Here is a 57,671-nt window from a genome sequence, read left to right on the forward strand (position 1 = left end):
CGGGCGGTTGCCGCGCTGGAAGTTGGGGTCGGTGAAGTAGGTGACGCCGTCCGAGCGAACCGCGACGTCGTTGGGCGAGTTGAACGCCCGACCCTGGTAGTTCGCCGCGACGGTGCTGCGGGCCCGGTCACTCAGCCGATACGCGGACACGTTGCGCTGGTCGTGGGTGGCCGCCACGAGCTGCTGGCCGTCGGCGCTGAGCGCGATGCCGTTGCTGCCGGCGTTCGAGATGAACGTGTCGAACGTCGACGGCGGCGTGAACCTGCGGATCGTGGACGGCTGCACGTTGTACGGCCCGGTGCCGGCGGCCATGTCGGAGAAGAGCAGGTAGCCGCCGTCGGCGACCCAGACGGGCCCTTCGAGGAACGAGAACCCGCCCTGGATCCGCGGCGCCGTCACCGAACTGGCCGGCAGTGGTGAGCCGTAGCTGGCCCCCGTCGGGCAGGCGCCGGGCGGCGTGCCGGGCGGGCCGGCGAGCCTGACGTACGCGTCGGCCTGGGCGGTCGCCGATCCTCGGGCGGCGGCGGGAACGGGTGCCGCGCTGACCGCGAGGCAGAGCCCGGCCAGGATGGCGATGGTGGGACGCCGGTTCATCGGGTGCTCCAATCGGCGTCGACGGGTCGCGCGGACCGGCCGACGGTGTCGAGGGCGCGTGCGGGCGCGGTGCGGCCCGCCCGCCGGGGCTATTCCAGGTGGAAGGTGGCGGAGCTTCGCTCGGCGCTCGTACCGACCGCCTCCAGGTAGAGCAGACCGTCGCGGTGCCGCACGAAGCGGCCCGGGTAGTTCTGTGACTCCAGGGAGATGCCGGCGCTGTCGGCCAGGCCGGGCCGGCGTTGGAAACTCGCGTCGCTGGCGAAGATCGACGACCCGTCGTTCGCTGCGATGGACAGGGCGAATCCGTAGTGGCGCAGGTAGTAGCCCGGGTAGTTGGTCGACTCCAACGACACGCTCCCGCCGCCGGCCAGGCCGTTGACGATGCGGAACTGGGAGTCGGCCAGGTTGGTCACGTTCGGCTCGACCCGTGCCCGGTAGTCGTAGTGCCGGACGTAGCTGGTCGTCAGGTCGTGCGACCGCAGCCGGACCGGGGTGGCCCCGTCGGGCACGGGGATGCCGAAGTTGGGGGTGCCGTCGGCGTTCCAGTACAGCTTCTGCAGGCGGGTCCGCCGGTTCGGGTCGTTGAGGGGGTCGCCGCTGATGTCGCGGTAGTTCCGGTCGTGGTAGACCAGGATGTCGCTCTGCCCGTCCTCGGAGACGGTGAACGAGTTGTGGCCGGGGCCGTACTGGCCGGTGGCCGCGCTGGTGGCGAAGACCGGGTTGGGGCTCTTGCTCCAGGCGGCCGCGTCGAGCAGGTTCGCGGTGGTCGAGGCGCTGAGCATCCCGAGGCAGTAGTTGGCGTCGGTGGCGCTGGCCGAGTAGGTCAGGAAGAGACGTCCGTTGCGCTGGATCACGGCCGGTCCCTCGGCGACCCGGTAGCCGCGGGTCTCCCAGGCGTACGTCGGTACGACGAGCCGGGTCACGGTGCCCGTGATCTGCCACGGGTTGGCGCCCATCCGGGCGAGGTAGACGTTCGAGTTGGTGGAGATGCCCGGCTCCTGCTGCGCCCAGGTCAGGTAGCGCACCCCGTTGGCCACGAAGGTCGAGGCGTCCAGGCTGAAGGTGTCCCAGGGTGTCGTGATCCGGCCGCGTTCGGTCCACCCTCCGGTGAGCGGGTTCGCGTTGGCGGTCTCCAGCACGTACATCCGGATGCGCCACACGTCGTCGGTCCGGCCGGCGGCGAAGTAGACGTACCAGCGGTTGTTGATGAAGTGGATCTCCGGGGCCCAGATGTGGGCGCCCATCTCTCCGCTGGTGTGCCGGCTCCAGATCGTGGTCTCCGCCGCCGTCGCCAGACCCTGCAGGGTGGTCGCGCGGCGCAGGACGATCCGGTCGTACTGCGGCACGGTCGCGGTCAGGTAGTAGTAGCCGTCGGTGTGCCGGAAGATGTGCGGGTCGGCCCGCTGGTTGACCAGCGGGTTGGTGTAGTTCACGGCGGGCGCGGCCTGCGCGGGCCCCGCCACGGGCAGCCCGACCGACACGGCGAGCACCACCAGCAGCGCGGCCAGCATCGAGCGGCGGCGGGGGACGCCCGGACCGGCGGTCCTCCGGTCGAGTGGCAGCGGCATCTGTCCTCCGTGAGCTGTGGGTACCGCGCTGGTCGACGCGGCCCTCGGCGGCCGACCTGCGGCACGTCGAGGGCGCGAGCGCCCGTGTGCAGGAACGTGTGACGGGATTGTTGCGCCCAGGTAACGGCCTCAGTGTTGGCGCTAACATCGACGAGTGTCAAGGTCTTCCGGTAGTTCCCGGGCCACCGCGCAGCACCGACCACCACCCGCGACGGCGGGTGACGCGGTCGGTCGCAACGGAGGTTTCACCATCGCCTGGCGGGTACTCAGGCGCACCGGCACGGCCGGTGGCAAGCAGTGTCACGAGCGAGGGAGCGCCTGTCATGCCCGATGCGGAGCCCACCGTCGTCCTGGTGCACGGCGCGTTCGCCGAGTCGGCCAGCTGGAACGGCGTGATCGAGCGGCTGGGTGCCGCGTACAACGTCGTGGCCGCCGCCAACCCGCTGCGCAGCGTCGCGGGCGACGCCGCGTACGTGCGGGACGTGGCACGGGGGATCGGCGGGCCCGTCGTGCTCGTCGGCCACTCGTACGGCGGCATGGTGATCACGCAGGCCGCGGCGGGCGACACGTCGGTGCGGGCTCTCGTGTACGTCAACGCGTTCGCGCCGGACACCGGCGAGTCGGCGTTGTCGCTGTCGGGAAAGTTCCCCGGCAGCACGCTCGCCGACACGCTGGTGCAGTACCCGGTGTCGACCGGCGGCAACGAGGTGGCGATCGGCCAGGACGCGTACCACGCCCAGTTCTGCGCCGACGCGTCGGACGACCTCGCCGCGCTGATGGCCCGCACCCAGCGGCCCATCACCGAGCAGGCCCTGGGCGACGGGCTCACCGGCGAACCCGCCTGGCGGTCCCTGCCGAGCTGGTTCGTGTTCGGCGACGCCGACAAGAACATCCCGGTCGCCGTACACCGGTTCATGGCCGAGCGGGCCGCCCCGCGCGGCCAACGCGAGGTGGCGGGCGGTTCGCACGCGATGGCGGCGGCCCCGCAGGCCGCGAGCGAGATCGCCGAGACGATCATCGAGGCGGTCCGGGCCACCTGACCGCGTACGCCGACGGCTCGACGCGAGAGCCGGAACGCGCCCGCGTAGCCTTGCGGTCGTGCGGGACTGGGCGCTGCGGCCGGCGCTGACGGCGGACGTCGAGGCGGTGGCCGAGTTGCGGTCCGTGGTGCTGCGGCCGGATCTGGAACGGCTCGGGCGGTACGACGCGCAGCGGGTCCGGCAACGACTGCGGGACGGGTTCTCGCCGGCACACACCTGGCTGATCGAGGTAGACGGCGCGTTCGCCGGGTGCGTGTCCCTGCGGCCGGGCGAGGACGCCCATTGGCTGGAGCACTTCTACCTGACGCCGCCCACGCAGGGCGTCGGCATCGGCGCCGCCGTGCTGCGCTCGCTGCTCGAGCGGTGCGACCGCGACGGCGTCCGCGTCCGGTTGAACGTGCTGCGCGGCAGCGCGGCCCGGCGGCTGTACGAGCGGCACGGATTCACGCTCGAAACCGAGGATCCGATCGACGTGTTCATGGTGCGCGAGCCGAACCGGGCCGGACCGGCCGACTGATCAACCGCGACCGGTCGTCTCCCGGTACGCCGCGCCCAGAGCGGTCAGGCCGCGTCCCAACTCCGGGCCGCGTACCCCGGCGTAGCCGAGCACCAGCGCCGGCGGGCGGTCGTCCGGCCGTAGGGCGTAGAAGCGGCCACCGCGGACCAGCACCGAGCGACGCCGGGCCGCGTGGACCACGGCCTCCTCCGCGTACCTGGCCGGCAGCAGCAGGTACGCCTGGAGTCCGCCGTTCGCGCCGAGCAGGGTGACGTCGGGCAGGTGCCCGGCAACGAAGTCGCGGACCGCCTGACGGCGCTTCTGCACGTCCGCGCCGAGTCGGCGCAGGTGCCGGTCGAAGGCGCCGGTGTCGATCAACCGGGCGAAGGCGAGCTGTTCCAGGCCGGAGCAGCCGATGTCCCAGCTGGCCCGGATCCGCTCGACCGCCGCGGTCAGGTCGGCGGGGATGGCCAGCCAGCCGAGGCGCAGCGCCGGCGTGAGGACCTTGCTGGCGCTGCCGGCGTAGACCACCCGGTCGGGCGCGAGGCTCTGCACCGCCGGCAGCCGGTGCGCCGGGGCGACGAGGGCGGCGTCGAAGTCGTCCTCGATGACGTAGCCGTCGACCTTCTTCGCCCAGGCCACGAGCTGTGCCCGGCGTCGTGCGGTGAGCGTGACCCCGGTCGGGAACTGGCTGGCCGGGGTGATCAGCACGGCACGGACGCCGCTCGCGTCCAGCGCGTCCACCCGGATGCCGTCGGAGTCCACCGGGATGCCCACCGGACGCAGGCCGGCCTCGGCGACGAACTCCCACTCGCCCGGGTGCCCCGGATCCTCCACCCCGAGCGTGTCGTGGCCACGGTCGCGCAGCACGCGGCAGAGCAGCGCGAGCCCCTGCGCGAAGCCGGACGTGACCATGAGGCGCTCCGGCCGGGTCCGTACCCCACGCACCCGGCCCAGGTAGCCGGCGAGGGTGTGCCGTACGACCGGCAGCCCGGACGGCGGGGCGTAGCCCAGCTCGCGACGGCCGGCCGAGGTGACCACCGCGCTGACCGCCCGGATCCAGTCCTGGCGGGGGAACGTCGAGTCGTGCGGGCTGCCGGTGCGCAGGTCGCAGACCGCCGGGGCGGGCGGGTGGTCGTCCGGGGTGAGCGCCGAGGCGACGTCGGCGCGGGCCGCCGCCGCCACCGAGGTGCCCGAGCCGTGCTGGGAGACGAGGTACCCCTCGGCGCAGAGTTGTTCGTACGCCTCGACGACCACACTGCGGGACACGCCGAGGTCGGCGGCGAGCTGCCGGCTCGACGGCACCCGGGTGCCGGGGCGCAGCGCGCCCTCCTCGATCTGCGTACGGAATGCGTTACGGAGCTGCACTGCCAGCGTTCCACGCGATTGCCCGTCTATTGACAGGCTTAGATTAAGGGACAAGTGGTCCGCTCCGAGATCGTCGAAGTGGTATGGACAGCGTGATCCGTGCCTGTGGAAAGTGTTGGTCGGGTGCACAACCGCCCGGTGGCCGGCGAATCAGGGCGTATGTTCCGAGCGTGTCCAATGTGGACGCCCCGCCGCCGGCGCCGGGGTGGTCGTGCGAAGTCCTTTCGCCTGGGGGAAGGGTCCGACCTGCCGCGTCGTCGGCGGGACCAGCGCCAACGGTGGTGCGGAATCGGGCTGTTCAGAGGGGGTTCCGCAAGTGTCCCTATTGTCAACCGAACCCGCCGCGTGGTCGATCCGAGCACATTCGTCGACCGATACACGTACCGCATTTATGGACTCAATTCCGGTGGAAGTGACATCTGTCACACTGCCGTCGATCGATCCGTTGTCGCTCTACACGGCACTCGCCGACAGTCTTTCCCACGACGACCTGTATCTGTTCGAAAGCCTGGACGGTCCTGTTCGGGACCGATATGCCGCAGCCGTCGGTTGGGGTCTCCTCGCCGAGGTGCGACTCATCGCCGACCGCCTCGAGCTGGCCGCCGACGGTCCGCTGGGTGACGCCCTGGCCGCCGTGTTCACCGCCGTCCTGGGCGAACCGGGCCGGCGGGCCACCACGGCGCGAGTCTGGCCCGTCGCCGGACCGACCGAGGTGTGGGCCGCCGTCCGGGCGGCACAGCGCGCGTTCGCCGTGCGCACGACCGTCCCCACCGACACCTTCGCCTTCGGATTCCTCACCACCCTGGCGTACGAGGCCGCGCGGGACATGGACGAACTCGGTACCGAGCGGGTGGTCGACGACGTTCCCCGCTGCACGCTCGCGCTGTTCCGGCACACCGTCTGGTGGGATCTACGCGCCGGCACGGTCCGGCGGCTCGACGCCAGCGGGCCGCACCTGCCCCCGGACGACGCCGCCCGTCTGCCCGAGCTGCCCGTGCGACCGACCGCCCCGCACCCGCACGTGCCGGCCGCCCCGCCACCGCGTCTGGTCCGGGACACCGTCGACGAGGAGACGTTCGCCGCCCGGGTGAAGCAGTGCCTGCGGCACATCGAGGTCGGGGACAGCTACCAGATCCAGATCGGCCACCGGATCGACGTGGAGACGACGCTGACACCGTTAGAGGTCTACCGGCGACTGCGTCACCGCAACCCGTCGCCGTACATGTACCTCACCCCGTGGGCCGGACGGACCGTCATCGGGGCCAGCCCGGAGCTGTTTCTGCGCATCGAGGACGGCCGCCTCTCGATGCGTCCGATCGCCGGAACGGCCCGCCGCGCCGCCGACCCCGAAGCCGACCGACGGCGGGTGGTCGAGCTGGCGACGAGCGAGAAGGAACGGGCCGAGCACGTCATGCTCGTCGACCTGTGCCGCAACGACATCGGCCGGGTCTGCGTGCCGGGGACGCTCAGCGTCGACAGCATGTTCGACGTCGAGCCGTTCGCGTACGTGCACCACCTGGTCTCGACCGTCTCGGGCCAGCTCGCCGACGACGCCGACGTGTGGGCGGCGATCTGCGCGACCTTCCCGGCCGGCACCATGACCGGCGCCCCGAAGCTGCGGGCCATGGAGATCATCGACGGTCTGGAGGACGAGCCCCGGGGCGTCTACGCCGGCGCGGTCGGGCTGGTCGACGTCCGTGGCTACGCGGTGCTCGCCCTCTGCATCCGGACCGCCGTGCACGACGGCCGGCACTACCGGACCCAGGCCTCGGCCGGGGTCGTGGCCGACTCCACCCCGGGCGACGAGTGGCGCGAGACGCTGGCCAAGATGAACGCCACCTACTGGGCCCTGACCGGTAGGGAGCTGCTGTCGTGAAGGTCCTGCTCGTCGACGCGTACGACAGCTTCACCCACATCATCGACCAGTACCTGCGGACGCTCGGCGCACAGACCGTGGTGGTCCGCTCCCGGGCGGCGACCAACGACCAGCTCGTGGCCCTGCGGCCCGACGCGGTAGTGCTGGGCCCCGGGCCGGGCCACCCCGCCGAGTCCGGGCACGTGGAGCTGGTGCACGCCTTCGCCGGTCGGGTCCCGCTGCTCGGGGTCTGCCTCGGCCACCAGGCGATCGGCCTCGCCTACGGCGGGACGATCGCGGTCGCCCGGCACCTGATGCACGGCAAGACCAGCGTGGTCACCCACGACGGCCAGGGCGTCTTCGAGGGCACGCCCGCGCCGCTGACCGTCACCCGCTACCACTCGTTGATCGTCGCGGATCCGGTGCCCCCGGCCCTGCGGGTGACCGCGCGGTCGTCCGACGACGGCTACGTGATGGGGGTACGACACCACACGCTCGCGGTGCAGGGGGTGCAGTTCCACCCGGAGAGCGTGCTCACCGAGGCCGGCCTGCGGCTGTTCGACAACTTCCTGCGCCAGGCGTCGACGACCGCGCAACGGCCACCCGGATTGGCCTCACCGGATCACCCCGGATTGGCCACAAGCGGTGGTCGTCCCGCTGCGTACGGTCGGGCGGACAATCGGACCCGACTCTCACGAGGATCACGATGACCCAGCTCAGCGACGGTGCGGCCACTCTCACCGTCCGCATCGACGACCGGGTGCTGACCGCGGTGCCGGACTACGTGCTCGGCGTGCTCGCCGTGGCGCTGGTCGAGGTCGTACCGGCGCCTCCCGCCGTGTCGGCGTTGCTCACCGCCGCGGAGGACGCGCTGCACGGCGCCGGCCTGGACAAGGCCGCCGTGGCCGACCTGCCGGGCATCGCGGCCTGGCGCGAGGCGTACCGGGCGGTGGGGGTGAACCCGAACCGGTTCCCCTGCGCCGCCGAATCGATCACCCGCCGGGTGGCCAAGGGCGACCGGCTGCCCCGGATCAACGCCCTGGTCGACCTCTGCAACGCCGTCTCGCTCGGCGCGGCGCTGCCGGTGGCGTCGTGCGCGGTCGACGGCCTCACCGACCTCGTGGTGCGGCCGGCCGACGGCACCGAGACGTACCTGCCGCTGGGCGTTCCCGACGCGCCCGAGCGTCCCGAGCCGGGTGAGGTCGTCTACGCCGACGCCGACGGGCGGGCCCACTCGCGGCGCTGGAACTGGCGGCAGGGCCACCTGGTCCGCACCGACCTGGGCCCGCACGCGTTGCTGCTCACCGTCGAGTCGGCCCACCCCGGCGGACGGGCGGAGGTGGTTGACGCGTTGGCCCGCCTCGGCGGCGTCCTCGCCGGGATGTCCGCCGGCCCACGGCAGGAGGCGGTGCTCGACCGCGACGCGACGAGCGCCGTCCTGGGTACCGCGGGACCGCTGAGCCCGGCGGGCAGCAACGGTCGGAGCCGTCCGTGAACGGCGCGATCCTGGTGATCTACCGCCCGGCGGCCGGGCGGTACGCCGCCCAGTTCCGCGCCGTGGTCGCCGCCGCCGCCGAGCGGGGCGTGGCGACCGTCGCGCTGCTGCCGACCGGTCAGCCGTCCGCCGACACCGCCGGTCTGCCCTGCTACCACGCCGACCTCGACGACCGCGAGGCCGTCCGTTCGATCGTCGCGACGATCGTCGCCGAGCACCCGGTGCGGCGCGTCTTCCCGCTCTTCGAGGGCGACGTGCTGACCGCCGCGCACTGCCGACGGGACCACGGCATCGACGGGCTCGACCCGGAGGGGGCGCTGACCTTCCGCGACAAGAACGTCATGCACCGCCGTGCCACCGAGCTCGGTGTGCCGGTGGCCCGCTCCTGCCGCCCCGAGACGGTCGGGGCGGTCGCCGAGTTCGCCGCCGAGGTCGGTTGGCCGGTGGTCGTCAAGCCGTACGCCGGCTGGGCCTGCGGCGACACGCACCGGGTGGACTCCGTCGAGGACCTGGCCCGGGTGTGGCCGTTGATCGCCGACGACCGGCACGACTACCGGGTGGAGGAGTACGTCCGGGGTGCGGAATACCACGTCGACTCGCTGCTGCGCGACGGCGAGGTGGTCTTCGAGCAGCTCTCCCGCTACACGTACTCCGTCCTGGAGTTCCGCGACGAGCCCGGCGGCACGGTCTCCCGCAAACACGACCTGACCGACGCCGAGCGGCGCATCCTGGCCGCCAGCGCCACCGTGCTGCGGGGCTTCGGGATGCGGACCGGCGTGGCGCACGTCGAGTTCTTCCTCCGCGACGACGGCGAGGTGATCTTCGGCGAGGCGGCGGCCCGGGCCGGTGGCGGCTCGATCGTCCCCGCCATCGAGGCCGGGCGGGGGATCAACCTGGCCGGGGAGTGGTGCCGCCTCGAACTGGACCCGGAGCACGTGCCGACGACCACGCTCGGGCCGGAGATCGGCACCGAGTACCTGTGCTCCGACCGGTACGGGCGGATCACCGCGATCACCTCGGCGGCGCAGTTGCGGGCGCTCGACGCGGTACGCGACGCGGACGTGTGGAAGCGCGTCGGTGACGTGCTCGCCGCGCCGACCGCCTCGAACGACGTGCTCGGCTGGTACGTCTGCGAGGGGCGGGACTTCGACGCCCTCCGCGCCCGCTTCAAGGTCATCCGCGACTCCTTCGAGGTGCGCACCGAACCGGTGGGGGAGTCGTCATGTGGCTGAGCCGGTTCCGGGCCCTGCCCCGCCCGCTGCGGATGCTGGTCTACGCGTCCTTCATCAACCGGGCCGGCATGTTCGTCTTTCCCCTGCTCGCGGTCTACCTGGTGCAGAGCCGGCAGCTCAGCACCGGCGAGGCGGGCGTGCTGATCTCCGCGGGCAGTACCGGTCTGCTCGCCGGCAGCCTGCTCAGCGGGCCGGTCTGCGCCCGCGCCGGCCGCCGCGCCGCGCTGGTGGCGAGCCTGGTGCTCAACGCGGCCGGTTACCTGGGCCTGGCCGTGGTAGATGGTCCCACCTGGACGTACGCGGTGCTGCTCTTCGTCGCGCTGGTCGGCATGGGCATGTTCTCCCCGGCGGCCAACACGCTGATCGCCGACCTGACCGAGCCGGGCGAGCGGCCCTTCGCGTACACCGTCAGCTATCTCGCCAACAACCTCGGCATGGGGGTCGGCCCGCTGCTCGGCGGGTTCGCGGCGGCCCTGTCGTACGAGCTGATGTTCGCCGGGAACATCCTGCTCGGTCTGCTCGCGGCGGCCACCATCTGGCTGTTCGTACCCGCCGACACCCGCCGTGCCCCGACGACCGCGCCGGTCGTCACGACCCGCTGGGCCGGGCTGCGCCGGGATGTCGACGTGGCGCTGCTGGTGCTGGTCTCCTTCTGTTACGTCGCGCCGCTGATCGGCCTGGAATACACGCTGCCCCTCGCGGTCACCACCGTGCTGCACTCGTCGGTGGCGGTGGTCGGCGCGGTCTACACCATCAACAGCGTCGTCGTGGTCAGCGCCAGCCTGCTGATCGAGAAGCGGATCAAGGCGTACTCGACCCGGGTCCTGCTGATCGTGGCCGGCCTGCTCTGGTCGGCCGGCATGGCCGTCCTGGTGTTCGCCTTCTCGCTGCCCGCCGTGCTGCTCTCCACGGTGGTCTGGACCCTCGGGGAGATCATCGCCTCGGTGGTGGTGCCCACCTACATCGCCGACCACGTGCAGGAGCGTCGGGTCAGCAGCTTCATGGCCCTGAACGCCTTCGTGCTCAGCTCGGCCCGGTTGGTCGTGCCGATGGGTCTCGGCTTCGTCTGGCAGACCCAGGGGCACCAGCCCGTCCTCCTGATCCTCCTGCTGACCCCGGTGGTCGGTGTGGTCGCGTTCGCGGCGCTGCGAATCCGACCGGCCGTCCGGCCCGTGCCGGCGCCCGCCGAACCGGCCACCGCCAGTCCCTGACACCCACCCACCCCTCATCGGAAGGCGCCATGACGACGTCGAAGTTCGTGCTGCCCGAGAGCGACATCCCGACGACCTGGTACAACGTGGTTCCCGACCTGCCCAAGGGGCTGCCCCCGATGTTGCACCCCGGCACCCGGGAACCTCTCACCCCGGCGGACCTCGAACCACTCTTCGCCACCGGCATGATCGAGCAGGAGTTCAGCACCGAGCGGGACGTGGACATCCCCGGGCCGGTGCTGGACATCTACCGCCAGTGGCGGCCCAGCCCGCTCGTCCGCGCCCACCGTCTGGAAAAGGCCCTCGACACGCCGGCCCGGATCTACTTCAAGTACGAGGGGGTCAGCCCGTCCGGCAGCCACAAGCCGAACACCGCCGTACCGCAGGCGTACTACAGCAAGCTCGACGGCGTGCGGCGGCTGACCACGGAGACCGGCGCCGGCCAGTGGGGCAGCTCGCTCTCGATGGCCTGCACGTACTTCGGCCTCGACTGTGAGGTCTTCATGGTGCGGGTCAGCTACGACCAGAAGCCGTACCGGCGGGGGCTGATGGAGACGTTCGGCGCGTCGGTGACGGCGAGCCCGAGCGACCGTACCGCGGCGGGCCGGGCCGCGCTCGCCGCCGACCCGAACTCCACCGGCAGCCTCGGCCTGGCCATCTCCGAGGCGGTTGAGGCGGCGATGGCCAGCGGTGGCGCCGCCAAGTACGCCCTCGGCTCGGTGCTCAACCTCGTGTTGATGCACCAGACCATCATCGGCCAGGAGGCGCAACTCCAACTCGCCCTGGCCGACGACTACCCGGACGTCGTGATCGGCGCGGCCGGCGGTGGCTCGAACTTCGCCGGGCTGGCCCTGCCGTTCCTGCGCCGCCAACTGGGCGGCGGCCCGGCCGTGCGGTTCGTCGCGGTCGAGCCCTCCTCCTGCCCGTCGCTGACCCAGGGCACCTACGACTACGACTTCGGGGACACCGCCGGCCTCACCCCGCTGACCAAGATGCACACCCTGGGCCACGAGTTCCGCCCACCGGCCATCCACGCCGGTGGACTGCGCTACCACGGCATGGCGCCGATCATCAGCGCGCTGCGGGACCTCGACCTCATCGAGGCGCGTGCCGTGCCGCAGACCGCCTGCTTCGAGGCGGGCGTGCTCTTCGCCCGCAGCGAGGGGATCGTGCCGGCGCCGGAGTCCACCCACGCCGTCCGGGTGGCGGTGGACGAGGCGCTGCGCTGCCGGGAGACGGGCGAGTCGCAGGCGATCGTCTTCTCCCTATCGGGGCACGGCCACTTCGACATGCAGGCCTACATCGACTACTTCGCCGGAAAGCTGACGGACTGACCTCGCGGGGGCGGACGCCGTCGTGGCGTCCGCCCCCGCGCCGAGCACCGGGGGCGCCAATGCACAGCGAAGCAGCCACCATCCTCGCCATCAACGGGTCGGAACGGGCCGGCGGCAACACCGACCACGCCATCGCGCACGCGGGCCGGCTGATCGCCGAACGCGGCGCGACCCTGCGCACGATCGTGCTCCGCGAGCACCGCATCTCGCCGTGCAGCCCGTGCGGCGACTGCAACAGCCGAACGCTGCCCTGCCGGCTGGACGACGACGTCCCCGCCCTGGTGGAGCAGATGGCCGCCGCCGACGGACTCATCTACGCGGCCCCGGTGCACGGCTTCGGCCTCGCCCACCTCATGCAGGTCTTCATCGAGCGCGCGGGCGTCGGCTACCTGCGGTTCAACCGGCCGCTGGCCGACAAGGTCGGCGGCATCATCGTCACCGGACGTCGGTACAGCGACTCCTCCGTGCACAACCAGATCGTCAACAACCTGCTGCTCAACAGGATGATCCTGGTGGGCAGCGGATTCCCCGTCCTGTTGCGCAACACCACCGGCAGCCCCGGGCTGACCGACGCCGAAGGCGTCGACGCGCTCGAGCGGATGGTGCACCGGATGCTCGACATGGTGCAGCTGCTCAAGCGGCACCAGCGGGTCGACGGTGGCCCGGTCCTGCCGCGCCGGGACCGCAACGAACGCGTCCCGCGGCCCCGTCGCGCCGAAACCGTCCAGAGCAGAGGAGATATCGAGAATGTCCACTGAGCAGGTCGCCACTCCGGTCGGCATCGACTTCCCGGCCACCGAGTGGGAGAGGTGGGACAAGCCGGGCGCCGAGGGCCGGGTCAAGATGACGTACGTGGGCGGTCAGCGGCTGCGCCTGCTGGAGCTGCCACCCGGCTTCGACGAGCACCACTGGTGCCTGCGCGGGCACACCGGCTACGTGCTCCAGGGCGAGTTCACCATCCACTTCCGGGACCGGTCGGTGCCGTGTCGCCCCGGCATGGGGTTCGTCATTCCCGACGACGAGGAGCACCGGTCGCAGGGCAGCGACGCCCAGCCCACCGTCGTCTTCGTGGTCGATGAGGTTCCGCAGCCGTGAGCGACCAGCAGAGCGTCGCCTCGCCGGCCGGGTCGACGCCGGCCGGCGACGCCGACGGGCCGGCCCGGATCGCCGAGCTTCGGGTCGCCATCGACGGGCTCGACCGGCAGATCATCGCCCTGCTGGCCGAGCGCACCCGGGTGGTGCGGGAGCTGACCGTGCACAAGACGGACGAGGGGACCGTCCGCTCACCCGAGCGGGTGCGGCAGGTCCTCGACCGCGTACACGCCCTGGCGGTCGGGCACGGCATGCCGCCCGAGGTGGCCGTCGGCACGTACCGCGCCCTCATCGAGGAGCTGACCCTGATGCAGCTCGACATGTTGGCGGCCCGCCGCGCCGCCGCCGCGGCGACGGACACCAGATGAGCCACCGTCTGCCCGTCGACCTGCGGCACGCCCTGGCCAGCCTCGACCCGCTCCCCGGCGAGCTGGTGCGGGTCGCCACCGAGCTGCCCGCCCGCTACGGCGTGTCCGCCCACTACGCCCGGTGGGCGGGCGCGCCCGCCGCCCCTCCCACCGGCGCCGGCCCGGCCGTCCTCTTCGACCGGGTACGCCCCGACGACGGACCCACCCGGGCGGTGCTGATGGGCCTCTACGGCACCCGTCGACGAGCCGCCGGCCTGCTCGGCTGCACGCCCGCCGAGCTGCCGCACCGGCTGCTCGACGCGGTGGCCGCCCCCCGCCCGGCGGAGTTCGCCGCCGACGCGTCCCGCTGGCCGCGCGAGTCGCTGCCGTTGGACCTGACCGCGCTGCCGGTGCCGGTCCTCACCGACGAGGACGCCGGGCCCTACCTGACCCTCGGCGCGGTGCTCGCCACCGACCCGGACACCGGGGTCCGCAACCTGTCCGTGCACCGCATGTGCGTGCAGGGGCCCGACACGCTGACCATCTGGATGGTGCCGGGGCGCGACCTGGAACTCGCGTACCAGGCCGCCCTGCGCCGGGGCCGCCCACTGCCGGTGGCGATCCACCTCGGCCTCAGTCCGGCGGTGCTGCTCTCCTCCTGCTGCCCGACCTCGCTGGTCCCGCCCGACCTCGATGAGCTGGCGGTGGCCGGCGCGCTCGCCGGCCAGCCGGTGGAGCTGCTGCCCTGCGCCACGGTGGACGCCGAGTTCATCGCCCACGCCGAGTACGTCATCGAGGGTGAGCTGCTGGCCGACCACGCGCCGGAGAGCGCGCACGGCACGGTGGCCACGCCGGAGTTCCTCGGCTACCAGGGTCGCGCGCACCCCTCGCTGCCGCTGATCCGGGCCACGGCGATCACCGCTCGGGAGAGCCCGATCCTGCAGGCGGTCTCCGGGCCCGGGCACGAGCAGTCGATCCTGCTCGGCTTCGGGATGGAGGCCGCCGTGCTGGACGTGCTGCGGCGGCGGGGGACACCGGCGCTCGCGGCGCACTGCCACACCGCCGGTGGCGGTCAGCTCATGGTGGTGCTCCAGTGGTCGGTCAAGCGCGGGCCACAGGACGACGTCGCGGTGCGCGCCGCCGCCGAGGCGGTGCTGGAGCAGTTCCGGATGGCCAAGCTGGTGCTGTGCGTGGGCGAGGACGTGGACATCGAGTCCGACCAGGACCTGTGGTGGGCGATGGTCACCCGGTTCCAGGCCGATCAGGACCTGGTCGTGCTGCCCGACCGGGAGGGCTTTCCGCTCGACCCGAGCCAGCACACCGGCTACTCGCCGTCGCTCTCGGCCGACGGGCGCACGGCCAAGGCGGTGTTCGACTGCACCGTCCCGTACGCCCAGAGCGCGCGCTTTCACCGGCCCCGCTTCACCGAGCCGTCGCGTCCCGCACCGCGGCGGCCAGCAGCGCCACTCCCTCGGTGATCCGAGCGGTGGGCAACGCCGCGTACCCGATCAGGAAGGTCGGCTCGGTCGGCGGCCGGGTGACGAAGTAGCCCGAGGCGGGATAGACCCGTACGCCCCGGGCGGCGGCGGCGCGCACGATCTCGGCCTCATCGACGTCGTGCGCGCCGCCCAGGGTCACGAGCACGTGCAGCCCGGCCGCCGTGCCGGAGATCCGTACTCCCGCGCCGAAGTGTTCGTACAGCGCTTCCAGCAGCCGGGCGCGACGCTGGCGGTAGAGGCGGTCCATCCGGCCGATGTGCCGGGCGTACGCGCCGGAGGAGATGAACTCGGCCAACGCCTCCTGGGTCACCGTCGGGGTCAGCCGGTCGGTGATCCACTTGATGCCCAGGAACGACCGGACGAGGTGCGGCGGCAACACCGCGTATCCGATGCGCAGCGACGGGAAGAGGGTCTTGCTGAAGCTGCCGACGTAGACCACGTCCGCGTCCTGCGGGTCGGCGGCCAACGACGCGAGCCGCTCCTCGGCGAAGGTGAACTCGTTGTGGTAGTCGTCTTCCAGCACCGTCGCCGCGTGGTCGCGGGCCCAGCGCAGCAACGCCCGCCGTCGCCGGTCGGACATGATGAACCCGGTCGGGAACTGGTGCGACGGGGTGACGTAGACGAGGCGTACCCGGGCCGGGTCGAGGCCGTGCGCGCGGACCCGGCAGTCGATCTCGTCGACCCGCAGGCCCTCCTCGTCGACCGGGACCGGCACCACGGCGGCCCGCGAGTAGCCGAAGATCTGCCGCAGCACGGTGTGGCTCGGATCCTCGATGACCACCACGTCGTCCGCGCCGACGAGCAGCCGGACCAGGATGTCCATGGCCTGGGTCGCGCCGCTGGTCACGACCGTGTCCTCGCGGCGGGCGTCCAGCGCCCGGCTGCGTCGCAGCAGCGCGGTGATCTGGGTACGCAACGACGGGGAACCCTCGGCCGGGCCGTAGCCCAACGCCACCGCGTCCGCCCGGCTGACCGCGTCGGCGAGCGACTGCCGCCACCGGGTCACCGGGAAGCTGGCCAGCGCCGGGGTGCCGTGCCGGAAGTCGTACGTGCCGTCCGGCCGGTGCATCGGCGCCGGTTCCCAGGGCTTCCAGAGGGGACTGCCGGCGTCGGTGGGCAGCGGGGGCTTGGGTCGCAGGTGCGCGCGGGCGGCGCGGGGGACCCGCGGTGGCGCGTCGGCCGGGGCGGCGCTGACCCGGGTGCCGGAACCACGCCGCGACGTGAGCACCCCGTTGGCCCGCAGCAGCTCGTAGGCGCGGGTCACCACCGTCCGGGAGACCCCGAGCTGGTGTGCCAGTTCGCGGCTGGGCGGCACCGCGTCGCCGGGGCGCAGCCGGCCGGCGCGTACGGATGAGCTGATCTGGTCGCAGAGTTGCTGCTGCAACGGCACCGCACTGGCGCGGTCGAGCGTGACGAGGAGCTGGTCCGAACTCACCTGGGCATGCTCCCCGCTCGAGGTCAGGCTGCCCGGGAGGATCGCCTGCGGGCGGGGCGGTCGGTCTGCACGAATGTCGACAGTCGGCCCTGCACCAGCCGGCCGAGCACGTCCAGGAAGATCGCGCGGTCGCGCGACGGGACCGTGGCGAGGATGTCGTGCTGTAGTCCCGCGACGATCTGCCGCGCCTCGGCGACCAGCCGCTCGCCGTCGGGCGTGACGGTGACGATGCGGGCGCGTCGGTCGGTCGTCGAGGTGCGACGCCCGACCAGGCCGGCACGTTCCAGCTCGTCGAGGGTGACGACCATCGTCGTCTTGTCGATGCCGCACATCTCGCCGAGCTGGCTCTGGGTGAACTCGCCGGTAAGACCGCGATCGAGCACGCAGTAGGCACGCGTCGAGATGCTCAGGCCGGAGAGGGCGGCGGCGTGTTCCTGAGCCAGCGCGTGGGTGGCCCAGGACATCAGGAACATCAGGTCTGGTGTCGCGGCATCGGGCCCGGAGGTTCCGGTGGTCATGGCGGCAGCCTAGCAACTGGTTCGTGATTCGAACTATCTCGTAGCGGAGCATCGTCGCCCGCGAACAAGTTAAGAACGAGATAGTAAAGAACGGAACCTTCTGATACGGTTCGATCTCGACAGCACGTCCCCTCCACTGAGGAGTCACCCCTGATGTCTGCGGAAGCCTCTGTTCCCCGTGCCGGTGCCAGCGCCTCGCGCGTGCGAGACCGGGCCATCGCCGTCGCGGTCGCCGTGCTCGCCGCCGTGGCCGTGTGGTCGATCGCGACCCTCGCCGGCGCGCAGCTCACCGTCGACCAGGGCGCCGGCCCGCGGGACGTCACGGTGCTCGCCGTCGTCCTGAACTCCGCGATCGCGGCGCTGCTCGGCTGGGGCCTGCTCGCGGTGCTCGAGCGCTTCCGGGCGAGCGCCATCACGATCTGGACGGGGATCGCTCTCGTCGTCCTCGTGCTGTCGCTCGTGCCGGCCTCCCTGGTCGACGCCTCGGCCGGCACCCGGGTCGCCCTCGTCCTGATGCACCTGGTGGTGGGCGCGGTCGTGATCGTGGGCTTCCGCAGGGGCGCGCGGGGCGCCTGACGGCGAGTGGCCCGCCCGTCCTGCTCCCGCGCGGAGCAGGACGGGCGGTTCCTCAACCGCGTACGCGCCGCAACGCGAGACCACCGAGGCCCAGGGCGGCCGACCCCACCACCAGGGCCACGTACGCCCCGCCCCGACCGTTGCCGGTCCCGATCCCGCTGTCGGAAGTCGCCACCACCAGCGCGCCGAGGCCCACGGCGAGCAGCCCGGACGCCAGGGCCACGGTCGCGCCGATCATCCCGCTGCCGGTGCCGACGCGACTGGTCGGGCGGGCCAGGGCCAGCGCGCCGACGATCACCCCCGCCAGGCCCAGCAGGCCGCCGACGCTCGCCCCGAGTCGACCGGTGCTCATGGTGGTGACGCTGGCCGCCAACGGCTGGTCCGGCGCGGCGATCCCCTCCAGCAGGGCGGACGTGGCAGCGGTGAACACCGACATGTGCTTCTCCTTCTCGTACATCGTGGTGTGCCGTTCGATCGTGTCGCCGCGCCGGCCGCCGGTCGTCCGGCAACCGGAGGCTCTTCGTCCTGCCGCGGCGGGCGCAGGCGGCTGCCGCGTACGACGCACCCGCCGCGCGACTACCACGGACGCGGTAGTCGACGGTCGTTCGCGCGCAGGAGTCGCCCGGTGCGCGCCCCGGGCTAGGGTGCGCGCATGAGCACAGGGCGTGCCGTTGTCCGGGACTGGGTCATCGCCGTCGGCGTGGCGGTGGTGCTGCTGGTCGCCGGGCGGTCCATGGGCCCTTCCACGATGGACCTCGACCTGCTGGGCTATGCGCTGCTGGCCGCCGGTGGTCTGGCGTTGGCGGCGCGTCGCCGGGCTCCGGTCACCGTCCTGGCCGTCACCGGGCTGTGCGCGGTGGGCTACCAGGCGGTCGGTTTCGACGTGCCGGCGGTCGCCTTCCTGTTCGCGGTGTACACCGGTGTGCGGGCGGGCCACCGCGTCGTCACGGTCGTCGCCGCCGTGCTGATGCTCGTCGCGTTGCCGCTCACCGCGCTCGCCCCACCGCAGGGTCTGCCGTTGGGCGACGCGCTCGCGCGGGCCCGGGGCGCCCTGGAGGTGGCGTGGCTGATCGCCGCCGGCGCGGCGGGGGAGGCGTTGCGGCAGGCCGAGCGGCGGGCCGACGAGGCCGAGCGCACCCGGGAGGAGACCGCGCGACGCCGGGCCGACGAGGAGCGGCTGCACATCGCGCGGGAGCTGCACGACTCGCTGACCCACCAGATCTCGATCATCAAGGTGCAGGCGGAGGTGGCCGTCCACCTGGCCCGTCGGCGTGGCGAGGCGGTGCCGGAGGCGTTGCTGGCGATCCGGGAGGCCGGCCGGGAGGCCAGCCGCGAGCTGCGCGCGACCCTGGAGGCGCTGCGGGACGACAGCAGGAACCCGCCGCGGGGCATCGACCACCTGCCGGAGCTGGTGCAGCGGGCTCGGCTGGCCGGGCTGGACGCGACGTTGACGGTGCGGGGGCCGCGACAGGCCGTGCCGGTGGCCGTGGACCGGACCGCCTACCGCATCGTCCAGGAGTCCCTCACCAACGTCGCACGGCACGCCGCCGCGGCCACCGCGTCGGTCCACGTCGACTACCGTCCGGACGCCCTCGCGATCCGGGTCGACGACGACGGCGCCGCCACGCCGGCCGCCGCCCCGGCGCCCGGCGTCGGGCTGCTCGGGATGCGCGAACGGGTCACCGCCCTGGGCGGTCGCCTGCACGCGGCGCCCCGCGACGGGGGCGGCTTCACCGTCCGCGCCGAACTTCCCGTCGGGCCGTCCGCGTGATCCGCGTCCTGCTGGTCGACGACCAGGCGCTGCTGCGCAGCGGCTTCCGCGCGCTCCTGGACATCGAGGACGACATCGAGGTGGTGGCCGAGGCGGCCGACGGTCTCCAGGGGTTGGCCCTCGCCCGACGTCACCTGCCCGACATCGCGCTCATCGACATCCAGATGCCGGTGCTGGACGGAATCGAGGCGACCCGGCTGATCGCCGCGGACCCGGCGCTGGCCGGCGTGCACGTCGTCATCCTGACCAACTACGGACTCGACGAACACGTCTTCCACGCGCTGCGCGCCGGCGCCGCCGGTTTCCTCGTCAAGGACATCGAGCCGGAGGACTTCCTGCACGCCGTACGCGTCGCCGCCCGAGGGGACGCGCTGCTCGCGCCGTCGATCACCCGCCGCCTCATCGACCGGTACGTCGCCGAACCACAGCACCTGCGGGTCCCGACCGGGCTGCGGGAGCTGACCAGCCGGGAACGCGAGGCCGTCGTCCTGGTCGCCCAGGGTCTGTCGAACGACGAGGTCGCGGCACGAATGGTGATCAGCCCGCTGACCGCCAAGACCCACATCAACCGGGCCATGGCCAAGCTGCACGCCCGCGACCGCGCCCAGCTCGTCGTCGTCGCGTACGAGTCCGGGCTGGTGGCCCCGCGTCAGCACTGAGGTCGGCGGCCCCCGGAGCAGGGATGGCGTCCAGGCTTGCCGCGCGGCGCCCCGGTCGACCCGTGCCATGATTGCGCCCATGGGCAAGCAGCAGCACGTCGGCGGGGCCGACCGGCACAGCGGGTCGGGAACCACGGCCGACCGTCCGACCGACGGCGGGGCGGACGCTCGACTCGCCCTCGCACAGGACCCCGCAACACCACAGATGACCCTCATCGACCTGGCGTCGGATGCATCGGTCACGGTGCGCAAGGCGGTCGCGGCGCGGCCGGACGCGCCCGCGCAGGCTCTGCGGACGTTGACCCGCGACCACGATCGTCAGGTCCGGGAGGCGGTGGCACGCAATCCCGCCACGTCGGTCGGCAACCTCCTGCGTCTCGTCAAGGACGCCGACCGGTGGGTCCGGTGGGCCGTCGCCAGCAACCCGGCCTGCGACGAGTCGGTCCGCCGGGTGATGGTCGCCGCGCCCGACAAGGAGCTTCGGGGCCTGCTCGCCGAGACCCGCGAGTTGGAGCCCCACCTCGCCGCCGAGCTGGTCGAGGACGCCTCACCCGAGGTACGCGAGCGGCTCGCCACCCACACCCACGACCCCGAGGTCGTCGTCGCCCTGTTGGCCGACCGCACCGTCCGCGTCCGCAAGGGGCTCGCCCGCAACCCGCGGACCACCGCCGCGCAGCGCAGCGCCCTGGCCAGGGACCCGGCGGTGGACGTACGGGCGGCCCTGGTCCGCGCCTTGGAGCTGAGCGAGGCGGATCTGGCAGGTCTGGTCGACGACCGTGCCGTGCAGGTACGCCTGGCCATGGCCACGTCCGAGCTCATCCCGTCGCACGTGCGGCAGGCGCTCGAGAACGACTCCGACGACATGGTGGCCGCCGCGGCACGTGACTATCGCCCCGGCGTCGGCAGCTCGCCGGTGGTGCGGGCACCCCGGATCGGGTCCCGTCGCCCGGACGGCGGCTCTCGCCGGCAGGGACGCGCGGCCACCTGACGTCGGCGGGCCCTAGGGGGTCCGCGCGCTCGGCTCACCGGCGCGATGTTCCCACCCGCGACGGGGCCGGCGGGTGATCCCGGCGCCGGTCGACGACGCCGCCTCGACCGGAAGGTCCCGGCCAGCGAGGCGGCGGAGCAGGTCGCGGATCTGGCGTTTGTCCGCGGCCGAGACGGTGTCGTCCAGCAAACGTCGGCGGATGGTGCCCATGTCCGTCTCGACCTGCGCCAGCGCCCGGGGCGTCTCGGCCGCGTCCGGCATCGCGAGCGGCCGGATCGCGGCGGCGATGGAGAGGTCGAGGGTGGCGCAGAGGCTACGCACCTTCGCCAGCTCGGGGTAGCGCTGCCAGTCTCCGGCGAGCCAGCGGAACAGCGTCGAGCGGCTCACCCCGGTGTGGTGGGCGATGTCGCCGACGGTCCAGCCGTGTTCCTCACGGGCGTCGTCGACGGCTTGGCGGACGAACTGCGCGAAGGCCATCTGAGGTGTCGTGGGGTAGGTGTCCATCCTCAGGTCCTGCCCTCCCATCCGGGTTGATCTGCCCTGCGGTGACGGCGGTACCACTGATCGTCTATCAGCTTCTGCGGCGGCGCAGCGGCGCTCGGGGCGCTGGCCTACTCCTTCGGGGTGGTGCGGATACTCAAATGCCGGTCGTCGCGGCGGATCGGCGGCGCGAACGCGCGGCCCGCCAGGGCGCACGGGTGGGCCTGGTCCCGTTCGCCGTCCCCTTCGGGGCCCACTGTCCCGTTCACGGCCTGTGATGGTCGCCGCAGCGCTGCGGCTACAACGCGTGACCTGAGTTACCGTTCGTCGAATCAGGTACCGTCCCCTGTCACACCGTCTTCGTACCAACCTGGCTGCCCGGCGCAACGGGAAGCCGAACCGGAGGGACACATTCGTGAGGGTCCGTAGCGCAGTCCGTCAGGCCGGCCTCGTCGTGGCGATCGCCGCTCTGGCGGTGACCGCGGGGTGTGCCAAGAAGGACGACAGCGAGGTCCAGGCCAGCGGGGTCAAGCTGGTCGAGGCCGGCAAGCTGACCGTCTGCACCCACCTGCCGTACCCGCCGTTCCAGTCCAAGGACGCCAGCGGCAAGGTCACCGGGTTCGACGTCGACGTGATGGACCTCGTGGCCAAGGAGTTGGGCGTCGAGCAGACGATCATCGACACGCCCTTCGAGGGCATCAAGTCCGGCCAGGACCTGAACACCGGCAAGTGCGACGCGGCCGCCGCCGGCATGACCATCACCGCCGAGCGGCAGAAGGTGATGAACTTCTCCGACCCGTACTTCGACGCGACGCAGGCGATGCTGGTCAAGACCGGGAAGCCGTACAAGTCGCTCGACGACCTGCGGGGCAAGGAGCTCGGCGTGCAGGCGGCCACCACCGGCCGTGACTACGCCCGCAAGTTCGAGAAGGAGAAGGGCCTGCAGCTCGTCGAGTTCGAGGATCTCGCCGCCCTGCAGCAGGCCGTCGCGAACGGTCAGGTCGAGGCCGCCGTCAACGACCTGCCGGTGTGGACCGAGTACCTGCGCAAGAACCCGGGTGGGTTCGCGGTGACCGCCGAGTTCGACACGGGCGAGCAGTACGGGTTCTCGGTGAAGAAGGACGCGAACCCGGAACTGCTCAAGAAGATCAACGAGACGCTGGCCAAGGCCAAGCAGGACGGCTCGTACGACACGATCTACTCCAAGTGGATCGGCAAGCGGCCGAACGCCTGATCGACGCTCCAAAGGGGTAGGGCGCGCGGACCGCGTGCCCTGCCCCGTCGGCACAATCCGGGAAGGCAACGAGCCAACGTGAAGCTGCGCCGCCGCCAGCGGGAACGACTGTCCCTCGGTATCCAGTACCTGGTCTTCGTCGCGATCATCGCCGCGGTGCTCCTCGCCGCGGACTGGGGCCGACTGGCCGACGCGTTCTTCCGCGTCGACATCATCGAGTCGATGTTCCCGACGATCATCACCGTGGCGCTGCGCAACACGATCCTCTACACGTTGGGCGCGTTCGCCTTCGGCCTCGTGTTCGGGACCGTGCTCGCGCTCATGCGGCTGTCCCGGGTGGCGCCGTACCGCTGGCTGGCGACCGCGTACATCGAGCTGTTCCGGGGGCTGCCGGCGCTGCTGGTGCTCTTCCTCGTCGGGTACGGCATCCCCATCGCCTTCCCGGAGCGGCAGATCCCCGGCGGCGTGTTCGGCTCGATCGCGATCGGTCTCGGGTTGACCGCCGCGGCGTACATGGCCGAGACCATCCGCGCTGGCATCCAGGCGGTGCCGAAGGGGCAGATGGAGGCGGCCCGTACCCTCGGCATGTCGCATTTCACCGCCATGCGCACGATCGTCATCCCGCAGGCGTTCCGGATCGTCATCCCGCCGCTGACGAACGAGCTCATCCTGCTCACCAAGGACTCGTCGCTGGCGTACGTGCTGGGCGTGACGGCACAGACCATCGAGGTCACCAAGTTCGGCCGGGACATGCTCAACGACCGGGTGAACGCCACCCCGCTGCTGGTGGCCGGCCTCGCCTACCTGGTCATCACCCTGCCGCTGTCCCAGGTGGTACGCCGCCTCGAACTCCGCTACGCCAAGGCCCGGTGACCCGCATGACGACCAGCCCGTCCCGTCCCGCCGTACAGATCCGTGACCTGCACAAGTCGTTCGGGCCGATCGAGGTGCTCAAGGGCATCGACTTCGAGGTCGGCCAGGGCGAGGTCGTCTGCGTGATCGGGCCGTCCGGGTCCGGCAAGTCGACCCTGCTGCGCTGTGTCGACCTGTTGGAGGAACCCACCGCCGGCACGATCTGGGTGAACGGCGTGGAGATGACCGACCCGGACGTCGAGATCGACGCGGTCCGCCGGGGCATCGGCATGGTGTTCCAGTCGTTCAACCTGTTCCCGCACCTGACCGTGCTCCGCAACCTCACCGTCGCGCAGCGCAAGGTGCTGCGCCGCTCGCGCGCCGAGGCCGAGCGGATCGCGCGGGCCAACCTGGAGCGGGTCGGCCTCACCGACAAGGCCGACGCGTTCCCCGCGCAGCTCTCCGGCGGGCAGCAGCAGCGGGTCGCGATCGCCCGGTCGCTCTCGATGGACCCGAAGCTGATGCTCTTCGACGAGCCGACCTCGGCGCTCGACCCGGAGTTGGTCGGTGACGTGCTCACCGTCATGCGCGGGCTCGCCGAGGATGGCATGACGATGATGGTGGTCACCCACGAGATGGCGTTCGCCCGGGACGTCGCCGACCGGGTCGTGTTCATGGACGGTGGCGTCGTCGTCGAGCAGGGGCCGCCGCAGGAGGTGCTGGGCGCGCCGAAGCACGAACGCACCCGGGCGTTCCTCTCCCGCGTCCTGGACCCGACGCACGCGCGGGTCGGTCAGCCCGAGCAGCCGCCGGCGCCACCGGAAACCCCCAGCCTGCCGGCCGACGACCGGCACGGTCTCTGACACCACCAGCGCCGGCCGATCGATGGCCATTGTGATGTCGCGGTAATCTTCCTGCAATCAGACCTGTACTTTCGTCGATGGATTACATAAGTTGGGTTCATCCATCGAAAGTTCTGAGTCTTCCGAGCGAAGTCCGCGACGATCCTCACCCCAGTCGTGCTGCCGCCTTGTGCTCGGCGGTCGATGCACCCTGCGCTCGTCGCGTCTTCGCCCGGTCGGGAACGGAGACCCATGGACGATCACGCCGTTGGCTCCCATCGCCACCTGTCCCGCCGATCACTGATCGCCACCGGGGCGCTCGCAGCCGGAGCGTTGGGCGCGTCCGCCCCCACGCTCGGGAGCGCCTTCGGAGGCAGCCCCGCGCAGGCCGCCGCCGGAGTGACCAGGAAGGTCACCATCTACGCCGAGCAGTTGCCCGGCGGGCTGTACGGCTACGGCCTCGCACCCGGCCAGGCCACCGTGCCCGGACCGGTGCTGGAGATCTACGAGGGTGACACCCTGGAGATCACCCTGGTCAACACCACCGACCAGCGGCTGTCCATCCACCCGCACGGCGTGGACTACAGCACCGACTCGGACGGTAGTCCGTTCAACGACTCCTTCAACGACCCCGGCGAGACACGGACGTACGTGTGGCGCTCGCACGAGATGGTCGCCGCGTCGGGTCGCCGGTACATGCCCGGCAGCGCCGGCTACTGGCACTACCACGACCACGCCATGGGCACCGACCACGGCACGGCCGGCGTCGCGAAGGGACTGTACGGCGCGCTGATCGTCCGGCGTCGGGGCGACATCCTGCCGGAGAAGCAGTTCACGGTCGTGTTCCACGACATGACGATCAACAACCGGATGGCCCCGAACACGCCCATGTTCGAGGCGAACCTGGGCCAGCGGGTGGAGTGGCTCGCCATCGGGCACGGCAACCTGTTCCACACCTTCCACCTGCATGCCCACCGCTGGGCGGACAACCGCACCGGGATGCTCGAAGGGCCGGCCGACCCGAGCCTGGTCGTCGACAACAAGGACCTCAACCCGGGCAGCTCGTTCGGGTTCCAGGTGCTGGCCGGGGAGGGCGTCGGGCCTGGCGCGTGGATGTACCACTGCCACGTGCAGAACCACTCCGACGGCGGCATGGCCGGGATCTTCCTGGTGCGCAACGCCGACGGCAGCATGCCCCCCGGCGCCGAGGAGGCGATCCACCGGTTCCAGGGCCACACCCACACGCACGGAAGCTGACCGAAAGGTGGGGACGGGGATGACAAGAGACCTACGACGTACCCTCGCCGCGATAGCGGCCTTCGCCACGCTGATCCCGGCCACGACCACGGCATCGGCGGCGGCAGCCGCGCCGCGAGCGGCGAGCGCGGCGCCAGCGCCGACGCAGCAGAGCGGCACGGCCGTGCTCGTGTTCCACGGGCCGGTGGCCGAACAGCAGGACCCGGTGGCGCGCGCGGTGGACACCATCCGACAACTTGCGGCCAGTCATGACATCGATGTCATGGCCACCACGGACCCGGGTGTGTTCACTCCGACCAAGCTGTCCGCGTACCGGAGCGTGGTGTTCCTCTCCGCGACGGGCGCCGCGCTCAACCGCGACCAGGAGTTGGCGCTCCAGGCCTATATGAAGGCCGGCGGCGGCTTCGTCGGCATCGCCGACGCCGCCCGCGCGCAGGTCGACTCGACCTGGTTCACCGGCCTGATCGGCGCCCGCCCGGCCGGCGCGATCCCGGTGGCCGAGCCGGTGGCCCGGGTGACCGCCAGCGGCGAGAACCCGCCCACCGAGACCAAGGAGAAGCTGACCGACGGCGACGCCAACACGAAGTGGCTGGTCCGCACGCCCACGGCCTGGGTGACCTACGAGCTGGCCGCACCGAAGAGGATCACCGGGTACGCGCTGACGTCGGCCAACGACTTCGTCGGGCGGGATCCGAAGGACTGGACCCTGCAGGGCTCAACGGACGGCCAGAGCTGGACCGATCTGGACCAGCGCACCAACCAGGCGTTCGCCGAACGGTTCCAGACCCGGCGGTTCGACATCGCTTCGCCGCAGGAGTTCAGCCGCTACCGGCTGAACATCACCGCCAACAGCGGTGAGCCGCTGATCCAGCTCGCCGACCTGCGGCTGTTCACCGGCACGGCCACCGCGCCGCCGCCGACCCCGGTGAACCGGGCGGTGGTCGACATCCTGGACCGCAAACACCCGGCCACCGCGTCGCTGCCGCTGACCCTCACCCGGTCGGACCGCTGGGACAACTGGGAGACGAACCCGATCGGGGCGGTGCACACCCTCGCCCAGGTCGAGGAGCGGCACTACGACCCGGGTCCGGGCGCGAACGGTCCGTTCCACCCGGTGTCCTGGTGCCGGGACTACGACGGCGGGCGGTCGTTCTACACCGGCATGGGCCACACCGAGGGCAGCTACGGCGAGGAGGCGTTCCGGGCGCACCTGACCGGGGCGCTGAACTGGACCACCGGCCGCGTACGCGGTGACTGCCAGGCGACGATCGCCGCGAACTACAAGGTCGAACGGCTGACCGCCGCGAACCAGACCGGGCAGCTCGACCAGATCGGCGAGCCGCACGGGCTCACCATCGCCCCCGACGGCACCGTCTTCTACGTCGGCAAGGCGGCCTGCCCGAGCGGCCCGATCGCGGACTGGAACGACCCGAAGGTTGGCCTGGGCTGCGGCACCATCCACTCCTACGACCCGCGCAGCAAGCAGGTCAAGCTGCTCACCACCCTGGAGGTGATGGGCAACCGGGGCAGCGGCTCGGAGTTGGTCAAGAACGAGGAAGGCCTGCTCGGCATCGTGCCCGACCCGACGTTCGCCGAGAACGGCTGGCTCTACGTCTACTGGATGCCACACGAGTCGATCGACCGGGTCAAACGGGTCGGTCAGCGCACCATCTCCCGCTTCACCTACGACCGGACGACCCAGACGATCGACCAGGGCACCCGCAAGGACCTGTTGCAGTTCCCGGTGCAGATCCACAGCTGCTGCCACGCGGGTGGCGGCATGGCGTTCGACGCCAAGGGCAACCTCTACGTCGGCTCCGGCGACAACAACTCCTCCGAGGGGTCGCAGGGCTACTCCGGCAACAACTGGACCGAGGAGTACCAGGGGACCTCGTTCCAGGACGCCCGCCGCACGTCGGGTAACACCAACGACCTCGCCGGAAAGATCATCCGGATCCACCCGGAGGCGGACGGCACGTACACCATCCCGCAGGGCAACCTCTTCCCCCCGGGCACGGAGAAGACCCGCCCGGAGATCTACGTCATGGGCGTGCGCAACATCGCCCGCCTCCAGATCGACCCGGTGCACCAGTGGCTGACCGCCGGCTGGGTCGGCCCGGACGCCTCGTCGCCCAGCCCCACCCTCGGTCCGGCGAAGTACGAGACGGCCACCATCATCACCTCGGCCGGTAACCAGGGCTGGCCGTACTGCATGGGTAACCGGCAGCCGTACCGGGACCGCAGCAACACCGACGCCAGCGTGCTGACCGGCTGGTACGACTGCGACAACCTGAAGAACACCTCGCCGCGCAACACCGGACTGGAGGACATCCCGGCGGCCCGGGACAACATGATCTGGTACTCGCCGGACGGCGGCGGCCCGGTCTTCCCGAAGCGGACCGACGGCAGCGGCCTTCCGACCTACGTCGCGGCCGACGCCACCTACACGCAGCCGTACCTGCGCGGCGGCGGGCAGGCCATCATGTCCGGCCCCACCTACCACCGCAGCCTCGTCGACACCGACAGCGGCGTCGCCTGGCCGGAACACTGGGACGGCAAGTGGTTGATCGGCGACCAGTCGAACCCGGTCAACCGGGTCGCGGTCACCGTCGACGAGGCCGGCGTGCCGCAGGCCGCCCCGCCGGTGTACGCCGAGTCGCTGCGGGCCATCATCCCCAGCGGCAACGGCGACAACCGGTTGCAGAGCTGGATGGACGCCAAGTTCGGCCCGGACGGCGCGCTCTACCTGCTCGACTACGGAGGCGGCTTCTTCAGCCTGAGCCCCAACCAGAAGCTGATCCGGGTCACCTACACCGGTGGCGCGCCCACCCCGGCGCCCGCAGCGACCTCGGTGGCCGTGCAGAACAAGCCGCTGACGATCGCCTTCACCGGCTCGAAGTCCGGCGGCGTGAGCCACCGGTGGGAGTTCGGCGACGGCGGCACCTCGACCGAGGCGGACCCCCGACACACGTACGCCAAGGTGGGCACCTACACCGCGAAGCTCACCGTCACGTACGCCGACGGCGCGACGGCGACCGTGCGGACCACCGTCACGGTCGGCTGCGCGGTGCCCGACGCCCGGGCCACGGTCTGGCTCGGCGACACCGACACCGGCGTGCCCAGCCGGACGGTCGGGCAGGGCTGCACGATCAACGACCTCGTCGACGACGAGAGCACCTGGCCCGACCACAACGCCTTCGTCCGGCACGTCAGCGCGGTGACCCGCGCGTTGCAGGACGACGGCCTGCTCAACACCCGTGAGGCGGGCACGCTCACCCGGCTGGCCGCCGCCTCCGACATCGGCCGGGACGGTCGCACCGGGTACGAGCCGCTCTACGACGGCACCGCCGAGTCGCTACGCGGTTGGGAGCAGGCCCCGACGGGCTCGTTCAGCATCCAGCCCGACGGGGCGCTGCGCTCCAGCGGCGGCCTCGGCATGCTCTGGCACACCAGGGAGCTGGGCGACTTCTCGCTGAAGGTGCAGTTCAAGGACATCGCGCCGGGCACCAACCGGGCCAACACCGGTGTCTTCATCCGCTTCCCGGACCTGCGGGTGCCGCTGGAGCAGCGGCCAGAAGGCAGCTGCGGCACCATCGGGTCGGCCCGGACCTCGACCGCCTGGATGGCGATCTACTGCGGACACGAGATCCAGATCTACGACGGCGAGAGCGGCGAGCCGCAGAAGACCGGCTCGGTCTACAACTTCGACCCGGTTCCGCTCGCCCAGGCCGGCGTCACCCCGAAGAACGTGTGGAACGACTACGAGATCCGGGTGGTCGGGCAGCACTACACGATGATCCGCAACGGCGTGGTGATCAACGAGTTCGACAACACGCCGGGCAAGCAGTCCTCCCGGGCCGGCGACCCGCCGACCGACCTGCGGCAGTTCCTGCGCGGCTTCATCGGCCTGCAGAACCACGGTGACAACGACCTGACCGAGTTCCGCAACATCCGCGTGCGCGAGCTCTAGGAGAGACGATGATCCGACGACTCACGGCCGCGCTGGCGGCGGTCCTGCTCACGGTCGCGCCGTTGGCCGCGCCACCCGCCTCCGCCGCCCCGCGCGCCGCCGCGGACCAGGTGCTCACCTGGACCGCCGACGACAACACCACCCGCTACAAGTCCGTCCCCACCACCGCGGTGGCCGGCGCGACGACAATCGTCTGGGAGAACAGCGCGGCCACCGGCAACACCACCGGAATGCCGCACACGTTGACCTTCGACACGTCCACCGAGGGCTACAACCACGACGTCACGCTCAACATCCTGGCGAGTCCGTTCGACGCCAACAACGGCCGGCACGAGGCGACCGTCACGCTGACGCCGGGCCGCTACCGCTACTTCTGCTCGATTCCCGGCCACAGCCAGATGGTCGGCGAGTTGGTGGTCACCGACGGCGGGGGAGGCGGCGATACCACGCCACCGACCGTCACCGCCGCCGTGTCCGGTGACCGCGACGGCGACGGCAACTACGTGGGCGCGGCGACGGTCACCGTCACGGCCACCGACGCCGGTTCCGGCGTGGACACCGTCGAATACCAGGTCGACGACACCAGCTTCCAGCCGTACACCGCGCCGGTGCAGGTAAACGCGGTCGGCGACCACTCGGTCCAGTTCCGCGCCACCGACCGGGACGGCAACACCAGCGCGGTCGGCTCGGTGTCGTTCCGGGTCGTCGAGCCGACCGAGGAGGACACTACCGCGCCGACGGTCACGGCCGCGCTGACCGGAGACCGCGACGGCGACGGCAACTACGTCGGTACGGCCACCGCCACACTGACCGCCACCGACGCCGGGTCGGGGGTCGCCACCATCGAGTACGCCCTCGACGGGGCCGCCTTCACGGCGTACACGAGCCCGGTCGTGGTGACCGCCACCGGGATGCACATGCTGCACTACCGGGCCACCGACGTGGCCGGTAACACCTCGGCCGAGCAGATGGCCCACTTCACCGTCGTCGCGCCGCCGGCCGAGGACACCACCGCACCCACCGTGACGGCCACGGTGGCCGGCGACCGGAACGGCGACGGCGCGTACGTCGGCGGCGGGACCGTGACCGTCACGGCCACCGACGCCGACTCGGGCGTGGCGCGAACCGAGTACGCCCTCGACAGCGGCGCGTGGACCGCGTACACCGCGCCGGTCGTCGTCCGTACCGTCGGGGCGCACACCCTGCGCTACCGGGCGACGGACACCGCCGGTAACACCGCCGCCGAGCAGTCGGTGACGTTCACCGTCGTGGCCGACGGCACCGACGCCTGCCCCGCCTCCGACACGCGGGAAACGGTGGTCATCGACGGTGTCGACACCGGCGTGGCGAACGTCGACACCGGTGACGGCTGCACCATCAACGATCTGATCGACGAACACGCCGACTACCCCGGCCACGCCGACTTCGTCCGGCACGTCGAGGCGGTCACCACCGCGCTGGTGACCGCCGGAACGCTCAGCAAGCGCCAGCAGGGCGCCATCGTCCGGGCCGCGGCCCGATCGGACGTCGGCGCATGAGCCCCCGCATCTCATTCAGAGGGAGAACCACGATGCCCGGACGTACCGTCGCCAAGCTGGCCACCGTGAGCGCCGTCATCGCCGCCTCGGTGCTGGCCGTGGCGCCCACCGCCCACGCCGACCTGGTCACCCACTGCATCGGCACCGGCGGCGCGGTGACCGTGCCCAACGACCTGCTCGTCCCGGCCGGCGAGTCCTGCGCGCTGACCGGCACCACGATCACCGGCAACGTCACCGTCGCCGCCGGCGCCAACCTGGTGGTCACCGGCGGCCGGGTCAGCGGTGAGGTACGGATCGCCGCCGACGGCTACCTCGACGCCACCGAGACGACCGTCGACGGCCAGGTCGTGCTGGCTGCCGGGGGCTACGGCGTCTTCCTGTCCGACGCCCGGACCGGCGCGTTGACCGTCCGGCCGAAGGGTTCGGCGACCATCGACAGCTTCCTGTTCGCCGAGGCGTCGACGATCAGCGGGAACGTCACCGTCGGCGCCGGTGAGGTACGCCTCGACCAGGGCACCCAGGTGACGCGCAACGTCAGCAGCACCGGCACGTACTACACCGACGTGCACGACTCGTTCGTCGACGGCACCCTCTCGGTGCTCAACAGCGCCACCGGCAGTGTCGTGTGCGGCAGCGCGGTCCGGGGCAGGGCAACCTTCGCCGGCAACCTCGGCGGCGTCCAGCTCGGCCCGAACGGAACCCTGGACAGTTGCGCGTCGGGCGGCTACTGGGGCGCGGACGTCAGCGTCACCAACACCACCGGTGGCGTCACCGTCGACGACAACATCATCAACGGCCAGTTGACGGTGACGGGCAACGACCCGGCCGCGCAGGTGGCGGCGAACAACCGCATCCGGGGCGGCGTGACGGGCGACCAGGCCGCGCCGACCGCCAACCGGGCGGCCCGAATGTCCGTCGCCGACCGGGAGGACGCGGGCGACGAGCGGGCTGAGGTCCGTCGTACCTCGGCGGTGCAGGAGGCCACCGAGGCGGGCGCGGCGAAGCTCTAGCCGATCGACGTGACGGTGGCCGGTCACCCCTCGGGGTGACCGGTCACCGCCGTCATATCGGCCCGGACCGTCGCGAGCCGGGTGGGGCTGCGACGGACCAGCACCAGCCCGACCCCGACCCCGGAGACAGCTGCGGGTGGGGTGTCGGAGCGCCCAGAACTTGCCAGCGAGGGGGTTATGAGGGACTTGGCCGCTCGGTAGCGTTGAGGCAACGTCGGCCCTGGATACGGCTGGTGTTGTCGCGCTACGAGGAGGTTCGGGATGGATCTCGTGCCGGAACTGACCTTCGGGCAGCGGTTGAAGGCTTACCGCGAGCGGTCGGGCAAAACCCGCGCGGTGCTCGGTGGGTTGGTCGGTCGCAGTGCCGAGTGGGTCAAGGCGGTGGAGACCGATCGGATCCTGCCGCCCCGTATTCACATGCTGGACCGGATCGCGCGTGCTCTGAAGGTCGAGGTGTCCGTCCTTGCCGGCGAGTTGGGGGCGCGGTCTGCTGCTGTCAATGGGCCGGAGCACCCGGCGCTGGCGTCGGTGCGGGACGCGGTGAACCGCTTCGCAGCTTTCGACGAGATCTCGCCGGAGTCGTTGACGAGACTGAGGGATCGGCTCGCGATGGCCTGGCGTGCGCGTCATCAGGCGTCGGATCACCGTACGGTGTTGGGCGGATTGTTGCCGGGGTTGCTGCGCGACGTGCAGCGTGCTGCGTTGGCGTACGAGGGTGACGAGCGTCGGCAGGCTCAGGCCCTGTTGGCGGAGACGTTCGGCCTGGCGCAGATGTTCCTCGCGTATCAGCCCGCAGCCGAGTTGTTGTGGCGGGTCGCCGACCGGGCGATGGTGGCGGCGCAGGAGTCTGGCGACCCGGAGGCGGTGGCGTGCGCGGGGTGGTTCCTCTGCCAGGTACATCGGGATGCCGGTGACTGGGACACGGCGATGGCGGTGACAGTGAACCTCCTGTCGGCGCTGGAGTCCCGTGCGGCCGATGGGAACACGAACCTGTTGGCGCTCTGGGGTGCGTTGAACTTCGAGGCTGCCTACACCGCCGCCCGTGCTGGTGAGGAAGGTAGGGCCTGGCGGTACTGGGATCGTGCGGATCGAGTGGCGCAGCGCCTGCCAACGGGTTTCTATCAGCCGCAGACATCGTTCTCGAAGGTCATCATGGGCGCTCATGCGGTGACCGTGGCGGTGGAGTTGCAGAAGTCCGGTGAGGCGGTGAGACAGGCGCGCCGTCATGACTCCGCGGCGATCCCGTCGAGGCCGCGCCGGGCGCGCCATCTCATCGAGGTCGCGCGGGCGCACCATGGCAAGAACGACACGGAAGCGGCCGTCTCGACCCTCCGGCAGGCGTACGAGTCGGCACCGGAGACCATCCGCTTCAACGGGTACGCCCGCCAGATCACCGTGGACCTGCTCGACGGCCCACGTTCCACTCGTGACGACGCCCGTGACCTCGCAGTCAAGGTCGGGCTTCTCTCGTGATCCAGGGGTAGGAACTCTACCCATTCCGTTCCGCGACCCACCGTAGCTTCTTGCTCACGGGATGCGGCGGGCGGTGCGGGTATCGCCTGGTCGCCGCGTCCCTCAGCTTCGAGGGCAGGGAGCCCTCCTCGTGCTCGAACGAGGGAGAGGTCGGTGCGGCGCGTTTCTTATGAGGAGTACCTTTCGGCCACCGCGCTGACGCTCGCCCGCAGGCATCGGCCGGTGTGGTCGTGGCGGCTCTGGCGACACGTCTGCCGCTGCGGAGCAGACCTGCCCTGCCGTGCCCGGCACCGGATTCCGATCAGTCGTGTCCACTGGCCCCAGGAGGGTGAGCAGTGAGCAGTGGGCGGCGAGAGGCGAACATCGCGGTTCACATCCGGGGCTCGTACGACAGGTGGAACGGCTGCCGGACGTCGTGGACGCGGCTCGCGCCGTACCCCTGCTGGCAGGGCGGATGGGCGACCAGTCGGCAGACATCGACGATGATCGCTTGCCTCCTGGCCGGTGTGCGATGACCGCCCACGGCCCGGTCATGCCGATCTGGAGCTGCGGTGGCTGCGGCCTGCCCTGGCCCTGCACGATCTGTAAGCGCGAGTTGCGCGCGGAGTATGCGGACGCTCCGGTGTCGTTGGCCCTCTACCTCGGGTCCTACCTCGTGCAGGCGACCGAGGACATGCGGTGGACGCCGGCCGGTGTGCTGCACCGCCGATTCCTCGGATGGACCAGGGATGTCCGCGCTTGAGCGGTGGTGCCGCCGTCGTCTACATCGGCGAGTTCGCCGCCGACCGGGCGTTCCCGACGGCAGCAGAAATTCCTGGGTCTGTTGCGCAAGTAGGCAGTCGAGTCGGCTGACGCGAGGTCTCCGGCATCGGGTCCGGGCTGGTCGCCCGAATCGTCCACCGGAGACCTCGTCGATCGGCGTCGACTCGCCGGCCGGTCAGTTCAGAAGTTGCCGGCGGAGTTGCACTTCACCTTCTGGTCGAGGCAGTTGCGGACCCTTGCGGCCAGCGCCTCGTCCTTCCAGGCGTTGAAGAAGTCCGCGTGCATCGAGAACGAGGTGCCGGACGCGAGGGTGATGCCGTTCGTGTTCGCGCTCAACGGGTACGAGACCACGAAGGACACCGACGGGACGGGCACCGGGTGACTCTTCGGGCAGGCTCCGGTGTGGTCGCCGTTGGCCATGTGCGCCTTGTGGTCGGGGCTGTCCAGGTGCTTGCCGTCCCAGCAGTCCGGGAAGGTGATCTGCCGGACGACGTGCGCGGTCTTGGCACAGACGGGGAAGGTCTTGTCGGCGCTGCGGCCGATCTCGCCACCGATGCCGGCGCACCAGAAGTGGTTGCCCTGCTTGTCCGGGGTGTCCACCTGGTTCTTGGCATTGCCGGTGATCATCCGCAGGCCGAACGGGAAGGGCTGGGTCTTGCTCGGGTCCTTCAGGCGGGAACCGTAGTAGACGGTCACCTCGGTCGGGTCGACGACCTTGCCGTTCTGGTACATGGTCGGCACCCAGTAGGCCGACTGGTCGTCCGGCGAGTTGCAGGTGGTCGCCTTCGACGCCCGCAGCGACTCCGCCGTCGAGGTGGCGTCGGTCGACCTGTTGCCCCAGAAGGTGTGGTTGTGCGAGGCGCCGGCCAGCTTGGGCAGGACGATCGGGTCGTCACTGTTGTGGTGGCTGACCGTGCAGCCGACGTTGAACTCCGCGACCTTCACCGGGTTGCCGGTCACCGGCTTCGGCTTGCGCGCGAAGAACGCCCTCGTCGCGGCGGCCTGCGCGGCGGCGTCGACGGTGATCCAACCACCCGACGTGGTGGGCGCGGCGGCGGTCGTGGACGAGGTGCCCGGCTTGGCCGGGGCGGACGGGCTGGTCGAGGTGCCCGGGGCGCTCGGGGTGGTCGCCGGGGCGGTCGTCGGTGTCGCGGGTCCGGACGAGCCGATGCCGGTGTCGCTGGACGGGCCGGAAGCGCCGGGCGTGCCAGGGGACTCCTTGCATCCGCCGGTGAATGCCAGGCCCACCACCAGCAGGGCGGTCAGGGCGCGACGGTGTCGAGGGGTGGATCGCAGATGTGTCAACGAGGGTGCACCTTTCTTCCGAGAAGAAAGAGTACGAGTCGACCCCCTGCGCCTATCCGGCCGCGCCGATTAAATATGCCTTAAATATCGCTCCGGGATTGTCCTGCCAGCTCTGCGCGACGGTCTCTCCTGTCGATTGGATATCGATTTTCGAAAAGACGTAATCGGCGGGTCCGTCGGCAGTCCATCCCCGCCGCCGCGCGGGTGTCGGCGGTGTCGCCAGCCTCCCACGGGGTCGTCCGCCCCGGCGCCCCTCGGCCGCACGAGGCGTCGCGACAGGTGCCGGGCCGGCCTGGGCAGCCGTGGTCGCGTTCGTCGACGACGGGGGGACCGGCGGCTAGCCGGGCGCGTACGGACGGCTGGGTGACCGCGTGCGCGCGACCATGACATCGGAGGCGTGCGCCCAACGGATTCACACAACCTGTTCTAAAGGTGTGTGAGAAATCACCGTAGCGGTAGTGCTGCCCCTATTCACTCACGTGTCCCGGCACCCCCGATGGAGCGGCTGGGGGCGGCAGTCGCAGGTAAGAGGAAATCAAGCGGTCGTACACCGGTCCCTCCTAGTCTTCGAAAGGTCGGTGGGTCAACCGTCACCGGAGCGCGACTCCCGGAGATGGCGTCGCCACCACGTTGTCACCATTGATTACGGAGTAGTTGAAACCCGCTATGCCCGCGACCAGGAAAACCAGAGCCGTGCCACGTCGCCCCGATCAGGCGTGGTCCCGCCGTATCGAGCCGTCCGGCTTCGACGATTTTGCAGCGGCGGAGTACGGGAAGTTGTTCGGATCCTTCACGGTCGACACCGACGGAACGGTCGCGGTGGCGGAACTCGTCGGCCGGCTGCGCGCCGCAGGCATCTCGGAGACGGACCCGCGCCTGGTCGAGGTGCGGTCTGCCACCAGCGGCGACGGTCCGGCCCGCATCGACATATCCCGTTTCATCGCGTGGTGCAGGACGGGTGGCGGTGTCATCGAGAGGTCCCTTCGCGGAGACCTCGTCATTCCGGACTTCGCCGCCTTACAGACGGAGATCTTCTCGATCTACGAGGGCCTCAGGGGTGTGGACGGGGGGCGGGTAGCCGATTACATCCCGCAGCTCGGCCGCGTCGATCCGGAGAATTTCGGGATCGCGTTGTGCACGACCGACGGCCAGCGTTTCGCCGTGGGGGACGCGGAGACCCCGTTCTGCGTCCAGTCGGTCTGCAAGCCGATCAACTATTGTCTGGCGCTGGAGCAGCACGGCGCCGAACAGGTCCATCGGCACGTGGGGCGGGAACCCAGCGGTCGCGGGTTCAACGAGCTGACATTGAACAACGAGGGCCTTCCGCACAACCCGATGATCAATTCTGGGGCGATCATGTGCTGCTCGCTGCTGCGCCCGAGATGGGAGATGGCCGACCGTTTCGACCACGTCGCCGAAACGTGGCGCAGCTTGGCCGGCGGCGGGACGGTCGGCTTCAACAATGCCGTCTATCTCTCGGAACGGCGTACGGCGGATCGGAACTTCGCGCTCGGGTACTTCATGCGCGAGCATCAGGCCTTTCCGGACGGCACCGACCTCACCGAGACATTGGAGTTCTACTTCCAGTGCTGTTCCATCGAGGTCGACGCGCGGTCGCTGTCGGTCGTTGCCGCCTCACTCGCCAACGGCGGCGTCAACCCGCTCACCCGGGAGCGGATCTTCTCGGCTGACACCGCACGCAAGTGCCTGTCGCTGATGTCGTCGTGCGGGATGTACGACTATTCGGGGGAGTTTGCCTTCACGATCGGTCTGCCGGCGAAGAGCGGTGTCTCCGGCGGACTCATGATCGTGGTTCCCGGCGTGATGGGCGTCTGCGTCTGGTCGCCCCGCCTCGACGCGCTCGGCAACTCCGTCCGGGGAGTCGCGTTCTGCAAGGAACTCATCAACCGGTTCAACTTCCACGTCTACGACTCGTTGGCCGCCGGGGAGGACTCCGGCAAACGCGATCCGCGACGTGGCAGGAACGAGGACGAGGTGGCGTCGACCACGCGGTTGCTGTGGGCCGCCAGTCACGGCGATCTGGAGTACGTCCGGCTCGCGCTGGCCGCGGGGAAGGATCCGAACTCGGCCGACTACGACCGGCGGACGGCGCTGCACCTGGCCGCCTCCGACGGAAACCTCGACGTGGTCCAGTACCTCCTGGACCGGGGGGCCGATCCAACTCTGCGGGACCGTTGGGGAGGCACGGCGCTCTCCGATGCCGAACGCGGAGCACATGACAACGTTGTCGCACTGCTCACGTCGACGGTGGGCGAGGGCCCGGCGTCAGCCACCCTCGTGCGAACCGACGCGCCGCTCGCGGCGGTCTGAACCGTCCGTTCCACCGATCACGATTTCGTGGGCCATCCGGCCCGATCACAGGAGAAGAGACCCATGGCGTACAAGGCTGAATACATCTGGATCGACGGCACCGCGCCGACCGCGAAGCTCCGGTCGAAGACGAAGATCATCGAGGACGGCGTCACGCCGGGCACGTGGGGCTTCGACGGTTCCAGCACCAACCAGGCCGAGGGCAGCAGCTCCGACCGTGTCCTCGAACCGGTCGCCACCTACGCCGACCCCATCCGCGGCGGGGCGCACCTGCTGGTGCTCTGCGAGGTGTTCAACACCGACGGCACCCCGCACGAGTCCAACACGCGGGCGCTGCTGCGCCCGGTGGCCGAGCAGTTCGCCGGCCAGGAGTCGCTGTTCGGCATCGAGCAGGAGTACACGTTCTTCAAGGGCTCCCGCCCGCTGGGCTTCCCGGACGGCGGCTACCCGGCTCCGCAGGGTGGCTACTACTGCGGCGTCGGCGCGGACGAGATCTACGGCCGCGCCGTGGTCGAGAAGCACCTGGACAACTGCCTCGCCGCAGGACTGTCCCTCTCCGGCATCAACGCTGAGGTCATGCCCGGCCAGTGGGAGTTCCAGGTCGGTCCGCTGTCCCCACTGGAGGTCGCCGACCAGCTGTGGATCGCCCGCTGGCTCCTGCACCGCACGGCTGAGGACTTCGGCATCTCCGCGACCCTGGAGCCGAAGCCCGCGCGGGGCGACTGGAACGGCGCCGGCGCGCACACCAACTTCTCGACGCGCGCCATGCGCGAGAACTATTCGGCGATCATCGAGGCCTGCGAGGCCCTCGGCCGGGGCGACAAGCCCGCCGAGCACATCCGCAGCTACGGCGCCGGCGTCGAGGCCCGTCTGACCGGCGCGCACGAGACGGCGCCCTGGAACGAGTACAGCTACGGCGTCTCGGATCGCGGTGCTTCCGTCCGCATCCCGTGGCAGGTGGAGATCGACAAGAAGGGCTACATCGAGGACCGCCGGCCCAACGCCAATGTCGACCCGTACACCGTCACCCGCCTCATCGTCGACACCTGCTGCAGCGCCCTGAAGGCCGCCGACCTCGTCTGAGGCGGTCGGACCGACATTCACCACGCCGCACTGCTGCGGCAGCTACCACGACATGGAGTGCATCTCGATGCCAGACGGCTTCGACGCGGGGGATACCGCATTCGTTCTGATCAGCGCCGCGTTGGTCATGCTGATGACCCCCGGCCTGGCGTTCTTCTACGGCGGCATGGTTCGCGTGAAGAGCGTTCTCAACATGCTGCTGATGAGTTTCATCAGCCTGGGCATCGTCAGCGTGCTCTGGGTGACCTACGGATACTCGCTCGCCTTCGGCGACGACGTCGGTGGACGCGGACTCGTCGGCGACCTGAGCAACGTGGGCCTGAGCGGCATCTCGGACACCACGTTGACGGGCAGCATTCCGGTGCTCGCGTTCGCGGTCTTTCAGATGATGTTCGCCGTCATCACGCCGGCCCTGATCAGCGGGGCGATCGCCGACCGTGCCAAGTTCGGCGCGTGGATGCTGTTCGTCGCGCTCTGGGTGACCGTGGTGTATTTCCCGGTGGCCCACTGGGTGTGGCAGGCCGACGGTTGGATCTTCAAGCTCGGCGTGAAGGACTTCGCCGGAGGCACGGCGGTCCACATCAACGCCGGCATGGCCGCCCTCGGCGCGCTCCTCGTCCTCGGCAACCGGGTCGGCTTCAGGCGTGAGTCGATGCGGGCGCACAGCTTGCCGCTCGTGATGCTCGGCTCCGGCCTGCTGTGGTTCGGGTGGTTCGGGTTCAACGCCGGATCGGCCCTCGCCGCCAATGGCACCGCCAGTGTCGCCTTCATGAACACCCAGGTGGCGGCCGGTGCCGGCATGATCGGATGGCTCGTCTGGGAGCGCGTACGCAAGGGTGGCTTCACCTCCCTGGGCGCCGCGTCGGGCGCGGTCGCCGGCCTGGTGGCGATCACCCCCGCGTGCGCGGTCGTGAACACCTGGGGTGCGATCGCCATCGGTGTCATCGCCGGTGTCGTCTGCGCCGGGGCCGTCGGCCTCAAGGACCGCTTCGGCTACGACGACTCACTGGACGTCGTGGCGGTTCACGCGGTCGGTGGTTTCGTCGGCACGCTGCTCATCGGAGTGTTCGACACCACCGACGGCCTCGTCGCCGGCGCGGGTGCCGGGCAACTGGGGAAGCAGGCGGTCGGCGCCTTCGCCGTCGCCGCGTATTCGGTGGCGCTGACCTGGCTGCTCGTCAAGATCATTGATGTGACGGTCGGCTTCCGGGTGCCGCGATCGGACGAGGTCGCCGGCATCGACCAGGTCCTGCACGCGGAGAGCGCCTACGACTTCGATGTCAGCGAGGGGCGGGCCGACCCGGTCGGCTCGACCGGCGGCCGGGCGCAGGACAGGACGACCCAGCATCCGATCATGGACGTCGTCAACGGCCCGTACACCCGCTGACCGACTGCGACGGACGTCGCCGTGGTCCGGACCGGGAGGGGTGCGCCAACCCTCCCGGTCCGCCGGCGTACGTCGACGGGAGCCGTCGCACTGGCAGCCGTCGCGTGGACGACGCTAGAATCTGACGCTGACGTCAGAGGTAAGTGTTGTCGGCGTCACCACGTGAGGGGGGAGGGGCCGTGCGGATCGGAGAACTCGCCACCAACACGGGAGTGTCGGTGCGCGCCCTGCGCTACTACGAGGAACAGTCGCTGCTGATCCCCGAGCGCAGCGGCGGCGGTCAGCGCCACTACGGCGAGGGAGCGATCGACCGCGTCCAGCTCATCCAGACGCTGTACGGCGCGGGTCTGTCCAGCCGGACGATCCTGGATCTGCTGCCCTGCGTCGACGCTCAGGTCAACACCCCGCAGTCCCGTGCCCTGCTGAACGCCGAACGGGACCGCATCACCCACCAGATCGACCAACTCGTCCAGGTCCGGGATCGCCTCGACGCGGTGATCAGCGCCAGCGAGGACCCGGGCAACGGCTGCGTCTACACGGACGCCGTCCCGCGGTAGGCGACCGCTCGGTCCCGGGGTCGCTCAGCGGGTACGAGGTCACGAACGACACGCAGGGGTCGGTAACGACTGCACGGCGACGCCCATGTCGTCAGCAACTGGCGCGGGCCTTGCGCAGGAAGGTCTTCCGCGAAACGATCTTCGTCGAATCCCGGCCGCGCGGCGCCAGCACCTGGTCCGGCCCGATTCGCGGGAGATCCGCGAGGGTGAAATCTACCGAGATGGCATCACGCCCACCAGACCCCCCGACGCTGTAGGTGACCTCGGGCCTGAGTTCGGTGAGCGGCTCGACGTCCACCACTGTGCCAAGTCCTTCGGCGAAGAAGTCGGTAGCCTCCTCGACCTCCCAGCCATCCGGCGGCTGACCGAGCAGGACAACCTCCACGGTCCCGCTTGTGGGTCGACCGCTGGCGGCCCACAAGACCAGCGGACGCTCGCTCCCGTCGTCAGGGGGGTCCTCGTAGACACGGACCCGGGCTGACATCCCGCCGCAGGTCACCAGGACACCTACCGGCCGACCATCGTGGACGGCTAGCGCGACAACAGGCTCGTCGGGTGGACTGCAGGCGGTAAGAAGGCTGAGCAGCGGCAATGACAACAGGACCCATGGGGCTCGTCTTCTGCGCATGCCGTCAGCATCCCGACGCGGCATCACCCTCCGATACCTCGGTGGTCACGAAAGGTGTACAGGTTGGCTCGGCGGCTCGCCGCATCCGCCCCCACGCGGGTGACTGAGGGTCACCCCGGCCACCGGCCGCGCCCAGCGCCCCAGCGAGGTCAGGCACTACTCGTCTAGCTGACCGGGGCCAGCGCCGGGACGCCGTACTGCTGGTCGAGGACCTGGATCGCGGCCCCGGCGGCGATCACGTCCGCGCCGAGGCTGGAGAGGGTCACGCTCGGGGCGAGCCAGTCCGCACGCCGCACGTCGGTACGGACGGCCTGCTCCACGGCGGCGCGGTAGACCTCGGCGTGGCGCAGCAGATCCGCGCCGGCGAGGACCACGCGGGCGAGGTCGAGGGTCTGGAGCAGGTTGACGACGCCGATCGCCAGGACCCGGGCGGCACGCGGGACGTCCCCCGTCTCGACGGCACGGAGGTGGACGACCTCCAGGCAGCCGTGGCGTCCACAGACGCAGACGGGCCCGTCCAGGTCGACGACCGTGTGGCCGAACTCGCCGGCGTTGGTGTGCGCCCCCCGATGGGCCGCGCCGCCCAGCCAGAAACCGCCCCCGATGCCGGATTCGACCATGATGAGCGCCGCGTCGCCGAACGTCGCGCCGTACCGCCACGCCTCGGCGGTGACACCCGCGGTCACGTCCTTGTCCAGGTGCACCGGCAGGCGGAGGCGCGCCTCGGCCAGTTCGCGCAGCGGTACGTCGTGCCAGTGCCGTAGGCCGTGCGCGTCCCGGACCAGCCCGTTGGCGTGGTCCAGGGGGCCGATCATGCCGAGGCCCACGCCGGTCAGCCGGTCCCGTAGCGCGGGGTCCGCGGTGATCGTTCCGATGCCGACGCACAGCGCGTCGAGGAGCTGTTCCGGGGTGAAGTCCGCGGGCAGCGGTCGGACCGTCGAGTGGCGCACGGCGCCGGCCAGGTCGACCAGGACCAGTCGCAGCGTGCGCCGGGCGACGTGCGCGCCGATCGCGTACCGGCTGTCCGGGACCAGCTCGTAGACGAGCGCGGGTTTGCCGACGCCCAGGCGGCGGACACCGGCGGGGCGGATCAGGCCGTCGGCGCTCAGGCGCGCGATGACCTTGGAGACGGCCTGCGGGGTCAGGCCGGTGGCGGCGACGACGGTCGACCGTTCGAACGTCCGTGCCGTACGCCCCACGGCCAACACCTGCGCCTGGTTGTAGCCGCGCAGGAACGTCACGTCCGCTGTGGTCCGCGTCATCTCGCCACTCTATTACGCAACGCTGTTGCTAAATTCGCTCGGTGAACGCACTGAGCAGAGGTCAACGCCTCGCGGCGCTTGCCGCCCTGGCACTGGGCGGCGTGGCGGTCGGCCTGACGGAGTTCGTGGCGATGGGCCTGCTCCCCGAGATGGCACGCGACCTGCTCGCCCAGGATTACGCCCGATCCTCGTCGGACGCCGTCGCGCGGGCCGGTTGGATGATCACCGCGTACGCGCTGGGCGTCGTCGTGGGCGCTCCACTGATCGCCGCGCTCAGCGCGCGCCTGCCCCGCCGCCGGCTCGTGCTCGGGCTGCTCGTCCTCTTCGTCGCGGGCACGATCGCCTCGGCGACCGCCCCGAACTTCGAGCTGGTGCTGGTCGCGCGGTTCGTCGCCGCGCTGCCGCACGGCGCGTACTTCGGCGCGGCCGGCCTGCTCGCCGCGACCCTGATGGGTCCCGGCAACGAGGCGCGGGGCTTCGCCACCGTGCTCGGTGGCCTGACCGTGAGCAACGTGGTGGGCGTACCGCTGATCACCCGGCTCGGGCAGGCGGCCGGCTGGCGTACGGCGTACCTGGTCATCGCCGGTGTCTTCCTGCTCACGCTGCTGGCCGTGCTGGCGGTCGTGCCGGAGGTCGCCGCGGCGGCGGACGGCTCGCCGGCCGCCGAGCTGCGGGCCCTGCGCACCTCGCAGGTCTGGCTGGTCGCGGCCACCGGCGCGATCGGCTTCGCCGGGTTCTTCGCGGTCGACTCGTACATCGCGCCGGTCACCACCGACGTCGCCGGACTCTCCGCCGCGACCGTGCCCTGGGTGCTGGTCGCGGTGGGCCTCGGCATGACCGTCGGCAACGCCCTGGGCGGCTGGCTCGCCGACCGGGACCTGCGTCGCAGCCAGATGATCGGCTTCGTGGCGATGATCGTCAGCATCGGCGTGTTCAGTGTCGTCGCGTCGCACCCCGTGGGCCTCTTCGTCGGCGCGTTCCTGGTCGGCGCGACGAGTCTCTACCTCGGTCCGGTCCTGCAGGCACGCCTCATCACGGTCGCCCCCGGCGCCCAGTTGATGGGCGCGGCGCTCAACCAGTCCGCCATGAACATCGCGAACAGCCTGGGCGCGGCGCTGGGCAGCGTCGGCATCGCCGCCGGGCTCGGCTACCTCGCGCCGGCCCGGGTGGGCCTGGTCCTGGCGGTCATCGGGCTGGGCCTGGGAATCGTCAGCTACGCGGGGCGTCGTCGGGACCGGGAGCCGGCCGCCGTGGCGGGTTGACCGCCGATGGCGTCGGTCAGGTGACCGACGAGGCGAGGAGGTCGCCGACGGCCGCGCGGACCGGATCGGGATTCGCCCAGGACCAGTTCGGGTGGGCCCGGTTCGTGAGCAGGGCGAGGACCAGCTTGCGGCCCGGGTCGACCAGCAGTGAGGGACCGGCGAACCCGGTGTGGCCGAAGGTGCGACCCGACGCGAGCCGGCCCATGAACCACTGCTGGTTGAGCACGACGCCGAGACCGTGGGCGGCCGTGCGGTGCGGACGCTCCGGGTCGACGGCCGGCTTGCCCGCGTTGTGGTTGGTCAGCATCCGGCGCACGGTGTCGGCGGCGAGGACCCGGCGGCCCTGGTAGGTGCCACCGTCGAGGAGCAGCTGGCCGACCGCCGCGAGATCGCTGGCGCTGGCGAACACCCCCGCGTGACCGGCGACGCCCCCGAGGTGGTTGGCGACGTCGTCGTGCACGGTGCCGCGGAGCAGGCCGCGGGACGAGCGGGCGTCGGTGGCGACCATCCGGGCCGCCCTCTCGCTGGCCGACAGCCAGGTCGTGGGGGCGAAGCCGGTGTCGCGCAGGCCGAGCGGGCCGGTGAGGTTCGCCTTGAGCGCCTGGTCGAGGCGTTTGCCGGTGATCTTCTCGACGATCTTGCCGGCGACCATGAGGCCGACGCTGGAGTAGCGGAACGTGTCCCCGGGCACGGCGCCCGATACCAGCGGTGTGGCGAGGACCGCGTTCCACCGGGCCGCGTTGTCCGGCAGACCGGTGACCTTGGCGCCGACCGGGAGGCCGCTGGTGTGGGTGAGCAGCATCTCGACGGTGACGCGGTCCTTGCCCGTGCCGGTGAACCCCGGCAGGTAGTCGCGTACCGGTGCGCCCAGGTCGACACGGCCCCTGTCGACCTGCTGCAGCAGCAGGATGGCGGTGTAGACCTTGGTGACCGAGGCGAGGTCGAAGATGGAGTCCGGGCGCATCGCGACCCGGCTCTTCGCCGGGAGCAGTTTCGGGCCGGCCGCGTAGCGCAGGGCCTCCCCGACCGCGGTGTGCACGGTCGTCTTCCCGTTGACCAGCACGAGAGCGACCGCACCGGGAAAGCCGTGGTGCGTGACGGTCTGCGCCGAGGCGGGCAGGTGTCGCCGCAGCAACGCGGTCACGTCCGCGGCGTACCGGGCCTGGTTGCCCGGCACGCCCGCGCCGGCCGTGGGGGAGGCGCTCGGCGTGCCCGACGAAGGGGCCGTGGGCTTCCCGGCCGCGCCGAATCCCACCCTGTTCCCCGCCGCGTCGGTGGCCGTCACCGTGCCGCCCGGGTCGGCCCCACCCGCCGACTCACCGCCGCTGTCGCCACAGCCGGTGAGAGCGGAGGTCGCAGCGGCCAGGCCAACCCCGAGCAGGGTACGACGGGCGACGGGCATGCCGGTGATGCTGACAGATCCGACTCGCGCGCGCCAAGCCCAATCAGCCGTACGCTCACCTCGTCCAGCGGTGTGGCCGGTTTCCGACACCCGTGTGGGCCGTACGGACTACCGACACTGCCTGTGCAACGATCGTCAGGCATCCTGTCGAACGGCCGGCGCCGCCGGTCTGTCCGTGCGGCAGACTCGGGGGAGGGTGCCCTGCCTCGTACTCCTTTGGAGAGCACCATGTCCCTCTCCCCGGTTCGGGTCTTCGCCGCGTTGAACGCCGTGCGACCTCCCGAACAGCCAACTTCGGTCCTGGGTAAGGCGGTGGTGGTCGGCGGCAGCGTCGCCGGCCTGCTGGCCGCCCGGGTCCTGTCCGACCACGCCGAGAGCGTGATCCTCATCGACCGGGACGACCCGCAGGTCAGCGGCGCACGGCCCGGCGTGCCCCAGGGCACCCAACTGCACGCGCTGCTGCCCGGCGGTCTTCTGCAACTGGAGCAGTTGTTCCCCGGGTTCCGCCAGCAGGCGCTGGCCCACGGCGCGGTCGAGGCGCCACCCGCCACCCGACGCAGCTACCTCGACGGTCGACGCAAGGTGGTCGTACCCGACGACGACGACAGCCTCGCCGGCAGTCGGCCGCTGCTGGAGGGGCTGATCCGCCAGCAGGTGCTCCGACTCCCCAACGTCAAGACCGTCACCGCCCGCGCCACCGGGCTCGTGATCGAGGGCGACGCGGTCACCGGTGTGCGCTGCGAGGTCGACGGGGTGGCCGGCGTCGAGGGCGGCGATCTGGTGGTGGACGCCATGGGCCGGTCCAGCCGGCTCTCCGACTGGTTGGAACAGGCCGGTTGGGAGCGGCCCGCCACCCGCCGGATGCCGGTGCACCTCAACTACGCCACCGCGCTGTTCCGACGCCCGGAGCAGACCCCTCAGATGCGCGTCGTCATGGCCCTGCACACCCCACGGACCATGACGGACGTCGCCGGCGCCGCTTTCTTCGCCATCGAGGACGGCCGGTGGATGGCCATGATGGCCGGCTACGGCGACGACCGGCCGGGACGCACCGCGCAGGACTTCGTCCGACGGCTGCGCGAGCAGTTCCCGCCCGAGTTCGGCGAGGTCGCCGACCAGGAGATGCTCGGTGACGTGCAGACCTACCACCACGCCGACAGTCGGCGTCGGGACTTCCACGCGCTGCGGCGCTTCCCGGCCCGGCTCGTCAGCGTGGGCGACGCCGTCGCGTCGTTCAACCCGGTGTACGGGCAGGGGATGACGGCCGCGGCCCTGCACGCGGCCTGCCTGTCGGCGTACCTACGCCCCGGCCCGGACCTGAGCGTGCCGGCCCGCCACTTCCTCGGCCTGCAGAAGGTCGTGGTCGACGCCGCGTGGTCGACGTCGACCTCCGCCGACCTGGCGCTGCCGCACGTCGACGGCCCCTACCCGCGCGGCTACCGGATCTCCAGCTGGGCGAGCCGGCAGATCCTCACGGCGACCGTGACGGACGTGGCGATCGCACGCCGGTTCAACGAGGTCGTCTCCATGCGCGAGCACCCGCTGTCGCTGGCCAAACTCGGCGTGATCCTGGGCGCCGTGCGCGCCAACCGTCGGGCGGGCTGACGGAGAGACCCCGCCGCCCGTCCGACGCCGGACGGGCGGCGGGTTCGCCAACTACTGCGCGGCCGACCGCAGGATGTCGACGACGAAGCGGTGGTCGTCCAACTGCGGAAGCCCCGAGACGCCCATCCAGCCCACCACGCCGGTGCCGCGCACCCGCAGCGGCACCGCGCCCCCGGCGGCGGCGTACTTGGAGGCCGGCAGCCCGTAACGTTCGGTCAGCGTCACGTTCTTGTCCTGGCAGAGCCGGGCCACGTAGAGCGACGAGTGCTCGAACCGCATCACCACCCGGCCCTTGCGGCGCAGCCAGGCGTCGTTGTCCTGGGTGGAGCCGGGCAGGCCACAGTGGAACAGCTGACGCCCGGCCCGCCACACGCCCACCGCGACCGGCAGCGCCCGCTCGCTCGCGGCGGCCACGGCGCGCATGCCCAGCTCGTACGCGTCCGTCTCGGACAGGCCGGTACGTTCCAGCTCCGCCTCCTCGCGGAGCAGCTCGTCCAGGGTCGGCCAGGAATCGTGGTCGGATGGCATGGGTTTCTCCTCGTCGTTCACCAGGCGCACGGCGCGTAGTCCTTCAGGAAACAGCCGTACAGGTCCTCGCCCTGCTCGCCGCGGACGATCGGGTCGTACACCCGGGCCGCGCCGTCGACCAGGTCCAGCGGGGCGTGGAACCCCTCGTCGGCCAGGCGCATCTTCGTCGGGTGCGGCCGCTCGTCGGTGATCCAACCCGTGTCGACGCTGGTCATCAGGATGCCGTCGGTCAGCATCTCCTGGGCGCTGGTGCGGGTCAGCATGTTCAGCGCGGCCTTGGCCATGTTGGTGTGCGGGTGCCCCGGCCCCTTGTAGCCGCGACCGAACTGACCCTCCATCGCCGAGACGTTCACCACGTACTTCCGGCGGGCCGGCGCGGCGGCCATCGCCGGACGTAGCCGGCTGACCAGCACGAACGGCGCGGTCACGTTGCACAACTGCACTTCCAGCAGCTCGACCGGGTCGACCTCCTGCACCCGCTGCACCCAGCTGTTGACCGGATCGAGGTCCGGCACGAGACCGCCGGCGTCGATGGCGGTGGACGCCGCGATCCGCTCCGGCGAGGCGGAACGACTGGTCAACGCCAGTGCGGTGAGCGCGTGCGGGGTGAGGGCCGGCGACTCCGAGCCGGCGGTGAGCGCGCCACCCGCGCCGGCCGGCTTGGTGAACGTGATCAGCTCCGGCAGGGGACCGTCCGGCAGGGCCGCGGCCTCCGCGGCGACGAGCTGGGCGTACGCCCCGGGCGAGCGGCGGACCGTCTGCGCCGCGTTGTTGATCAGGATGTCGAGAGGGCCCTGGCTGCTGACCGAGTCGGCGAGGGCGATCACCTGCGCCGGGTCGCGCAGGTCGATGCCGACGATCCGCAGGCGGTGCAGCCAGTCCGCGCTGTCGGGCATCGCGGCGAACCGGCGGACCGCGTCGTGCGGGAACCGGGTCGTCACCGTCGTGTGCGCGCCGTCGCGTAGCAGCCGCAGCGCGATGTACATGCCGATCTTCGCGCGCCCGCCGGTGAGCAGGGCGCGCCGGCCGGTCAGGTCGGTACGGGCGTCCCGGCGCTCCCGGTTCAGCGCGGCGCAGGACGGGCAGAGCTGGTGGTAGAAGGCGTCCACCTCGCGGTAGCGCTGCTTGCAGATGTAGCAGCCGCGCGGGTTGTGCAGGAGCCCCGCCGTCGTGCCGCTGGTGGGGGAGGCGAGGGGGATGCCCTGGGTCTCGTCGTCGATCCGACCCGGGGCGCCGGTGGCCGTGGCCTCCGTCACCGCCCGGTCGGCCGCCAGGATGGCGTCGCGCCGCTCCTCACGTCGCCGCTGCTTGATCACCTTGTAGAGCCGCGCGGTGGCCCGCTGCACCCGCACCACGTCGGGGTGGTCGGGAGGAAGGGCCTCCAACGCCTCGAAGACGCTCAGGCAGGTCTCCAGCCGGTTCCGGTCGATGCCGCCCTGAGCGTTGTCGGGAATGTTGTCCACCGTCATGCGTCGTTGTCTCGTCCCGTTTCCTGTGCCGGATTTCGCCGGCCCACCCCAAGTCCGACCCGAAACTGTACGCACCGCGGCGTCCCGGCCGCACCCCGCGCCGTCGGGCACCCTGCACAGCTCTGTGGTGCGCGTGAGGGATGCTGGTCCCGTGCAGATCACCATCCTCGGTCCCCTCGCCGTCGACGGCCGGCCGGTCCGGGGCGAGCGGTTGGCCGCGGTGCTCCGCGCGCTCGTCGAGGCGCGCGGGCGGGCGGTCTCCACCAGCCTGCTCGTGGACGCGGTCTGGGATGGCGCCCCGCCGGACGACGCGACCGGCGCCGTGCAGGCGCTCGTGTCCCGCGTACGTCGTCTCGGGCTGCCCGTGGTGGCCGTGCCGGGGGGTTACCGCCTGCCGGCCGAGGAGGTGACGGTCGACGCGGTCGAGGCACGGGCGCTGGTCGAGGGCGGTCGGGTCGCGCTGCGGGCCGGTGACGCGCGCGCGGCCCGCGACGCGGCCGACCGGGCCCGCGCCCTGTTCCCCGAGGTGCCGGAGATCGCCAGCGCGGACGACGCGCGCCTGTTCGCCGCCGTCGCCGCGCTGCGCGCCGAGGCCGCGCTCGCCGGCGCGGGCCCGTACGACGAGGCCGACCTGCGCCGGCTGGCCGCGCGGACGCCCCCGGACGAGCCGTCGGCCGCCCTGCTCGTGCGGGTGCTCGCCGCGCAGGGGCGGGAGGCGGAGGCGCTGGAGGTGGTCGAGCGTCTCCGCGACGAGCTGGCGGACCGCTACGGGACCGACCCGTCCCCGGTGATCACACAGGTCCACCTGGCCCTCCTGCGCGGCGAACTCAACCAGCCGGCCGTCGTGGCGTCACCCCGTCCGCCGGCACGCGTCGTCCTGCCCGCCGCGTGGCGCCGGCCGATGACCGCCCTGCTGGGCCGCGAGCGGGACGTCGAGGCCCTGGACGCGGCGCTCGACGAGTCGGCCCTGGTGACGATCGTGGCGACCGGCGGCGCGGGCAAGACCCGCCTCGCCGCCGAGGTGACCCGGCGCGCGGCGGCGGCCGGGCAGGGGGTACGGGTGGTCGAGCTGGCCGGTCTGCGCTCGCCCGACGAGGTGCTGCCCACCGTGCTCGCGGCGCTCGGCGGCGCGGACACCTCGTCCACCGGCGGCAGTCTGGGCCTCGAACGCCGGGTGCTCAGCCCCGAGGAGCGGATGCGGGCCGTGGCGCCGGACCTCGACGGCCTGGTCGTGCTCGACAACTGCGAGCACGTCCTCGACGCGGTCGCCACCGTCGTCGCCGATCTGCTCGCGGTGGTCTCCCCGGAGGTGGCGGTGCTCGCGACCAGTCGCGCCCCGCTGGGCCTGGCCGGCGAGCGGGTCCACCGCCTGACCGCCCTGCCGGACGCCGACGCGCTCGGGCTGGTCGAATCCCGGGCACGGGCCGGTGGCGCGGTGCCGACCTGGGACACCGCGCGGGCTCTCGCGCTGTGCAACCGGCTCGACAATCTGCCGTTGGCCCTCGAACTGGCCGCCGCGCGGCTGCGGCACATGCCGATCGACGACGTGCTCGCCGGGCTGACCGACCGGTTCGCGCTGCTCGACGACGCGCTGCGGGGTCTGCCGGAACGCCACGCGAGCCTGTGGGCGATGGTCGACTGGAGCCGCGAACTGCTCGCGCCCGACGACCGGGCGCTGCTGGAGCGGGTCGCGGTCATCCCCGCGCCGTTCACCGCCGACCTCGCCGCCGCGGTCGCGCGGACCCCCGACGTACGGCGAGGTCTGGCGAGGCTCGTCGAACAGTCCCTGCTGACCCTGGTCGAGGGGGACGGGCCGCCCCGCTACCGGATGTTGGAGACCGTCCGCGAGTACGGCGAGGCCCGACTCGGTGCGTCCGGCGACCGGGACGCGGCGATGGCCGGCCTGGCGGGGTGGTGCCGGGACGAGGCCGTCGCGCTCGGCGACCGTTTCGTCGGCCCCGACCAGGTGGAGGCGCTCGACCGTTGCGCCGTCGAGCAGGACAACCTGGTCGCGGGCCTGCGGTGGGCGCTGGGTCAGGACGACGAGCCGGCCGCCGTCGACGTCGCCACCGCGCTGCTGCACCTCTGGACGGTGCGCGGCCTGCACCTGGAAGTCCTCGTCTGGGCACGCGGGATGCTGCACGTCGACGAGCCGCATCGGCGTCGACGCTCGGCGATCCTGCGGGGCCGGGCCAGCGGCCGGCCCCTGCCGCACGGGGACCGACTCGCCTGGACGTGCCTGTTGATCAGCGCGAACGGCGGCATCAGCGCCGACCTGCGGCCCGCCGTGCTCGCGCGGCGCGCCCTGCGCACGCTGCTCGCGGAGCGGCCCGCCGAGGTGTCGCCGCGGCTGACCGCGTTCGCGGTGGCGTTGCCCGGCTTCGACGAGTCCGACCCGGAACGGAGCCTGAAGGCCGCGACCGAGTTGATCGCGCACCCGGACCCGTACGTGCAGGCGCTCGGCCTGATCGCGCGCGCGGCGGTACGGGAGAACAACGGCCTGCCGGAGGCGTCGATCGAGGACGCCGAGCAGGCGTACCACCGCTTCGAGGTGGCGGGCGACCACTGGGGCATGGCGATGGCCGCGGGTGCCGTCGGGCAGTTCCTGCTCCCTGGCAGGGAGGGGCGGTCGGCCGAGTGGCTGGCGCGCAGCGTCCGGCACATGGAGATGATCGGCGCACAGCAGGACGCGCGGTCGATCCGGGTGCGGCTGGACGTGCAGCTCGCCCTGACCGGCGACGCGGACGCGGAACGGCGACTCGGTGAGACGGCGACGCCGGGCCAGGCCGAGCAGATGGACGTCGCGCAGGCGCTTCTCGGCCTGGCGCACCTCGCCTGGCAGCGCGAGCGCTATGACGAGGCACTGGCCCACGCCGACGAGGTGAACCGCACTCTCGCCGGCTGGACCGGCCCGCCACCGCAGCCGCGGGTGATGCTGCGGGCCTCGGTGGCGGTCCTGTACCTGCGGGTGGCCGAGGCGCGGGGGGCATCGGGCACCGACGCCGCCCGCCAGGCGGCCACGTTGTTGGCGCTCGCCCGCGACGACGCGCTCAACTCGAAGGACCTGCCGGTGATCGGGGCGTGGGCGTCAGGCGGCGCGGACCTCGCCGCGTACCGGGACGACATCGCCACCACCCGCGAGTTGTCCGCGCTCGCCAAGCGGCTCGGGACGCACATGGAGCTGTTCTTCCCGAGCGAACGCAGCGAACGACTCGACGCCGCCCTCGGTAACGAGGAGCAGCGTGAGTCGTTGCTGGCCGTCTGGCGTGCCCGGCCGGTGGCCGCGGCCGTCACCCGGGTCCGTGAGCTGATGGAGGACCTGCTCGCCTAGCCCGGGTCAGACCTTCTTGCGGTAGGCGCGCAACGCCATCGGCATGAACACCGCCACGAAGCCGGCGCACCAGGCGAGGGTCCACCACACGTGCGCGTCGAGCGGGGTGCCGAGGAACAGTCCGCGTACCGAGGCCACCAGGTGGGTCATCGGGTTGACCTTCACGAAGGCCTGCATCCAGCCGGGCAGCGTGTCGGTGCCGACGAACACGTTCGACCCGAAGCTCAGCGGCATGATCAGGGCGAACATCAGTCCCTGCACGGCGCCCGGGGTGCGCACCTTCATCGACACCCAGACCGGCAGCCAGCTCAGGCAGAGCGCGAACAGCACCGCGAGCACGCAGCCGGCGATCGCCCGGAACGGGTCGGTGTCGATCCGGAAACCCATCAGGTAGCCGATCGCGAGGGTCGAGACCGTGACGATCACGTACCGGACGACGTCGCCGAGGACCGCGCCGACAAGCGGTGCGGAGCGGGGGACCGGCAGCGACCGGAACCGGTCGAAGATGCCCTTGGCGATGTCGGTGTTGAGGTTCACGCCGATCGCGATCGCCCCGGTGGCGATGGTCTGCGCCAGGATGCCCGGCAGCAGGAACTGCAGGTAGTCATGGGTGGAGCCGGCGACCGCGCCGCCGAAGATGTAGACGAAGATGACCAGGAACAGCACCGGTTGCAGCGTGACATCGATCAGCGCCTCGGGCGTACGCCAGGTCTTGATCAGGCTGCGTTTGGCGAGCGCCAGCGAGTGCCGCACCAGCCGGAACGGTCGTGGGTTCACCGCTGCCGTCGACGGTGTGGAGTTCGGTGTGGTTGGTGCGCCGACCAGGGTGCTCATGCCGCTACCTCCGTACGCGAAGTGGTGTCGTCCTCGGACGCCGTACGCCCGGTGAGGGTGAAGAACACCTCGTCGAGGCTGGGCAGGTGCAGGGAGAGTTCGGTGACGGCGATGCCGGCGGAGGCCAGGCGCGCGACGCTCTCGGTCAGCGCCGTGTCGTCGGCGACCGGCACGGCGAGGACGCCCCTGCGGATCTCGTCGGCCGGCCCGCCCGAGCCGACCTCGGTCAGGATCGCCGCGGTTCGGCGGAGCTGCGCCGGGTCGGTCGGCCGGACCTCGAGGGTCTGCCCGCCGACGATCCGCTTGAGCCCGTCGGGTGTGTCGTGGGCGATGACCCGGCCGTGGTCGATCACCGTGATCGCGTCGGCGAGCGCGTCGGCCTCCTCCAGGTACTGCGTGGTGAGCAGCACCGTGGAGCCGTTGGTCACCAGCGACCGGACCACGTCCCACATGTCCTCGCGCTTGGCCGGGTCCAGCCCGGTCGTCGGCTCGTCCAGGAAGATCACGTCCGGCGAGCCGACGAGGCTCGCGGCCAGGTCGAGCCGTCGGCGCATACCCCCGGAGTACGTCTTGGCGGGCCGGTTGGCGGCGTCGGTCAGGTCGAACCATTCGAGCAGTTCGGTGGCCCGCCGCCGGGCACCGGCGCGACCGAGGTCCAGCAGCGTGCCGAACAGCTCCAGGTTCTGCCGCCCGGTCAGATCCTCGTCGACCGAGGCGTACTGGCCGGTGAGGCCGATACGCTGCCGGACCCGCCCGGCGTCGCGGACGACGTCGAAGCCGCCGATCCGGGCGCTTCCGGCGTCCGGGGCCAGCAGGGTGGAGAGGATGCGGACGGCCGTGGTCTTGCCGGCGCCGTTGGGGCCGAGCACCCCGAGCACCGTCCCCCGGGGTACGGCGAGGTCCACGCCCTGCAGCGCCCTCGTCTTCCCGAAGGTCTTGACGAGGCCCTCGGCCTCGATCACCAGATCGCTTGTCATGCCGACCAGCGTGCGCGGCGCGCCTGACACGGCCCCGACACGCCGCTGACAGCCCCGCCGACGCGGGCCGACACCGTGCCGACGCGAGGGCGGCCGTCGGCGCGGGCGTCGCGATATGCTGGCGGCGGCAGAGCGCCTGCCCGCGCCCGATGTGGTGGCCCACGCCCGACCACATACCTGGGGCCAAGAGTCGCCGACTCCGCGCGGTCGTGTCGATTCTCGGCGTGCCGGTCACGTCGCCCGCTCCGTGGAGCGCGTGGGGCTGCACCGGAGGCGTCATGTCCGATCACCCGTCCCACCGTTCCCCCGTCGCGGGCCGCGCCCGCAGGCGCGCCATCCGGGAGGAGGCGGCCCGCACCGGCGTCGGCTACTCGGTGGCCGCCCGGCAACTCGACTCGGCCGGTCTGAAGCCCGGCGAAACCCTCGCCAGGTACGGCCGGACGATCTATCCGACCAGCGCGGACCCGTACCGTCAGGCCCTCGTCGACCGCCGCGAACGGCGCTCGTTCGGCGAACGGGTGGCCGACACGCGCCGCGCGGCGACGCTGCCGGAGGGCCGCGCCGCGCACCTCGTCGAACGTTTCCCGCCCAGCCGTGGGCCGGCCGGCTCCGGCGTCGGTCGGCTCTACCACGGCGAAGGTCGGCAGGAGTTGCTCGCCATGCTGTACCTCGTGGTCGCGGCCGAGTCGCCCGGACTGCTCCCGGAGGTGGGGGACGTCGCCTGGATCGCGGAGCTGGGCGAGGACACGGCGGTCGACACCGCCTGCTCCGATGTCGACCGGGAGGCCCGCCGGCTGCTCGACGAGACGCCGACGCGGCTCTGGTCGGCGATCGAGGAGGCGTTGGCCGTCGTCGAGGCTGGCGTGGACGGGCAGCTCCGCCACGCGGCGGTCCGCCAGGCCGCGCTGCTGCGCACGATGATGACGCCGCGCCTCGGCTCCGTGGACGAGCCGTACGTGCCGGGACTGCCGGCCGCCGGCGTGGGACAGATCCTCGACGCGCTGCTCATCGTGGCCGACGACGGGCATGCCCCGGGCACCCGGGTACGACGTGCCGCGGGGGCGGACGACGCGCGACTGGCCACGATCGTCGGGGCGCGATGGGGATCGGCGGGGCCACCGGTGGGCTACCTCGTCTGGCCCGACGGCGCGACGGCTTCCGTTTCCGTTCCGGCCGACGGCCTGGTGGTGCTGGCCGGGCAGGAGTCCGTTCCGCGGTGAGCCGGCCGCCGTCCGGTCACCGCCTCGGAATCCGGGGTTGGTGCGCTCGCCGGCCGCTGCCATAATGGTGGTGGCGCCCGTCGATGTCCGTGGGCCCGGGGGAAGCCCTCCGCAAGGCGCGGATGGTGGGGGTCGAAACCCGGAGGCCGCGATGGACCTTGTCCCCGACGCTACCGCCCTCTCCAGCCTGGTCGACCTGCTCGGCGCGGTGCTGCAACTGGCCGCCGCGGTGGTCAGCCTCATGGCGGTCGTCGCCGCCCGTGGGCGTCGCCGTCGGCGGGACCGCGACGTCTAGCGCGATCCATAACCCTGGAGTACGACCCAGAGGGGATGACCCGGAACATATATTCCCATCAATACGATAGCCGCTATCGATCAGGTGCGCCCACAAGGCGTGCCGTACCGAAGCGGAGGAATGCATGGTTCGCTGGCGTACCCTCACCGGCCTGGTGGCCGCCGCGCTGGCCGCGGCCAGCCTCACCCTCGCGGCACCCGCCGCCGCGGCCGACAACCCCGTCACGCCGAACGTGGTCGGCGGCACCCGCGCCGCCCAGGGCGAGTTCCCGTTCATGGTGCGGCTCTCGATGGGCTGCGGCGGGGCCCTCTACAGCTCCCGGCTGGTGCTCACCGCCGCACACTGCGTGGGCGCGACCGGCACCAACACCAGCATCACCGCGACCCTCGGGGTGGTCGACCTCCAGTCGTCCAGCCGGATCACCGTCCGGTCCAACTACGTCTACCGCGCGCCCGGCTACAACGGCAACGGTAAGGACTGGGCGCTGATCCGGCTGGCCACCCCCGTCACCGGGCTGAGCACGTTGAAGATCGCCACCACGACTGCGTACGACAGCGGCACCTTCACCGTCGCCGGCTGGGGCGCGGCCCGTGAGGGCGGCGCGCAGCAGCGGTACCTGCTCAAGGCGAGCGTGCCGTTCGTCAGCGACTCCACCTGCAACTCCAACTACGGTGGCGACCTCATCCCGGCCGAGGAGATCTGCGCCGGCTACGCCAGCGGCGGCACCGACACCTGCCAGGGCGACTCGGGTGGCCCGATGTTCCGCCGCGACGCCACCAACGCCTGGATCCAGGTCGGCATCGTCAGCTGGGGCAACGGCTGCGCCCGACCCAACTACCCGGGCGTCTACACCCAGGTGAGCTACTTCGCCTCGTCGATCGCCTCGGCCGCGGCGAGCCTCGGCGGCTGACCGCGCGGCACGAGGGGGCGGCCCGGATTTCGGCGGTCCGGGCCGCCCCCAAGTGCCGTGTGGCGTCCGGGCGAACCGCAGTGGGCCAGCCGACAGAATCGGTGGCCCGCGCGTCCCGGGGCGGACGGGGCGGCCAGAATGGGTCCGTGCAGATCCTGTCCATCCAGTCGTCGGTCGCCTACGGCCACGTCGGCAACTCGGCCGCCGTCTTCCCCCTGCAGCGTCTCGGGCACGAGGTGTGGCCGGTGCTGACCGTCCACTTCTCCAACCACACCGGGTACGGCGCGTGGCGCGGCCCGTTGCTGGCGGCCGCCGACGTGGCCGAGGTGATCGCGGGCATCGCCGACCGGGGCGTTCTCGGCAGCGCCGACGCGGTGCTGTCCGGCTACCAGGGCGACCCGGCGATGGGCGCCGTGATCCTCGACGCCGTCGCCCAGGTCAAGGCCGCCAACCCGGCCGCCGTGTACTGCTGCGACCCGGTGATGGGCGACGTCGGCCGGGGGATGTTCGTCCGGCCCGGCATCCCGGAGTACCTGCGCGACACCGTCGTGCCGCGCGCCGACATCATCACGCCGAACCACTTCGAGCTGGACTTCCTCGCCGGCCGTACGACCACCACCCTCGCCCAGGTGCTGGAGGCGGTCGACGTCGTCCGTGCCACCGGGCCGAGGCACGCCCTGGTGACGAGCGTGCTGCACGACGACGTGGCGGCGGGTTCGCTGGAGGTGGTGGCGGTCTCCGACGAGGGGGCCTGGGCGGTCACCACCCCGCTGCTGCCGATCAACCCGA

The 57,671-nt window shown here is 71.6% G+C and carries 49 protein-coding genes and 2 pseudogenes (2 of these 51 running past the window's edge); 36 read left to right on the forward strand and 15 right to left on the reverse strand.

What is annotated here, in order from left to right:
- Positions 1-594 carry the 5' portion of an SMP-30/gluconolactonase/LRE family protein gene (locus ACQP03_RS13810; protein ID WP_357121063.1) on the reverse strand. It extends 456 nt beyond the left edge of the window, so only the first 594 of its 1,050 coding nucleotides appear in the window; its start codon is at positions 592-594; its stop codon lies off the left edge, out of view.
- 89 nt (positions 595-683) lie between these two features.
- Positions 684-2,162 (reverse strand): family 43 glycosylhydrolase, encoded by a 1,479-nt coding sequence (locus ACQP03_RS13815; protein WP_357121066.1) that lies wholly within the window; start codon positions 2,160-2,162, stop codon positions 684-686.
- 323 nt (positions 2,163-2,485) lie between these two features.
- On the opposite strand from ACQP03_RS13815, the gene ACQP03_RS13820 reads away from it, so the two are divergent.
- Entirely contained in the window at positions 2,486-3,202 is a 717-nt protein-coding gene (locus ACQP03_RS13820; protein WP_357121069.1) for an alpha/beta fold hydrolase, read from the forward strand.
- Between the two features lie 58 nt (positions 3,203-3,260).
- Complete coding sequence (locus ACQP03_RS13825; RefSeq protein ID WP_357398727.1) at positions 3,261-3,719, forward strand: GNAT family N-acetyltransferase; 459 nt, start codon at positions 3,261-3,263, stop codon at positions 3,717-3,719.
- Here ACQP03_RS13825 and ACQP03_RS13830 read toward each other — a convergent pair whose 3' ends face one another.
- On the reverse strand, positions 3,720-5,066 hold the full coding sequence (locus ACQP03_RS13830; RefSeq protein ID WP_433460946.1) for a PLP-dependent aminotransferase family protein: 1,347 nt from the start codon (positions 5,064-5,066) through the stop codon (positions 3,720-3,722).
- A gap of 406 nt (positions 5,067-5,472) precedes the next feature.
- On the opposite strand from ACQP03_RS13830, the gene ACQP03_RS13835 reads away from it, so the two are divergent.
- Genes ACQP03_RS13835 through ACQP03_RS13880 form a run of 10 tightly spaced genes read left to right on the forward strand, consistent with a single transcriptional unit; the run spans position 5,473 to position 15,110 of the window.
- Positions 5,473-6,942, forward strand: a complete 1,470-nt coding sequence (locus ACQP03_RS13835; RefSeq protein ID WP_357398723.1) for an anthranilate synthase component I family protein — start codon at positions 5,473-5,475, stop codon at positions 6,940-6,942.
- On the forward strand, positions 6,939-7,631 hold the full coding sequence (locus tag ACQP03_RS13840) for an anthranilate synthase component II (protein WP_433460947.1): 693 nt from the start codon (positions 6,939-6,941) through the stop codon (positions 7,629-7,631). The genes ACQP03_RS13835 and ACQP03_RS13840 overlap by 4 nt, the downstream gene beginning before the upstream one ends.
- Entirely contained in the window at positions 7,628-8,416 is a 789-nt protein-coding gene (locus ACQP03_RS13845) for a B3/B4 domain-containing protein (RefSeq protein WP_357398722.1), read from the forward strand. The genes ACQP03_RS13840 and ACQP03_RS13845 overlap by 4 nt, the downstream gene beginning before the upstream one ends.
- Complete coding sequence (locus ACQP03_RS13850) at positions 8,413-9,648, forward strand: ATP-grasp domain-containing protein (protein WP_433460948.1); 1,236 nt, start codon at positions 8,413-8,415, stop codon at positions 9,646-9,648. Before ACQP03_RS13845 ends, ACQP03_RS13850 begins: the two co-directional genes overlap by 4 nt.
- A complete protein-coding gene (locus tag ACQP03_RS13855; RefSeq protein WP_396832761.1) occupies positions 9,639-10,859 on the forward strand; it encodes an MFS transporter in 1,221 nt (406 codons plus the stop codon). Before ACQP03_RS13850 ends, ACQP03_RS13855 begins: the two co-directional genes overlap by 10 nt.
- Positions 10,860-10,888: 29 nt before the next feature.
- Entirely contained in the window at positions 10,889-12,193 is a 1,305-nt protein-coding gene (locus ACQP03_RS13860) for a TrpB-like pyridoxal phosphate-dependent enzyme (RefSeq protein ID WP_357121091.1), read from the forward strand.
- A gap of 59 nt (positions 12,194-12,252) precedes the next feature.
- Complete coding sequence (locus tag ACQP03_RS13865) at positions 12,253-12,951, forward strand: flavodoxin family protein (protein WP_357172087.1); 699 nt, start codon at positions 12,253-12,255, stop codon at positions 12,949-12,951.
- Positions 12,941-13,288: an AraC family ligand binding domain-containing protein gene (locus ACQP03_RS13870; RefSeq protein WP_433460949.1), complete on the forward strand. Its 348-nt coding sequence runs from the start codon at positions 12,941-12,943 to the stop codon at positions 13,286-13,288. The genes ACQP03_RS13865 and ACQP03_RS13870 overlap by 11 nt, the downstream gene beginning before the upstream one ends.
- Complete coding sequence (locus ACQP03_RS13875; protein WP_357172088.1) at positions 13,285-13,653, forward strand: chorismate mutase; 369 nt, start codon at positions 13,285-13,287, stop codon at positions 13,651-13,653. Before ACQP03_RS13870 ends, ACQP03_RS13875 begins: the two co-directional genes overlap by 4 nt.
- Positions 13,650-15,110, forward strand: coding sequence for a UbiD family decarboxylase (locus ACQP03_RS13880; protein WP_433460950.1), 1,461 nt, complete (start codon positions 13,650-13,652; stop codon positions 15,108-15,110). Before ACQP03_RS13875 ends, ACQP03_RS13880 begins: the two co-directional genes overlap by 4 nt.
- Here ACQP03_RS13880 and ACQP03_RS13885 read toward each other — a convergent pair.
- Both ACQP03_RS13885 and ACQP03_RS13890 read right to left on the reverse strand, forming a co-directional pair.
- Positions 15,055-16,566 carry a PLP-dependent aminotransferase family protein gene (locus ACQP03_RS13885; RefSeq protein WP_433460951.1) on the reverse strand — a complete coding sequence of 504 codons (1,512 nt, stop codon included), beginning with the start codon at positions 16,564-16,566 and terminating at the stop codon, positions 15,055-15,057. The two genes, ACQP03_RS13880 and ACQP03_RS13885, sit on opposite strands and share 56 nt — an antisense overlap.
- A 23-nt stretch (positions 16,567-16,589) precedes the next feature.
- Complete coding sequence (locus tag ACQP03_RS13890) at positions 16,590-17,084, reverse strand: MarR family winged helix-turn-helix transcriptional regulator (protein WP_357121109.1); 495 nt, start codon at positions 17,082-17,084, stop codon at positions 16,590-16,592.
- Positions 17,085-17,285: 201 nt separating this feature from the next.
- Here ACQP03_RS13890 and ACQP03_RS13895 point away from each other — a divergent pair, with 201 nt between their 5' ends.
- Positions 17,286-17,660: a DUF6069 family protein gene (locus ACQP03_RS13895; RefSeq protein ID WP_433460952.1), complete on the forward strand. Its 375-nt coding sequence runs from the start codon at positions 17,286-17,288 to the stop codon at positions 17,658-17,660.
- A gap of 52 nt (positions 17,661-17,712) precedes the next feature.
- Here ACQP03_RS13895 and ACQP03_RS13900 read toward each other — a convergent pair whose 3' ends face one another.
- Positions 17,713-18,096, reverse strand: coding sequence for a DUF6223 family protein (locus ACQP03_RS13900; RefSeq protein WP_357121115.1), 384 nt, complete (start codon positions 18,094-18,096; stop codon positions 17,713-17,715).
- 216 nt (positions 18,097-18,312) lie between these two features.
- Between ACQP03_RS13900 and ACQP03_RS13905 the strand changes: the two genes are divergently transcribed.
- The 3 genes from ACQP03_RS13905 (at position 18,313) to ACQP03_RS13915 (ending at position 21,078) form a co-directional block, all read left to right on the forward strand.
- Positions 18,313-19,431 (forward strand): sensor histidine kinase, encoded by a 1,119-nt coding sequence (locus tag ACQP03_RS13905; RefSeq protein ID WP_357121118.1) that lies wholly within the window; start codon positions 18,313-18,315, stop codon positions 19,429-19,431.
- Positions 19,428-20,090 carry a response regulator transcription factor gene (locus ACQP03_RS13910; RefSeq protein WP_357121121.1) on the forward strand — a complete coding sequence of 221 codons (663 nt, stop codon included), beginning with the start codon at positions 19,428-19,430 and terminating at the stop codon, positions 20,088-20,090. The genes ACQP03_RS13905 and ACQP03_RS13910 overlap by 4 nt, the downstream gene beginning before the upstream one ends.
- Before the next feature lie 79 nt (positions 20,091-20,169).
- Positions 20,170-21,078, forward strand: coding sequence for a hypothetical protein (locus ACQP03_RS13915; RefSeq protein WP_357392713.1), 909 nt, complete (start codon positions 20,170-20,172; stop codon positions 21,076-21,078).
- 111 nt (positions 21,079-21,189) lie between these two features.
- Here the strand turns inward: ACQP03_RS13915 and ACQP03_RS13920 are convergent.
- Positions 21,190-21,582: pseudogene (locus tag ACQP03_RS13920) on the reverse strand (helix-turn-helix domain-containing protein); the annotation flags it as partial.
- Between the two features lie 391 nt (positions 21,583-21,973).
- Between ACQP03_RS13920 and ACQP03_RS13925 the strand changes: the two are divergent.
- The 9 genes and pseudogenes from ACQP03_RS13925 to ACQP03_RS13965 form a co-directional block, all read left to right on the forward strand.
- Positions 21,974-22,792 carry a basic amino acid ABC transporter substrate-binding protein gene (locus ACQP03_RS13925; protein WP_433460953.1) on the forward strand — a complete coding sequence of 273 codons (819 nt, stop codon included), beginning with the start codon at positions 21,974-21,976 and terminating at the stop codon, positions 22,790-22,792.
- A 78-nt stretch (positions 22,793-22,870) separates the two neighbouring features.
- On the forward strand, positions 22,871-23,665 hold the full coding sequence (locus ACQP03_RS13930; protein WP_357121130.1) for an amino acid ABC transporter permease: 795 nt from the start codon (positions 22,871-22,873) through the stop codon (positions 23,663-23,665).
- A 5-nt stretch (positions 23,666-23,670) separates the two neighbouring features.
- Positions 23,671-24,507, forward strand: coding sequence for an amino acid ABC transporter ATP-binding protein (locus tag ACQP03_RS13935; protein ID WP_357121133.1), 837 nt, complete (start codon positions 23,671-23,673; stop codon positions 24,505-24,507).
- Positions 24,508-24,738: 231 nt separating this feature from the next.
- On the forward strand, positions 24,739-25,743 hold the full coding sequence (locus ACQP03_RS13940; RefSeq protein WP_357121136.1) for a multicopper oxidase domain-containing protein: 1,005 nt from the start codon (positions 24,739-24,741) through the stop codon (positions 25,741-25,743).
- Between the two features lie 19 nt (positions 25,744-25,762).
- Positions 25,763-29,713 (forward strand): ThuA domain-containing protein, encoded by a 3,951-nt coding sequence (locus ACQP03_RS13945; RefSeq protein WP_433460955.1) that lies wholly within the window; start codon positions 25,763-25,765, stop codon positions 29,711-29,713.
- 8 nt (positions 29,714-29,721) lie between these two features.
- On the forward strand, positions 29,722-31,251 hold the full coding sequence (locus ACQP03_RS13950; protein WP_433460956.1) for an OmpL47-type beta-barrel domain-containing protein: 1,530 nt from the start codon (positions 29,722-29,724) through the stop codon (positions 31,249-31,251).
- Positions 31,252-31,283: 32 nt separating this feature from the next.
- Positions 31,284-32,261: a hypothetical protein gene (locus tag ACQP03_RS13955; RefSeq protein ID WP_433460957.1), complete on the forward strand. Its 978-nt coding sequence runs from the start codon at positions 31,284-31,286 to the stop codon at positions 32,259-32,261.
- Positions 32,262-32,522: 261 nt separating this feature from the next.
- Positions 32,523-33,734, forward strand: a complete 1,212-nt coding sequence (locus tag ACQP03_RS13960; protein WP_357121148.1) for a helix-turn-helix transcriptional regulator — start codon at positions 32,523-32,525, stop codon at positions 33,732-33,734.
- Positions 33,735-34,245: 511 nt separating this feature from the next.
- A pseudogene (locus ACQP03_RS13965) lies at positions 34,246-34,464 on the forward strand (hypothetical protein); the annotation flags it as partial.
- 212 nt (positions 34,465-34,676) lie between these two features.
- Here ACQP03_RS13965 and ACQP03_RS13970 read toward each other — a convergent pair.
- Positions 34,677-35,801 (reverse strand): DUF1996 domain-containing protein, encoded by a 1,125-nt coding sequence (locus ACQP03_RS13970; protein WP_433460958.1) that lies wholly within the window; start codon positions 35,799-35,801, stop codon positions 34,677-34,679.
- Between the two features lie 693 nt (positions 35,802-36,494).
- On the opposite strand from ACQP03_RS13970, the gene glsA reads away from it, so the two are divergent.
- The 4 genes from glsA to ACQP03_RS13990 all read left to right on the forward strand — a co-directional run bounded on the left by glsA (position 36,495) and on the right by ACQP03_RS13990 (position 41,159).
- Entirely contained in the window at positions 36,495-38,132 is a 1,638-nt protein-coding gene (glsA, locus tag ACQP03_RS13975) for a glutaminase A (protein WP_396832754.1), read from the forward strand.
- Between the two features lie 63 nt (positions 38,133-38,195).
- On the forward strand, positions 38,196-39,215 hold the full coding sequence (gene glnII, locus ACQP03_RS13980; protein ID WP_357172103.1) for a glutamine synthetase: 1,020 nt from the start codon (positions 38,196-38,198) through the stop codon (positions 39,213-39,215).
- 67 nt (positions 39,216-39,282) lie between these two features.
- Positions 39,283-40,602: an ammonium transporter gene (locus tag ACQP03_RS13985; protein WP_357121160.1), complete on the forward strand. Its 1,320-nt coding sequence runs from the start codon at positions 39,283-39,285 to the stop codon at positions 40,600-40,602.
- 179 nt (positions 40,603-40,781) lie between these two features.
- Positions 40,782-41,159 (forward strand): MerR family transcriptional regulator, encoded by a 378-nt coding sequence (locus ACQP03_RS13990; protein WP_357121163.1) that lies wholly within the window; start codon positions 40,782-40,784, stop codon positions 41,157-41,159.
- A 91-nt stretch (positions 41,160-41,250) separates the two neighbouring features.
- Here the strand turns inward: ACQP03_RS13990 and ACQP03_RS13995 are convergent, their stop codons facing one another.
- Together ACQP03_RS13995 and ACQP03_RS14000 are read right to left on the reverse strand one after the other, a co-directional pair.
- Positions 41,251-41,544 (reverse strand): hypothetical protein, encoded by a 294-nt coding sequence (locus ACQP03_RS13995; RefSeq protein ID WP_357172105.1) that lies wholly within the window; start codon positions 41,542-41,544, stop codon positions 41,251-41,253.
- 407 nt (positions 41,545-41,951) lie between these two features.
- Positions 41,952-43,049, reverse strand: coding sequence for an ROK family protein (locus ACQP03_RS14000; RefSeq protein ID WP_433460959.1), 1,098 nt, complete (start codon positions 43,047-43,049; stop codon positions 41,952-41,954).
- 41 nt (positions 43,050-43,090) lie between these two features.
- Here ACQP03_RS14000 and ACQP03_RS14005 point away from each other — a divergent pair, with 41 nt between their 5' ends.
- Positions 43,091-44,311 (forward strand): MFS transporter, encoded by a 1,221-nt coding sequence (locus ACQP03_RS14005; RefSeq protein ID WP_357392720.1) that lies wholly within the window; start codon positions 43,091-43,093, stop codon positions 44,309-44,311.
- Between the two features lie 16 nt (positions 44,312-44,327).
- On the opposite strand, the gene ACQP03_RS14010 is transcribed toward ACQP03_RS14005, so the two are convergent.
- Positions 44,328-45,713 carry a serine hydrolase domain-containing protein gene (locus ACQP03_RS14010; protein ID WP_357172108.1) on the reverse strand — a complete coding sequence of 462 codons (1,386 nt, stop codon included), beginning with the start codon at positions 45,711-45,713 and terminating at the stop codon, positions 44,328-44,330.
- A 228-nt stretch (positions 45,714-45,941) separates the two neighbouring features.
- Here ACQP03_RS14010 and ACQP03_RS14015 point away from each other — a divergent pair, with 228 nt between their 5' ends.
- A complete protein-coding gene (locus ACQP03_RS14015; protein WP_357121178.1) occupies positions 45,942-47,318 on the forward strand; it encodes an FAD-dependent oxidoreductase in 1,377 nt (458 codons plus the stop codon).
- A 51-nt stretch (positions 47,319-47,369) separates the two neighbouring features.
- Here the strand turns inward: ACQP03_RS14015 and ACQP03_RS14020 are convergent, their stop codons facing one another.
- Both ACQP03_RS14020 and ACQP03_RS14025 read right to left on the reverse strand, forming a co-directional pair.
- Positions 47,370-47,846 (reverse strand): heme-degrading domain-containing protein, encoded by a 477-nt coding sequence (locus ACQP03_RS14020; protein WP_357172110.1) that lies wholly within the window; start codon positions 47,844-47,846, stop codon positions 47,370-47,372.
- 17 nt (positions 47,847-47,863) lie between these two features.
- Entirely contained in the window at positions 47,864-49,315 is a 1,452-nt protein-coding gene (locus tag ACQP03_RS14025; protein WP_396832752.1) for an SDR family NAD(P)-dependent oxidoreductase, read from the reverse strand.
- Positions 49,316-49,466: 151 nt separating this feature from the next.
- Between ACQP03_RS14025 and ACQP03_RS14030 the strand changes: the two genes are divergently transcribed.
- Positions 49,467-52,646, forward strand: coding sequence for an AfsR/SARP family transcriptional regulator (locus ACQP03_RS14030; RefSeq protein WP_433460960.1), 3,180 nt, complete (start codon positions 49,467-49,469; stop codon positions 52,644-52,646).
- Between the two features lie 6 nt (positions 52,647-52,652).
- Here ACQP03_RS14030 and ACQP03_RS14035 read toward each other — a convergent pair whose 3' ends face one another.
- Both ACQP03_RS14035 and ACQP03_RS14040 read right to left on the reverse strand, forming a co-directional pair.
- On the reverse strand, positions 52,653-53,480 hold the full coding sequence (locus ACQP03_RS14035) for an ABC transporter permease (protein WP_357121190.1): 828 nt from the start codon (positions 53,478-53,480) through the stop codon (positions 52,653-52,655).
- Complete coding sequence (locus tag ACQP03_RS14040; RefSeq protein WP_357121194.1) at positions 53,477-54,457, reverse strand: ATP-binding cassette domain-containing protein; 981 nt, start codon at positions 54,455-54,457, stop codon at positions 53,477-53,479. The genes ACQP03_RS14035 and ACQP03_RS14040 overlap by 4 nt, the downstream gene beginning before the upstream one ends.
- A gap of 278 nt (positions 54,458-54,735) precedes the next feature.
- On the opposite strand from ACQP03_RS14040, the gene ACQP03_RS14045 reads away from it, so the two are divergent.
- The 4 genes from ACQP03_RS14045 to pdxY form a co-directional block, all read left to right on the forward strand.
- Positions 54,736-55,677: a hypothetical protein gene (locus tag ACQP03_RS14045; protein ID WP_357121197.1), complete on the forward strand. Its 942-nt coding sequence runs from the start codon at positions 54,736-54,738 to the stop codon at positions 55,675-55,677.
- A gap of 151 nt (positions 55,678-55,828) precedes the next feature.
- Complete coding sequence (locus tag ACQP03_RS14050) at positions 55,829-55,972, forward strand: hypothetical protein (RefSeq protein WP_357121200.1); 144 nt, start codon at positions 55,829-55,831, stop codon at positions 55,970-55,972.
- 124 nt (positions 55,973-56,096) lie between these two features.
- Positions 56,097-56,882, forward strand: a complete 786-nt coding sequence (locus ACQP03_RS14055) for a S1 family peptidase (protein WP_357121203.1) — start codon at positions 56,097-56,099, stop codon at positions 56,880-56,882.
- Between the two features lie 146 nt (positions 56,883-57,028).
- Positions 57,029-57,671, forward strand: the 5' portion of a protein-coding gene (gene pdxY, locus ACQP03_RS14060) for a pyridoxal kinase PdxY (protein ID WP_357121206.1). 209 nt of this gene lie beyond the right edge of the window; the window shows 643 of its 852 coding nt (coding positions 1-643); its start codon is at positions 57,029-57,031; the stop codon falls past the right edge of the window.

Source organism: Micromonospora sp. CA-248212, from assembly GCF_050948405.1.
Classification (GTDB): Bacteria; Actinomycetota; Actinomycetes; order Mycobacteriales; family Micromonosporaceae; genus Micromonospora.

What these genes read in the sequence shown, in the direction of transcription:
- ACQP03_RS14010 (WP_357172108.1), bottom strand. Translation starts at nt 45,713, where the DNA reads ATGCCCGTCGCCCGTCGTACCCTGCTCGGGGTTGGCCTGGCCGCTGCG.
- ACQP03_RS13960 (WP_357121148.1), top strand. Translation starts at nt 32,523, where the DNA reads ATGGATCTCGTGCCGGAACTGACCTTCGGGCAGCGGTTGAAGGCTTAC.
- ACQP03_RS13945 (WP_433460955.1), top strand. Translation starts at nt 25,763, where the DNA reads ATGACAAGAGACCTACGACGTACCCTCGCCGCGATAGCGGCCTTCGCC.
- ACQP03_RS13855 (WP_396832761.1), top strand. Translation starts at nt 9,639, where the DNA reads ATGTGGCTGAGCCGGTTCCGGGCCCTGCCCCGCCCGCTGCGGATGCTG.
- ACQP03_RS14035 (WP_357121190.1), bottom strand. Translation starts at nt 53,480, where the DNA reads ATGAGCACCCTGGTCGGCGCACCAACCACACCGAACTCCACACCGTCG.
- ACQP03_RS14040 (WP_357121194.1), bottom strand. Translation starts at nt 54,457, where the DNA reads ATGACAAGCGATCTGGTGATCGAGGCCGAGGGCCTCGTCAAGACCTTC.
- ACQP03_RS13940 (WP_357121136.1), top strand. Translation starts at nt 24,739, where the DNA reads ATGGACGATCACGCCGTTGGCTCCCATCGCCACCTGTCCCGCCGATCA.
- ACQP03_RS13880 (WP_433460950.1), top strand. Translation starts at nt 13,650, where the DNA reads ATGAGCCACCGTCTGCCCGTCGACCTGCGGCACGCCCTGGCCAGCCTC.
- ACQP03_RS14015 (WP_357121178.1), top strand. Translation starts at nt 45,942, where the DNA reads ATGTCCCTCTCCCCGGTTCGGGTCTTCGCCGCGTTGAACGCCGTGCGA.
- ACQP03_RS13900 (WP_357121115.1), bottom strand. Translation starts at nt 18,096, where the DNA reads ATGTCGGTGTTCACCGCTGCCACGTCCGCCCTGCTGGAGGGGATCGCC.
- ACQP03_RS13935 (WP_357121133.1), top strand. Translation starts at nt 23,671, where the DNA reads ATGACGACCAGCCCGTCCCGTCCCGCCGTACAGATCCGTGACCTGCAC.
- glnII (WP_357172103.1), top strand. Translation starts at nt 38,196, where the DNA reads ATGGCGTACAAGGCTGAATACATCTGGATCGACGGCACCGCGCCGACC.
- ACQP03_RS14025 (WP_396832752.1), bottom strand. Translation starts at nt 49,315, where the DNA reads ATGACGGTGGACAACATTCCCGACAACGCTCAGGGCGGCATCGACCGG.
- ACQP03_RS13985 (WP_357121160.1), top strand. Translation starts at nt 39,283, where the DNA reads ATGCCAGACGGCTTCGACGCGGGGGATACCGCATTCGTTCTGATCAGC.
- ACQP03_RS13955 (WP_433460957.1), top strand. Translation starts at nt 31,284, where the DNA reads ATGCCCGGACGTACCGTCGCCAAGCTGGCCACCGTGAGCGCCGTCATC.
- ACQP03_RS13950 (WP_433460956.1), top strand. Translation starts at nt 29,722, where the DNA reads ATGATCCGACGACTCACGGCCGCGCTGGCGGCGGTCCTGCTCACGGTC.
- ACQP03_RS13845 (WP_357398722.1), top strand. Translation starts at nt 7,628, where the DNA reads ATGACCCAGCTCAGCGACGGTGCGGCCACTCTCACCGTCCGCATCGAC.
- ACQP03_RS13815 (WP_357121066.1), bottom strand. Translation starts at nt 2,162, where the DNA reads ATGCCGCTGCCACTCGACCGGAGGACCGCCGGTCCGGGCGTCCCCCGC.
- ACQP03_RS13915 (WP_357392713.1), top strand. Translation starts at nt 20,170, where the DNA reads ATGGGCAAGCAGCAGCACGTCGGCGGGGCCGACCGGCACAGCGGGTCG.
- ACQP03_RS13860 (WP_357121091.1), top strand. Translation starts at nt 10,889, where the DNA reads ATGACGACGTCGAAGTTCGTGCTGCCCGAGAGCGACATCCCGACGACC.
- ACQP03_RS14020 (WP_357172110.1), bottom strand. Translation starts at nt 47,846, where the DNA reads ATGCCATCCGACCACGATTCCTGGCCGACCCTGGACGAGCTGCTCCGC.
- ACQP03_RS13870 (WP_433460949.1), top strand. Translation starts at nt 12,941, where the DNA reads ATGTCCACTGAGCAGGTCGCCACTCCGGTCGGCATCGACTTCCCGGCC.
- ACQP03_RS13890 (WP_357121109.1), bottom strand. Translation starts at nt 17,084, where the DNA reads ATGACCACCGGAACCTCCGGGCCCGATGCCGCGACACCAGACCTGATG.
- ACQP03_RS14045 (WP_357121197.1), top strand. Translation starts at nt 54,736, where the DNA reads ATGTCCGATCACCCGTCCCACCGTTCCCCCGTCGCGGGCCGCGCCCGC.
- ACQP03_RS13865 (WP_357172087.1), top strand. Translation starts at nt 12,253, where the DNA reads ATGCACAGCGAAGCAGCCACCATCCTCGCCATCAACGGGTCGGAACGG.
- ACQP03_RS14000 (WP_433460959.1), bottom strand. Translation starts at nt 43,049, where the DNA reads ATGACGCGGACCACAGCGGACGTGACGTTCCTGCGCGGCTACAACCAG.
- ACQP03_RS13820 (WP_357121069.1), top strand. Translation starts at nt 2,486, where the DNA reads ATGCCCGATGCGGAGCCCACCGTCGTCCTGGTGCACGGCGCGTTCGCC.
- ACQP03_RS13905 (WP_357121118.1), top strand. Translation starts at nt 18,313, where the DNA reads ATGAGCACAGGGCGTGCCGTTGTCCGGGACTGGGTCATCGCCGTCGGC.
- ACQP03_RS14050 (WP_357121200.1), top strand. Translation starts at nt 55,829, where the DNA reads ATGGACCTTGTCCCCGACGCTACCGCCCTCTCCAGCCTGGTCGACCTG.
- ACQP03_RS14055 (WP_357121203.1), top strand. Translation starts at nt 56,097, where the DNA reads ATGGTTCGCTGGCGTACCCTCACCGGCCTGGTGGCCGCCGCGCTGGCC.